We start from the raw sequence: 56790 nt of genomic DNA, 5'->3' as shown, positions 1-56790 counted from the left end.
CATCCACAGGGCGTGCCAGGCCACCGGCGACGTTGATGCCATTGAACATCTGGGTGATCTGGCTGCTGGTAAATCCTCGATAGGAGATAAACCCGCCAAACCCCGGCGGCGCACTGGCGTTGACCCCGGGCAAGGTGTTGGCCGCATCCTGGAAGGTCTTGGCGCCACGGCGCTCGATATCGTTGCGGTCAGCGATGCTGATCGAGGCCGGGGTTTTCCGCACGCTCAGGCCCAGGCGCGAGGCCATGCCGCTGGATTGGTCCAGAGCCAGGCCCGGCTCGTTGGCGGCGGCGCCGTCAATGGTGGTAGGCGCCAACTCAAGGGCCCAGGCGCAAAAAGGCAGGCAGCCGAACAGGCCCGCCAATAGTGGTAAATGTTTCATCGATAAATCCTGAAAAGCATGGCTTGCAAGCAGCGCACAGCCGCACGCGCTTCCCTGAGGGAAGCAGCACGGTGTGCGGATCAAAAAGCGCAGGGATCAGGCGTAGGCGGGCGGGGCGCGCGGATTAGCCGCAGGCCAGGTGAAACGGGCGGGAATGTCTGCGGTGAGCACCACCGCCGGTGGCGGGGCGTGGGGTTGAGGCAGCACCGCAACGTTAAGGCTGGAGTTGAGCGCCGGGCCCATGCCGCCGGTGGAACACAGCGGGCAACCGAAGGCCTTGGACAGTGTGGGCAGGGACTCATCGCCCGTGTTTACGGGGGCTGGCGCCTGGGTGCGAGGGTCCACGGTACAGAACTGGCCGCCAATGCCGTTGAGCTGCATGCCGACCATTTGCCCATGACCAATACTGCAGGCGAACACGTTGAACAGGACGCAGCCATAGAGCATCCAGGCAATCAACGAGCGGTCGGCACGGGCGAGTTTCATGGGGCGGCACTTTATCACCAGACGACTAAATGCCTGCAAAAAATCTGAAAAGGACTATCCTCTTTCGGACTTTTTAAGGGGTATCCAGCCATGAGCTTTGTTATTGCGAGGTGGGTCGTCGGGGTATTTGCATTTATCAGCATGGTCCATGTGTACTGGGCCGCGGGTGGCAAGCTAGGCAGTACGGCGGCGATCCCGCAACTGCCCGGTGAGTTCGCCAGCGGGCCACGCCCGGCGTTCAAACCGTCGGCGTTGGGCACCTTCCTGGTGGCCGTGGGGCTGGTGCTGATTGCATTGCTGGTGTGCCTGCGGGCGGGGATGTTTTTCCAGCCGGTGGGGCATCAGGCTTTGCAGTGGGGGATCAGCGCGATTGCCCTGATCATGTTTGCACGGGCAATTGGTGATTCGGAGCTGGTGGGCTTTTTCAAGAAGGTCGGTGGGTCGCGGTTTGCCCGGCTGGATACGTTTTTCTACTCGCCGCTGTGCCTGGTGTTGGGGACGGGGCTGTTGGTCGTCGCCTGGACCTGACTGACACAGCACCGTCCAAAATGTGGGAGCTGGCTTGCCTGCGATAGCAGACTGTCAGCTGACACATCAGTGACTGATCTACCGCTATCGCAGGCAAGCCAGCTCCCACATTGTTTACCGCCTATATTCCCCAGGGATCAGCTACCGCTGTCAGTCCTGCGGCTGCTGACCTCGGCCGGTACATTTTCCCCCGCCATGCGCTTGCGAAACAGCGACGTGCGCGCCAGCAACAGGGTGGTCACCGGTACGGTGATCGCCAGCAGGATCGGAATCAGCCAGCCGTGCAGCACCGGGCCGGACTTGAGGGTCGAAAAATAGATAATCGACGCCAGGGCCACGCACCAAGCGCCAAGGGTCGAAGCCAGCGCCGGTGGGTGCATGCGCTGGAAAAAATCCTTCATCCGCAACAGCCCGATCGCGCCAATCAGCGCAAACAGGCTGCTGAGCAGCAGCAGGATCGCCACGAGGATCTCCACCCACAGTGGCAGTTCACTGACATTGATCATTCGATCACCTCACCACGCAGCAGGAATTTGGCCAAGGCAAACGAGCCGACAAAGCCGAACAGCGCAATCAGCAGCGCCGCTTCGAAGTAGGTATCACTGGCATAGCGAATGCCCAGCACCAGCATCATCAGCATGGCCAGGATATACAGGTAGTCCAGGGCCAAAACCCGGTCCTGGGCCGAGGGGCCCTTGAACAGCCGCACCAGGGTCAGCACCATGGCCAGGGAAAACAGGAACAGGCTGAACAGGATCGCATTGGAGAGCAGGGCACTCATTCGAAGATCTCCATCAGGGGCCGTTCGTAGGCCTGCTTGAAGTGCTCGATAAACTGCGCGTCGTCATCCAGGTCGAACACGTGCAGCAGCAGGATGCTGCGGTCCAGGGCCAGTTCCGACCAGATGGTGCCGGGGACCACTGTGGTAATCATCGACAGCGCCGCCAGGCCGTTGGCGTCGCGCAGGTCCAGGGGGATCTTGACGAAGCGCGAGCGCGGCGGGCGTGAGCCGCAGGTCAGCACGCCCCACGCCACCAGCAGGTTGGAAACGATCACGTCGCGACCCACCAGGAAAAACAGGCGAATGATTACCCAAGGCCGGCGAATCCGGATCGGCAACGGGCGCAGCGGCGCCATCATCAGCGGTGCGAGAACGCCCAGGATCGCCCCCAGCAGCAGGTGGCCGGGGCTGATCGACAGGTTCAATACCAGCCACAGTATCCACAATGCCAATGACAGCCACGGGGCAGGGAACAGGCGTTTCATGGCTGCACCTCCACGGCGGCGGCCTGGGCTTGCGGGCCGGGCACCGGGCGGGTGGCCATGACGGCCATCACGTAGTGCTCGGGGTTATTGAGGCTGGTGGCGGTGTCCTGGGTAAAGCGCATGAGCATTTCTGCCTTGAAGGTCAGGCCAATCGCCAGGCCCAGCAAGATGAAAATCGGCACGCACTCAAAGCGGCGCAGCAGCGGCGACGGCCGCTCTTCCGGGGTCCAGAAGCGCTGGATGCCCAGGCGCGCAAAGGCGATCAACGAGGCCAGGCCCGAGAAGATCAACAGCGCCACCAGGCCCCAGGCTGCCGGGCGGATCGGCTCACTCACCGCATGGCCCAGGCCCAGCGGGTTGATCAGGGCACTGAGCAGGCTGAGCTTGCCGATGAACCCCGACAGCGGCGGCATGCCGATGATCAGCAGGGCGCAGGCTATAAAGCTCAGGCCGAGGAAAGCCATGGTCCAGGGGATGACTTGGCCGACCACGGCCTTTTGCTCATCATCGAGGTTGGTGCCCTTGGGCGGGTGCAGGGACTCCACCGGCCGTGGCAACACTTCGATTTCATCGTCCAGGGGCAGTTCATTGGCCGAGCGCGAGCGTTCGATCAGTTCGGCGAGCAAGAACAGCGCGCTCAAGGCCAGGGTCGAGCTGACCAGGTAAAACAGCGCACCGGCGGTCAGGCTGGGCTGGGCAAAGCCCACTGCCGACAGCAGGATCCCGGCTGACACGAGGATGCTCAGGCTGGCCATGCGCTCCAGGCGCTGGGCGGCGAGCATGGCCAGGGCTGCGCAGAGGATGGTGGCCATGCCGCCGTACACCAGCCAGTCACCGCCAAACAGTGCCGAGGCGCCGGCCTGCCCGGAAAACAGCAGGGTCCACAGGCGCAACACGGTGTACACGCCGACCTTGGTCATGATCGCAAACATCGCCGCCACCGGGGCGCTGGCCGAGGAGTAGGCCGGTGCCAGCCAGAAGTTCAGCGGCCACATGCCGGCCTTGGCCAGGAAGGCGGTGGCGAGGATCGCCGCACCGGCATGCAGCAGGCCGCGATCGGCTTCCGGCACCAGCGGGATCTTCAGTGCCAGGTCAGCAAAGTTCAGGGTGCCGGTGACCCCGTAGATCAGTGCCGCGCCAATCAGAAACAGCGACGAAGCCAGCAGGTTGATCGAGATGTAATGCAGCCCCGACGACACCCGCGCCCGGCCCGAGCCGTGGAGCATCAGGCCGTAGGACGCGGCCAGCAGCACCTCGAAGAACACGAACAGGTTGAACAGATCTGCGGTGAGGAAGGCGCCGTAGAGGCCCATCAACTGGATCTGGAACAGCGCATGGAAACTGGTGCCGGCGCGGTCCCAGCGCGCCATGGCGAACAGCAGGGCGCTGACGCCAATGATCCCGGTGAGCACCAGCATCAGGGCCGACAGCTGATCCACCACCAGCACGATACCGAATGGCACCTGCCAATTGCCTGGCAGGTACACGCCGATGGAGGCCGGGCCGCCTTTTTGCGTCCAGTACAGCATCAGCATCGCGATGCCCAGGCCGGTCATGCTCGACAGCAGGTTGATCTTGGCCTTGAGCGGGCGGTGTTTCTCGCCCAGCATCATCATCAACGCGGCAGTCAGCAACGGCAGCAGGATCGGCGCGATGATCAGTTGGTTCATCCAGCTCATTCCTTGGGCTCCCGGCCGTCCACATGGTCAGTGCCGGTCAGGCCCCGGGAGGCCAGCAGCACCACCAGGAACAGCGCTGTCATAGCGAAGCTGATCACGATCGCCGTCAGCACCAGGGCCTGGGGCAGGGGATCGGTGTAATGGAGCAGGTCCTGAGGCACGCCGTCCTTGATGATCGGCTCCTTGCCGATAAACAGGCTGCCCATGCTGAAGATGAACAGGTTCACCCCATACGACAACAGGCACAGGCCCATCACCACCTGGAACGTCCGTGGCCGCAGCACCAGCCAGACGCCGGAGGCCGCCAGGACCCCAATGGCAATTGCGATGACTTCTTCCATCAGGCGGCAGCTCCTTGTGCGGGTGTGGCGGCGGCTTTCGCCTGGTTGCCGGGTTTATGGGCCCGCACCGATTGGTGACCAAGGGCGGTGAGCATCAGCAGGGTCGAGCCGACTACCATGGCGTACACGCCGACGTCGAAGAACAGCGCGCTGGCGATATGAATATCGCCCAGTACCGGCAGGCTCAGGTGCAGGGTGCTGGTGGTGAGGAACGGGTAGCCAAAGAACAATGCGCCAAGCCCGGTCAAGGTTGCCGACAGCAGGCCGAACCCCATCCAGCGCATCGGCCGCAGGTTCATCTGGGCCTCGACCCACTGGGTGCCGGCGACCATGTATTGCAGGATAAACGCCACCGACATCACCAGGCCGGCGACAAACCCGCCACCCGGCTGGTTGTGGCCGCGCATAAACAGGTAGAACGACACCACCAGGGCAATCGGCAGCAGCAGGCGCACCAGTACCGCGGGCACCATCATGAAGCCCAGGGCGGTGTCGCTGGCCTGGCGCGGGTTGACCAGGTCGGTGTCCACATCCGGTGCCAGCAGGCGCTGTTGCGCGGGCAGTTGCTCGCTTTCCTTGGGCGGACGGAAGCGCCGTAGCAGCGCATACACCGTCAAGGCCACGGCGCCCAGCACGGTGATTTCGCCCAGGGTATCGAAGCCCCGGAAGTCGACGAGCATCACATTCACCACATTGCTGCCGCCGCCTTCCGGCAGGGCGCGGCTGAGGTAGAACGAGGAAATGTCGTTGGGGGTCTGGCGGGTCAGCATCGCATAGGACAACAGCGCCATGCCGCCACCGACCACCGTGGACAGCAGCAAGTCGCGCAGCCGGCGAATGCGTGCCTTGCGCAACGAACTGGGGAGTGGCGAGACCTCTTCGATCCGTCGTGGCAACCAACGCAGGCCCAGCAGGATCAGGACCGTGGTTACCACCTCGACCACCAGTTGCGTCAACGCCAGGTCTGGCGCGGAGAACCAGACAAAGGTCACGCAGGTCATCAGGCCGCAGACGCTGACCATGGTCAGGGCCGCCAGCCGGTGATACTTGGCTTGCCAGGCGGCGCCCAGGGCGCAGGCAATCGCCAGCAGCCACAGGGTGACGAACACGATTGAACCCGGGATTTTCGGCCGATCGCCCCAGCTCAGGCTGTTGCCCAGCATGGGGATCATCCCGGCGATCACCGCCACCAGCACCAGCAGGAACAACTGGGTCTGCAGGCGCTTGGTGCTGATGCGTTTCTCGATCTTGCGTACGCCGCGCATCATCACCACCAGGCAGCGTTCGAACATGCGCTTGCCATTGAAGTAGCTGATGATCGGCGGGTACTTGAAGCGCCCGCGCTTGAGTTGCTTGCGCAGCAGCAAGTACAGGACCACGCCACCGGTCATGGCCACCAGGCTCATGATCATCGGTGCGTTCCAGCCGTGCCAGATCGCCAGGCTGTACTCGGGCAATACGCCGCCGACCACCGGCAGGGCGGCAGCGGCGAGGATCGAGCCCACCACCTGGGCCGGGAAGATCCCCACCAGCAGGCAGGTAAACACCAGCAATTCCACCGGTGCACGCATCCAGCGCGGCGGTTCGTGGGGCGTATGTGGCAGGTCGGTGGCGGCCGGGCCGAAGAACACATCCACGGTGAAGCGCAGGGCATAGGCCACGCTGAAGGTACCGGCGATGGTTGCGATCACCGGCAGGGCGATTTCCACCCATTGGGTGGAGGAGATAAACACGGTTTCGGCGAAGAACATTTCCTTGGACAGGAAGCCATTGAGCAATGGCACCCCTGCCATGGAGGCGCTGGCGACCATGGCCAGGGTCGCGGTAAACGGGATCAGGCGTACCAGGCCGCTGAGTTTGCGGATATCCCGGGTGCCGCTTTCGTGGTCGATGATGCCCGCAGCCATGAACAGCGAGGCCTTGAATGTGGCGTGGTTGAGGATATGGAACACTGCCGCGACGGCGGCCAGCGGGCTGTTGAGGCCCAGCAGCAGGGTGATCAGGCCCAGGTGGCTGATGGTGGAGTAGGCCAGCAGGCCCTTGAGGTCGTTCTGGAACATCGCGCAATACGCGCCGAGCAACAGGGTCAGGGCGCCGGCGCCACCGACTATCCAGAACCACTCTTCGCTGCCCGACAACGAAGGCCACAGGCGGGCCAGCAGGAACACGCCGGCCTTCACCATCGTGGCCGAGTGCAGGTAGGCCGACACGGGAGTCGGTGCGGCCATGGCGTGGGGGAGCCAGAAGTGGAAGGGGAATTGCGCGCTTTTGCTCAGGGCGCCGATCAGGATCAGCGCCAGCAGAATGGGGTAGAGGGAGTGGGCACGGATCTGGTCACCGGCGGCGAGCACCTGGTCCAGGTCGTAACTGCCGACGACATGGCCGAGCAGCATCACCCCCGCGAGCAGGCACAACCCCCCCGCACCGGTCACCATCAGCGCCATATAGGCGCCACGGCGCGCATCGGAACGGTGGTGCCAATAGCCGATCAACAGGAACGAGAACAGGCTGGTCAGTTCCCAGAAAAACACGATCTGGATCAGGTTGCCGGAGATCACCAACCCGAGCATCGCGCCCATGAACGCCAGGAAAAACGCGAAGAAACGCGGCACCGGGTCATCCGGCGACATGTAATAACGGGCGTACAAAGACACCAGGCTGCCGATACCCAATACCAGCATCGAGAACAGCCAGGCAAAGCCATCCATGCGCAACACGAAGTTCATGCCCAGGCTGGGCAGCCAGGAGAACTCTTCGCGGATCACGCCACCGTCGGCGATCTGGGGGTAGAGCAGGGCGACTTGTACAGTACCGACCAGGGCCACAAGGCCGGCCAGCAGGGATTCAGTGTTACGTGCGTTGTGCGGCAGCAAGGCCGCCAGACAACTGCCGATGAAAGGCAGAAGCAGTAGAACTATCAGGGACATAGGCTTCTAATCTGCGGTGGTTTGGGATGCATCATACGTGCCGGAAACCGGATTACCAAACGGCAACCTGTGGCAGGATCCTACAAGATGGACCGAAAACGCCCATCTGTCCCTGTAGGAACGAGCTTGCTCGCGAAAAACCTCAGAGCGCTGCGGCGTATCAGCTTACCTGCGTCATCGTTAACGCTCTTCGCGAGCAAGCTCGCTCCTACCATTGGATTTCTGTTGCCGGGTTTTCATCTCGCTGACAATCACCGCCGCCACAATCAACACCGCCCCAAGCATTGCAATCGGCGGGAAGCGCTCACCGGCGATCCGCCCGATCACCCCGGCCCATACCGGTTCACCGGCATAGATCAGAGTGGCGCGGGTCGGCGAGACGCTTTTCTGCGCCCAGTTCATCGCCAGTTGAATCACCGCACTGGTCAGGCCCAGGCCCACCGCGCTGAACAGCAGTACCCATGAAAAGTCCGGTAATGCCTCGCCCGTCGGTACTACCAGCAGGAATGAAAGAAGCGACGCAGTAGCCAGTTGCACCACCGTCACCCGGCGCACATCCACCTGGCCGGCATAGGCGCTGATCAGGATGATTTCGGCGGCAATCGCAATGGCGCCGATCAGGGTGGCAATTTCGCCGGGGCTGAAATTCAGCGATGCGCCGGCCGGCCCCGTCAGCAGCATCAAGCCGGCGAAGGCCAGCATAATGCCAATACTCGGCATCAACCCCGGACGGCGTCCCAGCACCAGCCATTGCAGCAGTGGCACAAACGGCACGTAGAGCGCGGTGATAAACGCTGACTGGCTGCTGAGGATGGTCTGCAGGCCAATGGTTTGCAGGCCATAGCCAAACATGATCGCCGTGCCGATGAACGCGCCGGCCTTGAGCTCGAATCGCGTCAGGCCACGCAGGTTGCGCAGGGAAAACAGGCCGACCACCAGCGCCGCCGCGGCAAAACGCAGGCCGACGAAGAACATCGGCCCACTGACGGTCATGGCGTGTTGCACGAGGATAAAGGTGCCGCCCCAGATCATGGTGATCAGCACCAGCACGCATTCGGCTTTGCTGAAGCGGGAAAACAGCGGGGAGGCGGTCGAGGTGGTCATGGCGGCTCTGGTCTTGCACAGGAAGGGCGCGGAACGCACAATGCGCCGCAGCTGGGCAGTATACTGCGCAAACCCACCGAGTGAGCAATATAGTGCACAAAGAAAATTCGCAACGGGCTTCGGTTCTGCAGCACGTCAGCCAGAACGTTCGTCGCCTGCGTCACGCCGCCGAACTGAGCCAGACCGCCCTGGCGGAAAAATCCGGGGTCAGCCGGCGCATGTTGGTGGCCATCGAGGCGGGTGAAAAGAACGTCAGCCTGTCCACCCTCGACCGCGTGGCCGAAGCCCTGGACGTGGCCTTCAGCGACCTGATCCAGGCGCCCGACGCCCGTGACCACAGCCGCATCAACGAACTGGCCTGGGCCGGCGAAATCGAGGGCAGCAAGGCCGTATTACTGGCCAAGGCCACCGCCCGGCGCGAGGTCGAGCTGTGGGAGTGGCGCCTGGAACCGGGCGACCGCTATTGCCCGGATCCCGACCTGGAGGGTTGGAGCGAACAGTTGTTCGTGTTCGAAGGCAGCCTGACCCTGGTGGTGGACGACGTCGAAACCATCATCGCCGCCGGTGAGTTCTTCATGTTTCCCAGCCACCAGCCCCATGCCTATCGCAATGAGGGGCCTGTGGCGGTGCGGTTTATCCGCAATGTGGTGATCTAGACCCACACATCATTGAGCATGGTCCGCTCGCCGCCCTGATCGCCGGTATTCAACACCCCACAGGGCTCGACCAGCAGCAATTTCACCTCGCCCTCGGCATACGGCTTGTGTTCCACGCCCTTGGGCACCACGAACATCTCGCCAGCGCCGATCTGTACCGCGCCATCGCGAAAATCAATACGCAGCACGCCATCGAGGACGATAAACGTCTCATCGGTATCCGCGTGGCTGTGCCAGACAAAATCCCCCTCGATCTTTACCACCTTGAATTGGTAGTCGTTCATCTGTGCGACGACCTTGGGCGTCCATTGCTCGCTGAACAGGCTGTATTTGTGCGCAAAGTTGATGGCGGTGTAGGCGGGCATGGCAGTCATCTCAGTTGATTCGGGAAAGGCCTGACCTTAAGTGCAACGCGAAAACCGGTATTGAATGATCGTGCGATTGTCAGCTCAATAGAAACGTTATATTGTATCTATCAATAACGATTCTCATGTGCCGCCAAGCCTGAGGTCGGCTTGTTTATTTTCGGCTCAAGGGATTGCAGATGAACCAGTTGCACGGGATAGCTCCGCGGTTTTCAACATTGTTAGTGGCGGGCGTGCTGTCCTCGCTTCCCGGCGTGCCCGTAGCGGCGCAGGAACGCGAAGAGTCAGTCACCGAACTTGAAGCCACCCAAGTCAGCGCGCCGCTGAACAAGGCGCTGGAGGTCAATGCCGGTGGTTTCGGCGCCAAGGACGCCATGGAAATCCCCCTGGCCATCCAGAGCTATTCCAGCAAGACCATCGCCGACAGCTCCGCGCGCACCGCCGTGGATGTGCTGAGCCTCGACCCTTCGGTGCTCAGCTCGTCTGGCGGCAGCGGCTTTGACAACTTCCGCCTGCGCGGCTTTGCCATGGATAACTTCAACACCATCCGCCGCGACGGCCTGACCCTGGCCCCGCACCACGATGTGCCCCTGGAAAACGTCGAGCGCATCGATGTGCTCAAGGGCCCGTCGGGTTTCCTCTACGGCTTCAACTCGCCGGGCGGCACCATCAACTACATCCTCAAGCGCCCGACCCTGGAGCCGCTGCTCAATGTCAGCGTACAGGGCTCGTCATTGCTCGGCCGCTACGTGGCGATTGATACCAGTGACTCATTCAACGACGGCGCCTTTGGCTATCGCCTGAATGCCGGCTACGAAAAAAACGGTGACTTCGATCACGCCCGCGACATGGAGCGCAAGTTTATCGGCCTGGCCACCGACTTTCGCTTGAGCGACCGTGCGCTGTTGCAACTGAACGCCGACTGGTCACGCAAATCCACGGTCTCCGACCCGTTGCTGCGTGCCGACCAGAGTGGCCGGGCCAACCCGCTGGACCCCTCCAGCTATGTACTGCCGCCCAAGGTCAATCGCCGGGATCTGCTGACCGGCTCCTGGTTCCGTCACCAGACCGAAGGCGCCAACCTCGACGCCAAGTTCGAGTACGAACTGGATGACAACTGGACCTCCGTGACCCAGGGCAACTACTCGCGGGTCGAGCGCCATGGCGGCTACAACGATCTGTTCGGGATCAAGCCCAACGGGGACATTGGCTCGGCCGACTTTTACGTGTCCCGTGGTGAAGTGTTCAGCACCTGGTCGCTGCAGTCTTACCTGGCCGGCAAGTTCGCCACCGGCAACATCTACCACGACGTGTTCTTTGGCACCGGCTACAAGCAGTTCAAGGATGTCAGCCCGTTCTGGGATTCGGTGGACAGCGGCACTGCGGGCATTGGCATCGGCGACGTCTCGGTAGGCAACATCCTGCACCCGGTCAACCCGCCCAAGTGGCATTTCGGCCCGGAGCGGCCCACCGACTTTGTGTCCTCCATCAAGGAAACCTCGGTTTTTGCCAGCGACCTGATTTCCCTCACCGAACAATTCCAGGTGATGCTCGGCGGGCGTTATATCTGGTACCGCGCCGATGAACTGTCGGCCATCGCGCCCTCGCAAAGCCATAACGTGTTCGTGCCCAGTGCCGCGCTGATCTACCGGCCGTGGGACAGCCTGATGACGTACGTCAGCTACTCCAAAGGCTTTGAAAAGGGTGACTACGCCCCCTACAACGCGAGCAACGCCAACCAGCCCACCGATGCCATCGAGTCCAAGCAGTACGAGGTGGGCCTGAAGCTGGACCTCAATGAGCGCCTGAACCTGGGCCTGGCGGTGTTCGATATCCGGCGCCGGGCCAGTTACCTGAACACCAGCAACACCTATGTCAGCAACGGCGAATACCATCACCGTGGCGCCGAGTTGACCCTGTCCAACCGCGTCACCGATGCCCTGACCCTCACCGCCAATGCGGCTTACCTGTCCACGCGCATGGAAGATGTCGATGACGTCACGGTAGAAGGCAAACGCACCGAAAGCGTGCCCAAGTGGAAAGGCGCGGTCGGTGCCCTGTATAGGGTGGCCGCCGTGCCCGGTCTATCGTTGGACAGCACCGTCAGCTATGTCGGCAGCCGCCCGGTGGATGCGCAGAACAGCGGCTACATCCCCAGCTATACCTTGCTCGACGCCGGTGTCAGCTACCGCTCGAAACTGGCGGATACCCCCGTGACCTACCGCCTGCACGGCAAGAACCTGACCAACAAGTACTACTACGCCAGTGCCTACTATCAAGGCGGGCTGGATGTAGGGCGTGAGCGCGAAGTATTCCTCTCGGCCAAGTTCGAGTTCTAGAACCATGACTTATTCCAGCTCATTGCCCGGCCTGCGCCACCTGTGGGTCGAGCGCTTGCTTGAGCAGCATCCGGGCACGTTGACCGAGCTGGTTGACGGTCTCGGCTCGCCGCTGCACCTGCTGTGCCCGCAGGTATTCCACGCCAATGTCGAAGCCTTCCAGCACAGCTTTACCCAGGCCCAGACGCGCGGCAGCCTGTTGTTTGCGAAGAAGGCCAATAAGGCCAACTGCTTTATCCAGGCCTGCGCCCAGTGTGCGATTGGCGTGGATGTAGCCAGCGTCGGTGAGCTGCAAAAGGCCCTGGCGGGCGGGGTCGCCGGCAGTGATATCGGCGTGTCCGGCCCGCGCAAGAGCGATCAATTGCTGGGGCTGAGCCTGAGCCATCAATGCCTGTTGGCGGTGGACTCCCTGGAGGAACTGCTGCGTATCCAACAACTGGCCCAATCCCTGCGACAACGGGCGCATCTGTTGCTGCGTTATTGCCCCAGCAACCAGCCCCACAGCCGTTTCGGCCTCAATGCGCGGGAGTGCGACCAGGCCTTGATGTTCTGCCGCCAACATGCCGCGAACCTGGACCTGCAAGGATTTTCTTTTCACCTGGGCGGCTACGACACCGAACAGCGTGCGCAAGTCGCCAGCCACCTGGTCGACCTGTGCCTGGCCAGTGAGTTGGACAATTGCCGCACCGTCAACCTGGGCGGTGGTTTTGCCGTGCGCTATGTCGACCCGGCGCAATGGCAGGCCTTTATGGCCGAGGACTGCGCCGAGCGCTATCACAGCGACAAGGGCTTCGCCGGTTTCTACCCCTATGGTGCGCCGCGTGCCGGCGCCGAGGCCCTTGATGACATCCTTGCCACACCCGTCAGCCCCGGCCTGAGCCTGGCGCAAAAAGTCATCGAATACGGCGTGCGGCTGCTCATCGAACCCGGCCGCGCCTTGCTCGACCAGGCCGGCATCAGCGTGTTCCGCGTGCAGGGTGTCAAGGACCGCAGCGCCAGCGACGGCTATGCGCTGGTCACTGTGCAGGGCAGCAGCTTCAACCTCTCCGAGCAGTGGTTCAACAGCGAATTTTTGCCCGACCCACTGTTGCTGCCGGCCACACCGCGGGCGCGGTCGCCCTTTGTCGCCTGCATCGGCGGGGCCACCTGCCTGGAGTCAGACATGCTGACCTGGCGCAAGGTCGCCTTCGATTACCCGATCCAGGCGGGTGACTTGCTTATCTACCTCAATACCGCCGGCTATCAGATGGACTCCAACGAGTCGCCCTTTCACGAAGCCCCCTTGCCACACAAAGTGGTGCTGGAGCTGCGTAACCGACACCTGCGCTGGAAGCTGGACAGCCTGGCTTGAGCGTGCAAACCCTTCCACAAGGAGTCTTGAGTGAACAGTTTGAAAAAAGCCGCGGCCCCCGCCGATCTATGGGTGCTCCCCCAGGCCGCGCTCGAAGACCTGGGCGTGAGTTACCGCGAAGTCCTGCAGGTGGTCGAGCAGGCGTACAAGGCCTTGCGCAGCGGCGATTCGCAGAACCCGCTCAAGACCATTGTCGAGCCGGCTGACCGCCACTCCATCAGCTACTCGATGGTCGGCCGCGATGGCGCCAGCCACACGGTGGGCTTCAAGGTGGTGTACGAACACGATCCGCAGCGCACCCGCGATGCCTATCAGTTCCACTCGTTTATCTTCCTGTGTGATGACCGCACCGGCCACCCGATTGCCCTGATGGACGTGGTCAAGCTCGGCCCGCTGCGCACCTCGGCGACCTCGGCGCTGATGGCCAGGGCTGCGTGCCCGGATGCTCGCACGGCGCTGGTGGTGGGTACCGGTGTGCAAGGCCAGATCGCCTTGCCGATGTTGCTGGCGGCCATGCCTGACCTGGAGCGCTTGTATGTCTACGGGCACTACGCCGAGGGCTTGCGTGCGGTGCGCGAAAACCTGCACAAACACTACCCGCTGCGCGATGTGATCGTGGTCGATGACCTGCAGGCTGCGGCGGGCGAGGCCGATATCATCCTCGGCGTGGCCGGGCTTTCGGCGCGCCAGCAAGTACAGCGTGCCTGGCTCAAGCCTGGCGCCGTGGCGGTGCTGGTGGGCTATGGCATCGATGCCGACGTGCTGCACGGCGCCGACTACCGCATCGCCACCGATACCGCACAAATGCAGGTCACCAGCGCCGATCTGGCGGCCGCCGATGGCAGCCTGCCTGAGGTGGACGCCGAACTGCCGGATATCCTTCTGGGCCGGGCGCCCGCACGGCGCCATCCCGATGATGTGGTGTTTGCCTACAACAGCGGCATGGTGGTGACCGATGTCGCCCTCGGCCGCTTGATGGCCGATCGCGCGCTGGCGCAGAACCGTGGGCAGAGGGTCCAGCTATGGTCGGCCTGAATGCCGCACAACCCGGCGCCTGGCGCGCCGACAGCCGGGCGCTGCTGTTGCTGGCACTGCCGCTGATCCTGACCAACCTGGCGTATGTGGCCCTGACCACCATCGATATCGTGGTGCTCGGCACCCTGGGCGCCAAGGAGTTGGCCGCCGGTGGCCTGGCGCTCGCATTGTTCAACCAGTTGCGCACCACCGGCACCGGGCTGGTCACGGGCGTCAGCAACCTGGTGGCGCAAGCCAACGCAAGGGGCGATGAGGCTCAAGTGCGTGCGCTGCTGGTGGCGGGCCTGTTCTGGGCCACCGTCAGTGGCCTGGTGTTTATGGGCGTATTGTTGGCGTTGCGCCAACCACTGACATGGCTCGGCCAGGACGCCAGCGTAGTGGCCGGTGCCATGGACTTCCTATTGATTATTGCCCCTGGCCTGTTGCCGTGCCTGTGGTTCCAGGCGCTGCGCCACTTCACGGTCGGCCTCAAATTCCCCGGCCCGTTGCTGGCGATCACCTTGGTGTCGATCGTTCTCACGGCGGCCCTGAACTACGTACTGGTGTTCGGCAAACTGGGCCTGCCGGCCTATGGGCTGGCGGGGGTGGCGATCACCAGCGCGGTGGTGTTCTTGCTGTCGTTCCTGATGTTCCTCGCGGTAGTACTGACCCATCGGCGCCTGGCCGGTTACTTCACGCTTGCGCACTTGCGCTTTTCGCCGGACGCGCTCAAGGCCGTGTGGAAGCTCGGCCTGCCGATTGCCGGGACCTACGCCAGCGAGGCTGGGTTCTTCAGCGTGCTGACCTTGCTGATCGGCACCCTGGGCATGGAAGCGCTGGCGGCGCAGACGGTGCTCAACCAGATCATCTACATCGTGTTCATGTTCTCGGCGGGGATCTCCCATGCCGCTTCCATCCATATCAGCGAGGCCTGCGGCACCGGGCAGTATCAGCGCGCCCGGCAACTGGGGCGCCTGGGGCTGGGCCTCGGGGTGCTGGTGATGCTGCTGTTTGCGATTCCCTACGCGCTGCTGCCCGAACAGGTGATCGGCCTGTTTATCAGCACCGAACACGCCAACAACCTGGATGCCGTGCGCCTGGCGACCACCGGTTTGTTGATCGCCATCGTCCTGCAGGTGTTCGACGCCAGCCAGAACATCGGCAACGGCATCCTGCGCGGCATTGGCGATACGGTGGGGCCGCTGCGGATTTCACTGTTCGGCTACTGGCTGGTGGGCCTGCCCGCTGCCTGGTTGCTGGGCATTGTCAGCCCTTACGGAATCTTTGGCGTATGGGCCGGTTTGGCGATTGGCCTGGCGGCCACGGCGTTGCTGCTGATCGTCTCGTTTGAACGGCAACTCAAGGCGCTGGACCGCGCGGGCGCCATCGCACTGTCATAACAAGGAGGTGTTCCATGCATCAAGACAACCCCGCACAGCGCATTGAGGCGCTGGTGCGGCCCAGTGTGCGGCGCTTGCCCCTGTATGATCCGGGCGCCGATCCACGTCAGTTGGGTACGCCCACGGTGACCAAACTGTCCAACTGCGAAAACCCGCTGGGCATGTCGCCGGCAGCCGCGGCAATGCTTGCGCAACAGGGCGGGGCAGGGCTTGCGCGCTACCCCGACCCCACAGGCCGTGCGCTGCGGCAACTGATCGGCGGGCATTTGGATGTGGATCCCGCCAGGCTGATCCTCGGCAATGGCTCAGAAAACATCCTCGAGCTGTTGTGCCTGGCGCTGCTTGATCCCCAGGACCGGGTAGTCACCCAGCAACCCTGTTTCAGCCTGCATGAAAGCCTGCCGCTGATGATGGGCGCGACGGTGGACAAGGTGCCGCTCAACCCGGACTTCAGCGTCAACCTGCACGCCTGGAGCACGGCGCTCAAGCAACCGGCCAAGCTGTTGATGCTCAGCACCCCCTGCAATCCGGTGGGCACGGCGCTGTCCAGTGCCGAGCTGACGGCCCTGATTGCCGCCGCCCATCCCGACACCTTGCTGGTGATCGATGAGGCGTACTTCGAGTTCGTCGAGGACGGCGCCGATGCCCTGGTGATCCTCGGCGCACAGTCGCGGCCGTGGATCATCCTGCGCACGTTCTCCAAGGCGTATGGGTTGGCGGGGCTGCGGATCGGTTATGGCATCGCTTCGCACCCCAGCCTCATCGATGCGCTGCACCGGGTGCGCACGCCGTACAACGTCAATCAAGCGGCCCAAGAGGCGGCCAAGGCCGCCTGGCTCGACCCGCACCATGTGAAGCGCAGCCGCGAGTTTGTCGCCAGCGAGCGCCGACGCCTGACTGAAGGGTTGCAGGCTGCGGGGTTTCGTGTGGCGCCGTCCCAGGCCAATTTCCTGTTTATCGATACCGCCTGCAACGCCCTGGAAGTGGTCGACGAACTGCTCAAGGACGGGATCATCGTCAAGGCCTGGCGCGAGCCTGGGTACAGCGGTTTCATCCGCGTGTCCCTGGGCCTGGCCCACGAAAACCAGGCGTTTCTCGCCAGCCTGCAACGCGCCGTCACGGCCCTGGCCGGATAAGCGCCGCGCCGGTTTTTCATACTGCCCAGAGGTTGCCATGATCAACACTTGCCTGTCCGAGCTGATCGGCGATACGCCGCTGCTCAAATTGTGCGTCACCGAAAACGGCAGCTGCGTGCTGCTTAAACTGGAGCAATTCAACCCCACCGGCACCGCCAAGATCCGCATGGCCCGGCAGATGCTCGACGAGGCGCAGGCCTCGGGGCAGCTCAAGCCGGGTGGGCGGATTGTCGAGTCGACCTCGGGCAACACCGGGTTGGGCCTGGCGTTGCTGGCTGCCGAGCGAGGTTACCGCTTCACTGCGGTGGTCGACGAACACGCCAGCCCCGACAAACTGCTTGCGATGCAAGCCTTTGGTGCGCAACTGGTGCGGGTCGGCGACCCCGGTGGCGGGCTGGCCACCGCCGACCGCGATGCCACGGCCGAGCGCATCGCCAGCGAGCAGGGCGCCTACTGGACCCGCCAGCATCACAACCCGGCCAATGCCAACGGCTACACGCAACTGGCCGAGGAACTGCGCGCGGTGCTTGGCGATGAAATCCACTACCTGGTGGGCGCCGTGGGCACCGGTGGCTCGCTGTGCGGCACCGCGCGCGCCTTGAAACGCCATGCCCACAGCCTGCAAGTGATCGGTGTCGAACCCTGCGGCTCGGTGATCTTCGGCGGCCCCGGTGCGCCGTATCACCAGTCCGGCACCGGCACCCCACAAGGCGCAGAAATCGGTGCCGTGGTCGACTACGCACTGATCGACAAAGGTCTTACCGTCAGTGATGCCCAGGCCTTTGAAACCGCGCGCTACCTGGCCCGGCATTACGGCCTGCTGCTGGGCGGTTCGGCAGGCGGAGTTATCTACCAGGCCCTGCGCGAGGCACGGCACGCGCCGGCCCATAGCGTGATCGTGGCGCTGGTGTGTGATGGCGGCGAAAAATACCTCGATACGGTGTTCAACGACGAATGGATGGCAGATCGGCAGTTGCTGGCGCCCCAGGTGCATCGCGAACTGGAGCAGTGGTTGGGCGCGCTGCCCCAGCTCAAGCAGCAAGCCTAGCGGCTTGCCTGGGGCGCCGGCCTTCGCTACTGTGGCGCCCCGCCCGCGTGAGCCCCGCCATGAGTGACACCACTGTCGAACTGATCCAAACCGGCCCGGAACAGGCCGAACTGATCTGCAACCTCTACCAGTTTTATGCCTATGAATCCTCGGATTGGGAACAGGAAGATGTCGAGCAGGACGGCCGCTTCTACATCCATGAAGAACATCTGGCGCGCTACTGGCAAGAGCCGCAGTGGAGCGCCAATCTGCTGTTGGTGGACGGCTACATCGCCGGATTCCTGCTGATCGAGCGCAGCGAGCTGCCGGGGATCAACGCGCTGGAGCTGGCGGACCTGTTTATCCTCAAGCGTTATCGACGCAAAGGCCTGGGCCGTGCCGTGGCCTCCCAGGTATTGACCAGCGGCGAGGCTGACTGGTTGGTGCGTTTCTACGACCAGGACGAAGCCTCCCAGGCGTTCTGGCGCAGTGTGCTGGACAACCTGCCGCGCCCGGTGCAGGCCATTGAACTGGATGACGAACCGCAGTTGTTGAGCTTTTTGGTAACCCGGGCGGTGGTTCACTGACCTGTAGGAGCGGGCTTGCCCGCGATAGCGGTGTAGCAGTGGCAGCATTCGGTACTGACCCACCGCTATCGCGGGCAAGCCCGCTCCCACAGCGGGTAGGTGTTTGTCTGGATTACCGCCGATTGACTTCGGTTGAACGGTGGGGCGGCTATGCTGGTCAACTGACCTTCAATGTCGATGCAAACAGGTGACCGCAATGGCCAAGACTTACAGCTACGCCGCCCGTGACGCCAAGGATGCCCTCAAACCGTTTACCTTCGAGCGCCGTGCCCCCGGTGCTGACGATGTACAGATCGATATCCTCTATTGCGGGGTGTGCCACTCCGACTTGCACACGGTACGCAACGAGTGGAACAACACCCTCTATCCGTCGGTGCCGGGCCATGAAATTGTTGGCCGGGTGACAGCGGTGGGGGCCAATGTCAGCCGCTTCAAGGTCGGCGACCTGGCTGGCGTCGGTTGTATGGTCGACAGCTGCCAGCACTGCGAATCCTGCGCCGAGGGCGAGGAGCAGTACTGCGAGAGCGGCTTTACCGGCACCTACAACGGTCCGGTGTTTGGTGGCGAGAACACCTTTGGCGGCTACTCGGACAACATCGTGGTCAAGGAGAAGTTCGTCCTGCGCATCTCCCACGACGAGGCGCAACTGGCGGCCGTGGCGCCGCTGTTGTGTGCCGGCATCACCACCTATTCGCCGCTGCACCACTGGAAGGTCGGGCCTGGGCAGAAGGTCGGCGTGGTCGGCCTCGGTGGCCTGGGGCATATGGCGGTGAAAATCGCCCATGCCATGGGCGCCCACGTGGTGTTGTTCACCACCTCGCCGAACAAGCGCGAAGACGGCCTGCGCCTCGGGGCCGACGAAGTGGTGGTGTCGAAGAACCCGGACGAAATGGCCAAGGTCGCCAACAGCCTGGACTTCATCCTCAATACCGTGGCCGCGCCCCATGACCTGGACGCGTTCCTCAACCTGCTCAAGCGCGACGGCACCATGACCCTGGTGGGCGCACCGGACAGCCCGCACCCATCGCCCACGGTATTCAACCTGATCTTCAAGCGCCGCAGCCTGGCCGGCTCATTGATAGGTGGCATCCAGGAGACCCAGGACATGCTGGACTTCTGCGCGCGGCACGGCATCGTCTCAGAGATCGAGATGATTGATATCCAGGGCATCAACGAATCCTATGAGCGCATGCTCAAGGGCGATGTGAAATACCGCTTCGTGATCGATATGGACAGCCTCAAGCGCGAGATCCAGGCGGCCTGAGAGCCCTCGCCAGGAACCTTATTGTGATGATGGGGCCTCTGTCGTGGCGAGGGGGCTTGTCCCCCGTTGGGCTGCGCAGCAGCCCTAGAACCTGCTATCTCGGTCTATCTGATAGACCTAGGTGAGACTTACTGGGGCTGCTGCGCAGCCCCGCGGGGGCGATACGGCGGTCCGGCAAGCCCCCTCGCCACATATGACTACAACAACCGGCCAGCCGCCACTCAGCGGGCGCTGTAGGGCAACAGAAACGCCACGCTAAGCCCCGCCAGCGAAATCAAGCCAAACCACGCCACTGGCCCCATGGCCCAGCCCCACACCTGCACACTCACGGCAAAGCTGGCCGCCAGCAGCACCCAGCCCATCCCCCGCAAGCCACGCCGCAGCATGGGCGAGGGCAGGCGGTGCCAGAGCTGTTTGTAGTGCCGTTCCAAACCTAGGCATAAGCCCAGCATTCCACCGCAGGCCAGCAACAAGGCGACTATCAATGCCATCTCAGTTGACCTGCGCTACAGGTTGCTTGCCCACGCGCCGTGGGGCGCGCTCCTTGGGCGCCTGGTACAGCTTCCAGCACGGCCAGGCCAGCAGCAGGCCGAGGGCGACGCTGGTCAATTCCAGATAGAGGTAATCACCCAGGCTTTCCCCCAGCAGGCTCAGGGCCGGCAGGCTGATACACAGGGCGGCGGCCAGGCCCAGTTGCTCGCGCCAGGCACTGCGCCAGGGGCGGATGATCGCGTGGCCCAGGCTCAGCAACCACACCAGGAAAAACACCCGCACCTCCCAGCCACCGCGCTGGGCCAGTTCCACCGGCAGCAAGCGGTTGGCCCACAGGAAGGCCACGCACGCCACCATCAACCCGGCCACCACGGCCACATTCAGGCGTTCGGCGATGTGGTAGAGCAGGGCGCCCACAGCCCCTTCGCCATCGTGGCGCCGACGGCGCTTGACGGTAAACAGCACCACCCCGGTCGCGAGCATCGCGCAACTGGCCAGGCCGCAGACAAAGTACAGCCAGCGCATGGAGTAGCCACCAAACTGGGCAAAGTGCAGGCCGGCCATGACCTTTTGGGTCAGCAGGCTTGGCCGGCTGACGGCGGGTTGGCGCAGGACTTCACCGCTGACCCCGTCAAACAGCATGCTCTGGCCCTTGGTCAGTTCGATGCGATTGCCCAGCACCGGGCGCGCCTCGATCCGCGCGTTGCTGCGTCCTGGGTTGTGGATCGACAGACTGGACACCGGCCCCATGGCTCGCTCGGCCTCGGCCAGCAGGGGCTCAAGCGCGGTCAACTCGGCCGCCTCGCTGCGCGTGGGGCGTTCGCCGCGCACCTGCTGTTCGGCGGGCGCACCCCGCAGGGCGCGGCCCAGGTTGTCGCGATCGCCATCGAACAGTGCATCCACCGCCGCCGGCATGTAGATCAGGTAGAAAATCACCAGCCCGGTATAGGTGATCATCAGGTGAAAGGGCAGTACCAGCACTGCCGTCGCATTATGCGCATCCAGCCACGAACGCTGGCCCTTGGCGGGACGGAAGGTGAAGAAGTCCTTGAAGAACTTCTTGTGAATCACAATCCCGCTGATCAGCGCCACCAGCATCGCCATGGCGGCCAGCCCGACGGTCCAGATCCCCAGGTCACGGGGCAGGTTGAGGGTGAAGTGGAAGCGGAAGAAGAACCCGCCACCGGCCGTTTCGCGCACGGCCAGGGGCTCGCCGGTGCGCGGGTCGAGCGCGGTGCCGCCGCCACGGCGTTGTTCGCCGGCCGATACCGTCAGGGTGTCGGAACGCTCGCCAGGCAAGCCGATGTTCCAGGTCTTCGCCTCGGGATGCTGGCGCGCCAGATAACCGAGGGCCTGTTGCGCGGCGGCGCTTTGCGACAGGCTGGTGGCGGGGATTTCCGGGCGCATCCAGCCGTCGATTTCCTTGTCGAACACCGCCAGGGTGCCGGTCAGGAAGATCGCAAACAGCAACCAGCCAAAAATCAGCCCGCTCCAGGTGTGCAGCCAGGCCATGGATTGGGTCAGGGTCTTGTGTTTCATCCCAGCACCTCGCGCCATTGTGGCCAGAAGCCGATGGCGGCCAATGGCAGCGCCAGGGCCATCCCGGCCCAGGCGCGCCAGGCGTTGCGACAGGCGAAGGCCCAGAGAATCGCCAGGGTATAGATCAGGAAGGAGGGCAGGCTGGCGACCACCAGCGCGTCGACCTTGTCCATGGGCAACAGGCGCGCCAGGGCGGCGGTAAACGCATAGGTAAACAGGTAGCCGCCGATCAGCGCGGCGACAATCCGCGAGAGAGTCGGCCAGGCAGGAGATTTGCTTTTCATAGAGGGCTCATCAGCGTTAGACCTGTGGGAGCTGGCTTGCCTGCGATGCAGACGCCTCGGTCTATCAGGTAATTTTGAGGTGATGCCATCGCAGGCAAGCCAGCTCCCACACAAGCCAATCCCACCTAGATTGAGTGGGTCACAAGTAATTCAGGGCTCGAATGCTAGTGATTCTCATATGGGAGTAAACGCAATTTACAACTTATACACTTTGAGGCGCAGATGCAGGCTCAGCCCGGGCGTGGTGTTCTGCGCCCATAACTGACCGCCTTGCAACTGCACGATGCTGCGTGCAATCGACAAGCCCAGGCCATAACCGTCACCGCCCGGGCGGGCGGCATTGAGGCGGGTGAACGGCAGGAAGATCTGCTCCAGCTTGTCGGGCTCGATGCCCGGGCCTTGGTCCTGGATGCACAGGTGCCAGAAATCGCCCTCAAGCTTACCGGTCAAGCGCACCACGCCCTGTTCGGGGGAGTGGCGGATGGCATTGCGCAGGATATTTTCCAGGGCCTGGGCCAGGCCATTGAGGTTGCCCAGCACCCAGACGCCTGCGGGCAGCTCGCAGGGCAGGCGCTCGCTTGACCAGCCGCTTTCAAAGCAGGCGTCTTCGCGCAACAGGTCCCACAACGGCTCCATCTCCACCGCTTCCACCGGCATGGATGGGCGTTCGGTATCCAGCCAGACCAGCTCCAGGGTGTTGCCGATCAGGCGTTCCATGCCTTGCACTTCGCGCTCCAGGCGTTGGCGCAGGGCGCCCGGATCGGGCTCGCGCTCGCCGGCCACCCGCAGCCGGCTCAAGGGCGTGCGCAGTTCGTGGGACAAGTCCCGCAGCAAGCGCCGTTGCAGCACCACCGTGCTCTCCAGGCGCTCGGCCATATGATCGAAGGCCCGGGCCAATTCACCCAACTCATCGCGACGGCGCGTCACCTGGGCTCCTACCCGTGACGCCAGGTCCCCGGCGCTCAGGGCATTGGCCTGGCGCCGCAGGATCACCAGCGGCGAAATCAGCACCCGGTACAACAGCACGCCGAACAACAGCGCCAGTGAGGCCGGCAGGACGTGTTGCAGGAGGATGTTCCAGCGGCCATTGTCCTTGCGCGGGTCCAGGTGCAAGGGCAACTCCATCACCAGCCGCGATTGGCCATCGCTGAACGGGATATAAAACGTCGGCCGGCCACCGGGGCGCCCCACCGGCCAGTCGATCCGGCGCACGAAATCCAACTTGCGCCGCTCAAGCGTGGTCAGCGCCTGGGAAGACAGCGAATGGTGGTCATCCACCACCACCGCCCACACCTGCTCCCGGGCGCGCAAGGTGTTCAGGAACTCGTCGACGCCTGCCGCGCCGCGCTCACGCCAGGCGGCTTCGGCCTGCTGCGCATAATCGGTAAGAATCTGCCGGGTGGGCGCGGGCAAGCGCGCAGTGGCTTCCTGGATACGCTGGCTCACATCCACCTGCAGGCTGACCACCAACAGGCACAGCACCGCCAGCAGGCCGATCAGTTTCCACAACAGCGAATGACGGTTGGGCAGCCTCATGGCGCCAGCCGGGTCAGGATGTAGCCGGTACTCCTGACCGTCTCCACGCGCCCGGCGGTGTAGCCGATGGCCTGCAACTTGCGGCGGATGCGGCTGACATGCATGTCCAGGCTGCGATCATGCCGGGAATAGGCACGGTGCATCACCTGCTGGTACAGGAACGCCTTGGTCAGCACCTCATCGACATGGGCCACCAGGGTTTCCAGCACCCGATACTCGGTGGTGGTCAGGTCGGCCCACTGCCCATTGAGGCTGACATCGGTGCGCTGTTCGTCGAATGTCAGTTGCGGGTCTTCATTGCGCGCCGTGCCCGGCACCTCGTGTTCATAGGCCACGCGGCGCAGGATCGCGTCGATGCGCACATCCATTTCCAGCATGCTGAACGGCTTGGGCAGGTAATCGTCGGCGCCCTGGCTGAAACCGGTGATGCGGTCCTGCTCGGCGCCAAGGGCCGACATCAGGATCACCGGCACCCGCTGATGCCGGCGCAGTTGCGCCAGCACCTCCAGGCCGCTGCTGCCCGGCAGCATGATATCCATCAGGATCAGGTCGAAAGGTTGGGCGCGCACCAGTTCGACGATTTCACCCCCGTTCTGGCGCAACGTGACATCGAAGCCGCGTTGGCCCAGGTGGCTGTCCAGATGGGCGGCAAGCACCGGGTCATCCTCGACGGCGAGGATGCGACGCGCTGTGGGGAGCGAAGAGTGGGCGTGCATGGGAATTTCCTGCGAATGCGAATGTTTCTAAGTCGCGCATTCTGGCAAATCTTCCGGCACATTCCTATTGATTGCGGTTTATTGCTGCATTTGCCGGATGATCCGACAGAACACCGGATCATCCAGATACGCCACATTGAGTCGGGTCCTACATGGAGCCGCGCCCGCTTTAGACCTATCCTAGCGCTGGCAAGGATCGTTCTTGTTCAACAGATTCCCCGTCGAATACCACACGCGTTGCGCCGCTGGCCCCAGGTCCAGCGCCACCGGCGCATCTGCGCGCCCCTCCAGCAACGTCGGATAAACCCCAGGCTTGAGCGGCGACTGGCAGACAATCGGCAGTGACTGCACGGTGGTGAAGTTTAAATCCACCGTAGACACCAGTTGCGCCGCCGAAAACGGCGCTGGCGGGCCGGGCAGGGTGATGATTTCCTGGAAGTCCGGATCCTGGGCGATGTAGTGCGTCAAGTGCGCCTCTGTGCCCCGGCCAAACAGGGTGTAGACCAGCTGTTTCGGCCGGTCGATGCCCAGGTTGAACGGCCGGTAGATCACCACCGCCTCGACCGTCACGGGTACGTTGTCAAACAGCACCGGCCCCGGTGTGCCGCCGCCATCGTTGGAGTAGCCGTCAAAGATCGTCGCCTTGAACGAGGTCACTTCACCGGCCTTGAGCTGGGGCAGGGTGAACGTGTCGTCGTCGACGTTGATCAGGTTGTACGGCTTGCTCGGATTGGCCGCGCGCAGGGCCTGGTACTTGGCCATTACGTCTGCGGGCAGGCTGGCCTGTAGCACGATCTGGTACATGTGCTTTTCCGTGGTGAACATTGGCATGTGCACCAGGAACAGGGTCTGCGAGCCGACCATGAACATGCCGTGGTTGCCCGGCGCATCGGCATCGGCGCCGTTGCTGACCGCGTGCAGTTCATGGGGGGAATGGGCAACGGCCAGCTGCGCGAGGGCCATCGATAGCGCAAGCAGCAGGGTTGCAAGGGAGCGTTTCATGGTGGGCCATCCTTGAGGGTTTCGAAGGCATTTACGCGTTTGATCAGGCTTTTTTGCTTGGCCGAATCGGCGTTGTTGAACAGGAACGAGAAGTCCGAGGCCAGGCTGCTGCTGCCGGCAATCGTCGCCTGCTGATGGCAGGCATTGCAGTCCATGCTCTGGACGTAGGTCTCCATGGTGGTATTGGCCACCGGTACGTTGCTATCGCTGATAAAGGCGCCATAGGACAGGGGCACCTTCGCACCCGCGCCCGGCTCCGGGTCCGGTGCGGTCGGGGCGGTGATCCACAGCACATTGACTAGCTTGTAGTACTGGAACACCGACTGGCCGTTGGTCTGCTGGGCGAAGCTGGCCTGCACGGCGCCGTTGAGCGCCTGCATGTCCGAAGGCAAGGGGTGTTCGCGGGTGGTCTGCACCGGCTGGTTGCGTGGATAGGGTTCGGTGCATTCGCGATCAGGGTGGTGCTGCTGGCACTGGATACGGGCCACGTTGGGCGTGCACACGTCAGGGCCACCGGTGCAATTGGGGTTGTAGAAGGTAAAACCGTCAGGCGGTGTCTGTTGCGCGGGCACCTGGCCTGGCTCTTGTACGTTGTCTACTTGCTCGAAGGTGGTCCAGATAAAGTTCGGTGAACTCTGGGTCTTGTTGATGATATGCAGGCCCACCAGGCCCACCACCTGTTGGGTGCACTGCAGGGTGGCGGGGTTCTTGAGCCAGGCCACGGTGGTCAGGTAGCGCCCGTAGAGCTGGGGCTTGCCGGTGAGGATACGCCAGGCGGCCTTGAGTTCCAGGGCACCCAGTTGTTCCTGGGGCAGGGGCTGTGCCGGCATCGAGCGCATCAGCTCGCCGGCGGGCAGGGACAGCCCGGCCGGATGATTGCCATCGCTGTTTTGTGCAACGACCATTTGATTGGCGGCATCGTACAGCCCGTACTTGACGATATAGTCAAACTCGGCCTTGCCCACCTTGCGCTCGAAATACACCAGGTTGCCGGTCTGGTCCGTCAGCCAGCCGCCGGCGGCTTCCATGATTGGGTCGGGAATCGAAGCCAGGGTGCCGCTGGACAAGTGGAAGCGATGCTTGGCGTTGGTCGCGCTTTCCGAGGTGGCGTTCATGAACTTGCGCGCCCCCACCGACAGCGCTTTGAGGCTGCCCTCGCTGCTGCAATTGGACGGCACCAATGTCTGCACGCCCCAGCCTGTGGGCGGTCGGGCGCCGGGCAGGAATATATCGTTAGCGTCTTTAAAGCTTGCCCACACCGGCGCGGTGGTCATGGGTTGCCCGGCGACCTGGGGCACGCCAAATTGCGCCATGCTGATCTTGCGGTTCGGCTCGCCCGCGAGGGCTGCATTGGCTGGCCATCCGGGATCCACGGGCCAGTTCAGGGCAATAAACAGCTGCCAGCCAAAACAGTTCATGAAGCTCTGGCCAGTGGTGTTGAAATTGTTGACGGGTAGAAAACCGCCGCTGTTGGGGTCGAACACCAACTGCTGCTGGACGCAGGTATCGGCATCCGATGCCTGGGCCGTGGGCAGGAGAAACAGCGACAGCAGCGTGCTGACCAGCAGCAGACCACGTAAGCGAAATCTGTACATCATCGCGCTCCTTGCATGAAGGTGAAGCCAGTAACCGTTCTGTAGGAGCCGGCTTGCCGGCGAAAAACCTGAGAGCACCGCTGGGCATCAGATACCCCGCGTTATCGTTGAGGATTTTCGCTGGCAAGCCAGCTCCTACAGAGGTCGGTGTAGGCCCTTAAGTGGATGGCACCAGCGCCAGCCCGGACTCCCAAGGGTGGTCCGCCGCGCTGACGTTATCCGCCTCGCCCGGATTGAGCGCGCGCACTGTCACCAGTCCCGGCGCCGCGTTCGCCGCGACGGTGATGGTCATGATGTAACCCTGGGTACCGCCCGCATTGGTCTGGCCGGGAATGGCCGAGGCGTCGGGCAGGAACTGCGTGACCTGCGCCGTGACCCCGGGGTTGTTGAACTGGATCCGTGCGGTGGCGGCGGTGGTCTTGAGGTCCGCGCCTTGTACCACCAGCGCGAATTGCCCGCTGGTACCTGGGGCTAGCCAGGCCGGCAGGTCGGTGGGCGACTGGCCGTAGAACAGGTCCAGCGGCAACAACTGCACCGGCCAGGGCTGCAGGCCATTGACCCGATCCTGCACGCAAGGCGATTGCTGCTGCGCGGTGCTCGGCATGGTGGTGACACTCAGGCCCACCAGCAATTGCTGGGCAATCACCCACACATAGTTCACCGCCTGGCCATTGATGGTGATGTCGTTGATCGAGAACCCGGCACTTTCCGGTACCTCGAACACCGCCTGCAGGATCTGGTCGGAGCCGTTGATCGCCGATTTGGCGGTACCGCGGGTGATGCGCCAGTACTGGCTCACATCCTGGCCTTGGGGGCCTTTCCAGGCATTGAAGTTGGTCGGCTGTTGCAGGTACAGGGCGATGGGGTTGGTCAGGGAAATCCGGCTGGGGGTGGCCCCATCATTCGTCGCCCCGTTGGCTGCAAAGCCGATATGCGGGTCGGAGTTGCGATAGTTCTGCCCATATTGCGCGCAGCAGATCAGCGCCTGGGCGCTCTGGCTGCTTTTCAGGGGCCGCATGATCGTGGCCGCCGCCGCCAGGTACACCTCGGCGCTGAGGGTGTTGGGCCCAGAGGTCAGGTGCATCGCGCCGCCGAACTGGCCGGGGGTGCAGGCGGTGCCGGCGTTCCACTTGTTGACGGTGTCGTAGGCCGGCAGGCCAGTGGTCGGGTCAATCACCGGGTCACCGGCCTTGCCGGTCTTGCAGTCGGCGGTGTAGCGCAGGTAGAGATCTTGCAGTTGCACATTCGGGTCGATGTAGTCGCGATACAAGCCCAGCACGGCATTCGGATCGATGCGCCACATGGCCAGGAAGTACGCCGGGTTTTCACTGGTAAAGGTGATCTTGCGCATGTTGCCGTTGGTATCGCGCACGATCGACCACTCGCAGTATTCGTCCAGCCAGCCCCGTGGCCCCGAGGGCGAGAAGTCTTTGTATTTGCCGTTCCAGTCGATAGTCGGGCAGCGGGTTACGGGCAGTTGCAGCAGGGTGCCTTTCTTGTCCGGGTCGTACAGGGTGTACAGGGTGCCGTTGATGGTGATCTGGCCGTTGTCGGTCAGCTCCATGACCTGTTGCAGGGTCATGGCCTTGTTGCCCAGTTGTGGAATCACCGCAGTGCCGTTGTTGTAGAAAAAGGTCCACAACCGGTTGGGAAAGGGTTGCCAGGTAATCGCCGGCAGGGTGGTGTCGCCATAGCCTTCGACCAGCGGGTTGTAATAGGCCGAGCGGGGCGCGTCATACAGGCCCGACCAGGGGTTGCCGATGATCGCCGCTTCGGTCCAGCCGGTTATGTCGTTGTTCCAGTCGGTTTCGAATTGTGGCAACTGGTCTTCCAGACCCAGCTTGTTGTAGTCCTTTGGCGCTTGCCCAGCGGGGGAGGTGAATTGCTTGAAGGGCGTGCTCATGACAAATCTCCATGGGGGGTAGAAATGCTGCAGCAACCGGCACTCGGGGGAGGGTCGGCGACGGTCTGGCGCGGGTCATCCCACACCAGTTGGGCGATAAAGCCGGGCAGCGGCGCGTACTCTTGCGGCGCCAATACCCGGCCACTATCGAGATGGGTAACCAGCAGGCTCAACTGCACGGCGTCCGTGGGGCCGAGGTGCAGTGCCGAGGCACTGCGCGCGGCATTGAGCGCGCGGCAGACGCCGTGGGTAATGCAGCGCCCCTTGTCATCCACCAGCCCCATGCCGATGCGGCTGAAGCGCCCGACGTAGTGCGGGTTATCAGCGTTGACCTGTTGGGGCGTGGCGTCGGGCTGGTTGAGGAAAACGTCGATCAGGTAGGTATCGTGGGTGCAGCGCACATGGTCGAACACCACCCACGGGCCGCCGGCCTGCGCCGGATCCTGGGCAGGCGCGGCACTGTGCGGGCAGCAGGCTTTTGCGCTGGCGCGTCGTGCGCCAAACGGCGGCGCGACAGGCACGCTGTAGTCATAGCCGATATGCCGGCTGTCCTGGGCCATATCGCCCAGGGTGGTATAGCGCCAGGCATCGGCACTGGTGAACGTGACGGTCTCGGCCTGGCTGCCGGCAAACGGCTGGAGCAGGCATTGGGTGGTGTACTGCGCCGCCGGGTTGGCGCGGATCCAGATCTCCAGCACGCGATCGATATTGGCGTGGTAGGAGCAGAACACCGGGTCAAACGCGGTGTAGGCGTTATCGGCCATATCACCGCCGATCCAGCCGTGATAGTTGTCGTGGGGCTGTTCAAACAGGCCATCGAAATTCAGCGTGCGGTTGGGGTACAGCTCGTCCTTTTGCGGTGGATCAAACACGGTGATATTGGCCCAGGGATACCCCGGCACGCCCTGGGGCTGGCTGAAGGTCTTGAACGCCAAGGCATCCACCACCTGCTGCTGGAAAATCCGGCTCATGCCATACAACTGGGTGCGCTTGACGCGCTGCTGGTCGCCCTGGGTATAGAACAACGGGTTGCGCTGCACGAAGCGGCAGTCCAGGCCCTCGACATTGCCCGAGGCACAGACTTTCGAGCGGCCATCCTTGGCTGCCGCATAGCGCAATGGGTTTCGCCGCACTTCGCCGCTGTGCGGGTGCACATAGGTTTCATCGAGAAAGGCCTGGGGCAGGCCGGCCTGCGGGCTGCCATCGATACTGGCGTCCTCGGCCATCCAGTCCCAGTAGGGGATCGGGCAGTCGATCAAGGCTTCCAGGTACAGCAGGTAGGCGCGATGCCACAAGGCAAAGGCTTCCTGGTAATGCAGGCACCAGTTGGTATGGATATAGGCATAGCGCTGCCAGGGCGAGCCACTGTCCGGGTTGCCGATCTGCATCACGTCGTCGAGCCGCGCACGGTACAGGTCCAGTTGCGCCTGGCTCAGCGCGCGGATGTCCTGGCGCACGCGCTTGACCGGGTGCGGCAGGTCTGGAGGCGGGATGCGCTCGGCAATGTCGAATGGCGAAAAGCTGTTCAGGCGCCAGCCCTGGTTGACCCACTGCCGGAAGGTTTCCAGGGCGTCGATGGGCCAGAATTGCCGGTCGTCCAGGGTCAACGGCATGTTGCGCGACGCCAGGTGCTGGTAGATAGTTTCGGACCAGGCCTTGACCGAGTCGGGGTCTTCCAGGAACACATCGTAGGCGTTCATGCAGCGCACCCACGAGCCTGCGACGTTGGCGCGATCTGCCGTTGGTATCCAGTAAGGCGCGGTGAAAAGCCCTTGGATATCAGCGGCCCATGTCGGTTTCGCGACTATCATAAGATCCCTCTCATGCGGCCCCAATGCTGGATTTTCCGGGGCTGCTAAGCTGGATTTGATAGTAACGGGCCACTGTGCAGTGATTTGTGCAAATTGGCCGGCCTTTACGGCGGATTCATTGCAGTTTTCTCAAGGAAGAAGTGGAAATAATGACAGACGCCATGGATTTGAAAATTCTCGGCAAGTTGCAGAAGGACTGCACCCAGAGCCTGGACCTGCTCAGCGACAGCGTGGGGCTGTCCTCGACCAGTTGTTACCGGCGCATCCGGCGCCTGGAGAGCGTGGGCATCATCAAGGCCAAAGTCGCAGTGCTGGATGAAAAAAAGCTGGGGATCCAGGTCACGGCGTTCTTTTTGATCAAGCTTGATAAAGACAGCAACGACATTGATCGCAAGATGCAGCACATCCTGGCCAACCACCCGGAGATTCAGGACTGCTACCTGATGACCGGGGAGTTTGATTTTGTGATGGTGGCCAAGTTTCGCGATGCCACGGAGTACACCGAATACATCTATCGGTTTCTTGATACTTACCGGGATATCCCGATCCGCACCTATTCGTCGACGTTGGTGGTGCGCACCGTGAAGAAGTCCTATGAACTGCCGCTGCAAGGCGTGCAGCACCTTCCTCCAGACCTGTAGACGCCGGCTTGTGTGGGAGCGGGCTTGCCCGCGATTACGGTAGATCAGTCAGCACCTGTCTTGGCTGACCCACCGCCATCGCGGGCAAGCCCGCTCCCACAGGGTTATGCGTTCGCCGTAATGATCCGGTTGTCTATCAGGCCGCCACAGCCTGAAGCTGCAAGCCACCTTCGACATCCTTGACCAACCCGCTGGCCAGCAGCAACGGCAGCAAACGCTTGTGCAACTGCGGCTCGACAAACTCCTTGACCGTCTCCAGCGCCAAGTCGCCACTGCCCGGCAGGTCGGTCTTGGTATAGGACAGCCAGGCCTTTTTCAGCATCTGCAACACATCGCTGCCAGCGGTCAACGCAAAGCGGCGGTGGGTAATCTGGCCCAGGAAGTTGAAGCTGTGCTGATATTCGTAACCTTTCTCGTCACCTGCGCTGGCAACGCAGCGCACGCAGGTGCAAGGGCCATCGCCAAAGGCAGCCTGCAGGTAGCTATTGAAGTCCACCACGGGCTTGAGCGACAGGCGCTTGTCCACTTCGAACAGGTCGCCGGTCATTTTTGCGTCGTTACTCAAGGTGTATTTCCTCGCAGGTCTGCAGCTGGTTTTTCAAAGCGCGGCATCATACCTCATCTGTAGGAGCTGGCTTGCCGGCTCCTACAGGGAGCTCTGGCCCAGCCGCTCCTTGATCCAGTCATACAGGTTATTGCCCTCGCTCGACAGTTCGCTGCTGGCCCGGCGGCACAGGTAGTACTGGCGTCCGTCATCCACCGGCAAGTCGAACAGTTGCACCAATTCACCCCGGGCCACCAGCGGCGCCACCAACGGCGCACGCAGCAGCGAGCAGCCGAGGCCGGTGAGGGTGGCGACCAGGGTCAACTGGCCGTCCTCCAGCAACAGACCATTGTGCGTGTTGCTGTGACTGGCCTCGGCGACATCGAACCATTGCCCCCAGGTGCCGCGTTCTTCGTCGTGCAGCAGCGGCAGTTCGCTGAGCGCCTGCGGTGTGGCGATAGGCCCGTGGCGCTGCAGGAATTCGCGGCTGCAAAACGGCGTGACCGCGCCGCTGATCAGCGGCTCGCTGTGATACCCCGGCCAGTGCCCGGTACCGAAACGGATCGACAGGTCGGCAGCATCGCTGGGGTAGCTGCGGTGGTTGGCGTAGGTGATGTTGATGTCCAGCGCCGGGTTGGCGCTTAAAAACTGCGGCAGGCTCGGGATGAACAGGTTGGTGGCGAACATCGGGATCAGGCTGATGGTGACCTGGCGCGTCGCGCTCTTTTCCCGCACGTGCTCGGTGGCGCTGCGCAGTACCGCGAATGCCGAGCGAATCGCCCGGTAGTACTCGCGACCTTCTTCGGTCAGGCCCAGGTTGCGGCCTTGGCGCATCGTCAGCGGCTGTTGTAGGAAGCTCTCCAGCAAGTGCAGTTGATGACTGACCGCCGAGGGCGACACCCCTAGTTCGCGCGCGGCGGCATTCACGCCCCCATGGCGGGCAAAAGCCTCGAAGGTGCGCACGGCACGTAAAGGTGGGTCGTTGGCCAACTGTTCTAAATTATTCATGTGTTGAATTAAATACTAAGTAAAAAGATAAATAAAGCGGCTTTGGCCTGGAAAAAACGCCGTAAATAGGGCGTTTTTTATTTGGCATAAACATATTCCTTTCAGATATTTGATAAAAACAGAATAAATAACTAGTGTTCCGCGCTCGGGCTTTCAGTCGGTGCGCCCTGGCACCGACGTTTTTGTGTATGGAGTTGATGGTTCTCATGGATGCGTTTATCCAGCAACTGCTCAACGGCTTGCTGTCGGGCAGTCTCTACGCGCTAGTGGCCTTGGGTTACACCATGGTCTACGGCATTTTGCGGATCATTAACTTTGCCCACGGCGATGTGTTGATGATTGGCGCGCTGGTGGGCCTGTCGGTGATCCGTGTGCTGCAGGCGGCCTTCCCGCAGATGCCGCCGGTGCTGTTGCTGCTGGCAGCGGCGATGATTGCCATGGCCTTTTGTGCGGTGCTGGCGGTGGTGATCGAGCGTGTCGCCTATCGGCGCTTGCGCAACGCCCCGCGCCTGGCGCCGTTGATCAGTGGTATCGGCGTGTCGCTGTTGTTGCAGACCGTCGCCATGCTGGTCTGGACCCGCAACCCACAGATGTTCCCGCAATTGCTGCCCCTGGAACCCATCGAAGTGCTGGCCGGCGATGCCACCCATGCCGCCGTGACCAATGCCACCGCGCTGACCACCATTGGCGTGGCGCTGAGCCTGATGGTCGGGCTGTTGCTGCTGGTCGAGCGCACGCGCTTTGGCCGGGCCATGCGCGCCGTGGCCGAGAACCCGCAAGTGGCGAGCCTGATGGGCATCAACCCCAACCGCATCATCGTCATGACCTTCGCCATCGGCGGCGCCCTGGCCGCGCTGGCAGGCATCATGATGGCCAGCAACTATGGCAGCGCGCATTTCTATATGGGCTTCCTGCCCGGCATCAAGGCCTTTACCGCGGCAGTGCTGGGCGGCATCGGCAACCTCAAGGGCGCCATGCTCGGCGGCCTGCTGCTGGGGCTGATCGAAGCCTTGGGAACCGGCTACCTGGGGGCTGCCACCAACGGCGTGTTCGGCAGCAACTACCAGGATGTGTTCGCCTTTATCGTGTTGATCGCGGTGCTGGTGTTCCGTCCCCAAGGGCTGTTGGGCGAACGATTGGCGACCCGCGCATGAGCCTGGCAACCGCTGTGAGCCCTTCGAGCAAACGTGCCAGCCTGGGCCTGGTGCTGTTCGCCCTGGCCCTGGTGTTGGCCCCATGGATTGTCGGGCATGCCGGCGGCAATACCTGGGTGCGCACCCTGGACTTTGCCCTGTTGTACATCATGTTGGCCCTGGGCCTGAACATCGTGGTGGGTTATGCCGGCCTGCTGGACATGGGCTTTATCGCCTTCTACGCGGTGGGCGCCTACCTGGCGGCATTGCTCTCGTCGCCCCATCTGATGCAACAGTTCCCGGCCTTGCTGGCGCTGATGCCAGAGGGCATGCACACCTCGATCTGGCTGATTCTGCCGCTGGCGGCGCTATTGGCGGCCGGGTTCGGGGTGATCCTTGGGGCGCCGACCCTGCGTTTGCGCGGCGACTACCTGGCCATCGTCACCCTGGGCTTTGGCGAGATCATCCGCATATTGCTGCGTAACCTGGACCGCCCGGTGAACCTCACCAACGGCCCCAAAGGCATCGCCCAGGTTGATCCGGTGACGCTGCTGGGGGTCAACCTGGGGCGCACCCAGGAACTGTTCGGCCTGCGCTTGCCCTCGGTCTACCTCTATTACTACCTGTTCGCCGCGTTGGTGGTGCTGATCCTGTTTGCCTGCATCCGCCTCGAGCGCTCGCGCATCGGCCGCGCGTGGATGGCGATCCGCGAAGACGAAGAGGCGGCCCAGGCCATGGGCCTCAATACCTTGCGCCTGAAGCTGCTGGCATTTGCCATTGGTGCGGCGTTCGGCGGTATCAGTGGGGCGCTGTTTGCCTCGTTCCAAGGCTTTGTTTCACCCGAATCCTTCACCCTCAATGAGTCCATCGCCGTGCTGGCCATGGTGGTGCTCGGCGGCATCGGGCATATCCCCGGGGTGATTCTGGGCTGCGTGTTGCTCGCGGCCCTGCCCGAAGCGTTGCGCGCCAGCATGGGCCCCTTGCAGCAGGCGCTGTTTGGCCAAGTGCTGGTGGACCCGGAAATTATCCGCCAGCTGTTCTACGGCCTGGCGCTGATTCTGGCGATGCTGTATCGACCCGCCGGCCTCTGGCCGAGCCGCACAGGAGGTGCACCTTGAACCATCCGTTATTACAGATCGAGAAGGTCAATAAACAGTTTGGCGGCGTGGCCGCGCTCGATGACGTGAGCTTGAGTATCGAGGCCGGGGAAATCTACGGCCTGATCGGGCCCAATGGCGCCGGCAAGACCACCTTCTTTAATGTGATGACGGGGTTATACACCCCGGACTCCGGGCGCTTTCAACTCGACGGCCAGGAGTACCAGCCCACGGCGGTACACCAGGTGGCCCGCGCTGGCATCGCGCGCACATTCCAGAATATCCGCCTGTTCAACGCCATGAGCGCCCTGGAAAACGTCATGGTCGGGCGCCATGTGCGCACCCATAACGGCGTGTGGGCGGCCTTGAGCGGGCATTCGCGCGGGCGCGAGGAAGAAGCGCAGACCCGCGCCCACGCCCATCGCCTGCTGGCCTATGTCGGCCTGGCCGGGTTTGCCCACTACCGTGCCGACAGCCTGTCCTACGGCCACCAGCGGCGCCTGGAAATTGCCCGTGCCCTGGCCACCGAACCGCGCCTGCTGGCCCTCGACGAGCCGGCCGCCGGCATGAATGCCAGCGAGAAAGTGCAACTGCGCAGCCTGCTGGAAAAAATCCGCGACGACGGCCACACCCTGTTGCTGATCGAACACGACGTGAAGCTGGTGATGGGCGTGTGTGACCGCATCAGCGTGCTGGACTACGGACGCGTGATCGCCGTGGGCGCGCCTGCCGAAGTGCGCCGCCACCCGCAAGTGATCCAGGCCTATCTGGGAGCCGGCGCGCATGTCTGAAGCGTTGTTGCAGATTGCCGGCCTGAAGGTGCGCTACGGCGCCATCGAGGCGGTCAAGTCCCTGGACCTGCATATAGATGAAGGCGAACGGGTCACGTTGATCGGCGCCAATGGCGCCGGCAAAAGCTCCAGCCTCAAGGCCCTGACCGGGTTGCTGCCGGCCGCTGCGGGGCAGATCCGCTTTGCTGGCCGCTCGATCCTCCACCTGGCGCCCCATGAGCGCCTGACCCTGGGCATCGCCATGGTGCCGGAAGGGCGTGGCATTTTTGCGCGCATGAGCGTGCTGGAAAACCTCCAGGCCGGCGCGTTCCTGCGCCGCGACCCACAGCAAGTCAACCTGGAAATCCGCCAGTTGTTCGAACACTTTCCGCGCCTGGAAGAACGCTTGCAGCAGTCGGCCGGCTTGCTCTCCGGTGGCGAGCAGCAGATGCTCGCCCTGGCCCGTGCGCTGCTGTCCAAGCCCCGCCTGCTGGTGCTCGATGAGCCGTCCATGGGCCTGGCGCCGATCATGGTCGAAAAGCTGTTCCAGGTGATCGATGATGTGTGCCGCCAGGGCATGACCCTGCTGCTGGTGGAGCAGAACGCGCGCCTTGCGCTGCAAGTGACTGACCGCGCCTATGTGATGGACACCGGGCGTATCAGCCTCAGCGGTGCCAGTGACCAATTGCTCGACCACCCCGAGGTGCGCAGTGCCTACCTCGGTGAATAACCCCCTAACAAACGCCACCGGACGCCCGGCGTGTTTCGTCAACCCCACAGGCCATGAGGGCCTGCTGAGAAACAGGAAAAAACCATGAACAAGACTGCCCCCTTCAAACGCGTACTGTTGTTGAGCCTGGCCATGAGCGGCGTGGCCCAGGCCGACCAGACGGTACTGATCGGCCTGGCCGGACCCTTGACCGGTCCGTCGGCGCGGATCGGCAAAGACCTGGAAAACGGCGCGCAACTGGCCATTGACCAGGCCAACGCCAAGCACCTGAAAATCAATGGCGAGGCCGTGACGTTCAAGCTGGTTTCCGAGGATGACCAGTCCGATCCACGCACCGCCGTCACCGTGGCCCAGCGCCTGGTGGACGAAGGCGTAGTTGGCGTGGTCGGCCATTGGAACACCGGCACCAGCATTCCGGCAGCGCGGGTCTACCATGACGCCGGGATTGCCCAGGTCGCACCAGTGGCCACTGGCCACGCCTACACCCAGCAAGGTTTCGACACCAGCTTGCGGATCATGGGCCACGACGATGACGGCGGCCAGGTCGCCGGCGACTACGCACTCAAGACCCTCAAGGCGCAGCGCATCGCCGTGATCGACGACCGCACCGCGTTCGGCCAGGGCCTGGCGGACCAGTTCGTCAAATCCATCGAGGCCGGTGGCGCCAAGGTGGTTGCGCGCGAATACGTGGACGACAAGACCATCGACTTCAGTGCGGTGCTGACCAACATCCGTGGGCAAAACCCGGACCTGATCTTCTTTGGCGGCGTCGACTCCCAGGCTGCACCGCTGGCCCGGCGCATCAAGCAGTTGGGGATCAAGGCGCCATTGATGGGCGCCGGAGGCTTTGTCAGCCAGACCTTCCTGCAACTGGCACAGAACGAAGGCGAGGGCGTGATCGCCCTGGAACCGGGCCTGGCCGTGGCGCAGATGCCAGGCGGCAAAGCATTTGAAGAGGCCTACAAGGCGCGCTTCAAGAGCAACATCGAGCTGCACGCACCCTTCGCCTATGACGGTGTGGGCGTGCTGATCGCCGCCATCGAGCAGGCCAATTCCACCGATCCGCAGAAGTACCTGCCGGTACTGCGCGCCATCAGCTATCCGGGCGTGACCGGGACCATCGCATTCGATGCCCAGGGCAATCTGCAGAACCCGTCGTTCACCGTTTACCAGGTCAAGGCCAATCAATGGCAACCGGTGAGCGTGGCTGGCGGCAAAAAATAACGCGCTGGATTTAAGTGTAGGCGCTGCTCATGTAGGAGCTGTCTCGCCCGGCGAGGCTGCGATGGGATCACCGCGGTGTATCTGCGACACCGTGGTGTCTGCATCGCAGCCTCGCCGGGCGAGACAGCTCCCACATTGGGCAGCACCCACATTGGATCTTCGCAGCCATTTTGAATGAGGCACACCATGAGCAAACTTGAAGGTGAACTGGGCATCCTGGCCCGCCGGCGCATCGAGGCTGAGATCATCAAGCCGATCTACGAAATCCTCGTGCGCGAGCAGGGCAAGGCCTTTGCCGCCGCGGTGATTGGCGAAGCGGTGGGCAACGCCGCGATCCAGGCCGGCAAGCACTTTGCCGCCCAGGAAGAGCAGGGCGCCGACCTCAAGAGCTTCGTTGAGCTGCAAGTGCTGTGGGAAAAGGACGACGCGCTGAAAGTCGAAATCATCGCCAGCGATGCCGAGCACTACGACTACGACGTCAAGCGTTGCCGCTATGCCGAGATGTACCACGAAATGGGCCTGGGCGAGATCGGCCACCTGTTGTCGTGCAACCGCGACGAGCTGTTTATCGTCGGCTACAACCCGAATATCGAATTGACGCGCACCCAGACCATCATGGGCGGCGCGCCAAGCTGTGACTTCCGCTACCACGCCAAGCCCCAGGAGCCGCGCTCGTGAGCGCCCTGGCGCGGGTCAACGGTGAGCGCCTGTGGGACTCGCTGATGGAAATGGCGCAGATCGGCGGCACGCCCAAGGGCGGTGTCTCGCGCCTGGCGCTGACCGACGAAGACCGGCGCGGGCGTGACCTGTTCGTGGTCTGGTGCACAGCGGCCGGGTGCAGCATTCGTGTGGACGCCATGGGCAACATCTTCGCCCGTCGCGCCGGCCGCCTCGACCATCTGGCCCCGGTGCTGACCGGCTCCCACGGCGACTCGCAGCCAGCGGGCGGCAAGTTCGATGGCATCTACGGCGTGCTGGCCGGCCTGGAAGTGCTGCGCACCTTGAACGACCTGGGCATCGAAACCGATCGACCGATCGAGGTGGTCAACTGGACCAACGAAGAAGGCTCGCGTTTTGCCCCGGCGATGATTTCTTCGGGGGTATATGCCGGGGTGTTCGACCTGGAATACGGTTTGTCCCGCGAAGACAAGGCCGGCGTGAGCATCGGCCAGGCGTTGCAACAGATCGGCTACGCCGGCCCGCATCCGGTGGGAGGGCAGGCGGTGCATGCGGCGTATGAGTTGCATATCGAGCAAGGCCCGATCCTTGAAGCCCAGGACCTGACCATCGGCGTGGTGACGGGGGCCCAGGGCCAGCGTTGGTATGAAGTCGAACTGAGCGGCCGCAGCGCCCATGCCGGCACCACGCCAATGGATCACCGCCTGGATGCACTGCTGGGCTTTGCCCGGGTGGTGGAGGCGGTCAACCAGATCGGCCTGGCCCAAGGCGCCGAAGGGCGGGCGACGGTGGGCATGGCCAACATCTTCCCCAACTCGCGCAATGTGGTGCCGGGGCGGGTGTTTTTCAGTGTTGAGTTCCGCCATCCCGATGAGACGGTGCTGGGCGTGCAAGACCAGCAACTGCACGAAGCCGTGGCGCGGATTGCCGAGGGGATTGGCCTGCAGGCCAGCGTCAAGCAGATCTTCCAGTACGCGCCGATTGCCTTCGACAAGGATTGCGTAGACGTGGTGCAGACCGCGGCCCAAGTGCTGGGCTATAGCCATCGGCGGATGATTTCCGGCGCGGGGCATGACGCCTGCTACCTGAACCAGGTCGCGCCGACGGCGATGATCTTTGTACCCTGTGTGGATGGCTTGAGTCATAACGAGGCGGAAGAGATCCACCCGCACTGGTCCACGGCCGGGGCGGATGTGTTGTTGCAGGCGATTCTGGCTTCGTCGCGTGAGTGATGGATGGGAGCGGGCTTGCCCGCGAAAGCCATAGGTATCTACACAACTTTCAGAAACTGACGAACTCTCCTGTGGCGAGCGGGCTTGCCCGCGTTGGGCTGCGGAGCAGCCCTAAAACCAGCCGCTGCGGTGTATCTGGTACAACGCATTCGGCTTATTGGGGCTGCTTCGCAGCCCAGCGCGGGCGATGCGGCGTTCCGACAAGCCCGCTCGCCACAAGCCAGCTCCCACCTTCGTTCTGCAGCGCCCCCCTGTGGGAGCGGGCTTGCCCGCGAAAGCGGTAGTTCAGTCACCACCTGAAATCGGCACAAACAGCTGGCTCATCACCTGCAACAAGTGATCATCCGCGCCCGCCGCGCCTATCACTTGCAACCCCACCGGCATGCCCCTCACGTGCCCCACCGGCAGGCTGATCGAGGGCAGGCCGGTGAGGTTCCAGGCGCTGGTATGGCTGAGTACGGCGGCGCGTACGTCAATGTCCTGTTCGCCCACGCGCACTTGGCGTGCGTTCACCTGTGTGGCGGTAATCGGCACAGTGGGTGAAACCAGCAAGTCATAGTCTTCGAACAACCGCGCCATGGCCGCTTTGTACTGCGCCTGGCTGGCCTGTGCGCGAATGTACTGCCAGCCTCTGACCTCGCTCGACACCTCAAGGCGCTCGCGTACCTCCTGGTCAAATTTGTGCGGCGCATCGCGCATGCGTTCGGCATGTACCGCAAAGGCTTCGGCACGTTGCAAGGTCTGCAAGGTGTCCTTCATGCCTGCCGCGATTTTTTGCAGCGCGTCAGTCTCTTGCAGCGCTTCGCCAAACAGCTGTTGCGCCGCCTGGTAGACCTGCTGATGCAGCTCGGCATCCACCGGGCCGAAGCTGGCGCACGTGATCCAGCCCACGCGCAACGCTCGAGGCGTGGCCGCCGGCCGGCAAGCGCGTCCTGCCAGCACTTCGAACAACAGGCGTGCATCTTCAACGTGGTTGGCGATGGGGCCGACGTGGTCGAGGCTGGACGCGAGCGGGAACACCCCGTCCAGCGGCACGCTGGCAAACGAGGGCTTGAAGCCGACCGTGCCGCACAAGGCCGCCGGAATCCGGATCGAGCCGCCCGTGTCGGTACCCAGCGCCAGCGGCACCATGCCGCTGGCCACCGCCGCGGCACTGCCGGCGCTGGAACCGCCGGTGATGCAGCGCGCATCCCACGGGTTGCGCGCCGCGCCTTGCAGTGAGCGGTCGCCAGTCGGGCCATAGGCGAACTCATGGGTCAAGGTCTTGCCGATAATCACCGCCCCGGCCTCGCGTACGCGTTGCACGCACAGCGCATCGTGGCTGGGTTTGAAACGGTCGAAATGCGCTGAACCGTAGGTGGTGATGTAGTCAAACGTGTCGATGTTGTCTTTGACCGCTATCGGCATGCCCTGCAGCGGGCCCAGGTCCTGGCCTTGGGCAAACAGCGCGTCGGCCTTGCGGGCCTGGGCCAGAGCCACGGGGGCATCAACATGAACGAACGCATTCAACGCCGGGTTCAAGCGTTCGATGCTGTCCAGCGCGGCCTGCGTCAACTCGACACTGGTCACGCTGCCGGCACGCAGGCGCGCGGCCAGCGTGATGATCGACTGACCAAAAAAGTATCCAGCGTGGGTAGGCTTCACCAGGCTCATAAATGCAACTCCATCAAACAGCAGCGGGTTGAGAGGACGGGGCAACCTGACGCCCGCCCGCGCGCACCATCAGCATTGCGCTCATGCCCAACGCGGTGGCCACGGCGGCGGCCACGAACATCGATGAATAGCCGTAACGCACGGTCAGGTAGCCGGTCAGCATGGGGGCGATAAACGACGCGGTGTTGGCGATAAAGTGCGTCATGCCGCTGTAGGCACCCACCCGATTGGACGGCGCGGTGTCGATGACCACCGCCCAGTACACGGAGTTGGGCAGGGCATTAAGCGCATTGGCCAACGTCATCAGGGCAATCACGCCCCAGACGGTCTGGGCTTGGGAAACCATGATGAAACACAAGGTTGTCAGCAGCAGGCAGGTCGCGGCCAGCCAGCTGCGGGCGACTTTCAGGTTGCCGGTGCGGCGCAGCAGCAAGTCCGAAATCTTGCCGCCCAGCAGTACGGTGAAGCAGGCGCCGGTCCACGGGATCATGCCCATGTACCACAGCGACGACAGGTTGTAGTGGAACTCGTCCTGCAGGTATTTGGGGGTCCAGGTCAGCAGCAGGAATGTCACGTACACAAACGAGAAGTAACCGACGGCGTTGAACAGCAGGTCCTTGTTCTTGAAGAAGTGCCAGAGCGGCGCAACGCTGGTAGTGGGCGTCGACGCATTGGCGGCTTCGGCGCGCTCTTTGCGCAGGAAGTCGAGTTCGGCCTTGGACACGCGCGGGTTTTCATCCGGGGTGTTGGTGAAGCGCGTCATGAAAAACACCAGCAGCGCCAGGCTGACCACACCCAACACCACGAACATGCTGCGCCAGCTGCCGGTCAGGTTTTGCAGGCCCACAGCCACAGGCGCGGTGAGCAATGCGCCCAATGGGGTACTCAAGAGGCCGACCGCAACCACAAAACCGCGCTCCTTGGGCGTGGCCCAGTTGGCCACGCTCTTGTTGATCACCGAGTAGGCCGGACCTTCGGCAAAGCCGAACATCACGCGGATCGTGGCGAAACCGGCCATGGCCGAGCCGCCGAGAAACGCCAGGCCGAAGTCGCCGGCAAATGCCGTGGCGATTTCGAAGACCGACCAAGTGCCACCGGCGATCAGCCAGATGCGCTTGGCACCAAAGCGGTCGGCCAGAATGCCGCCGACCAATGCCCCAAGGATGTAGCCGTAACCGAAGTAGCCCAGGACGTTGCCCCAGTCGGCTTTGTCGAAACCGTACTCGGGAAGAATGCTCGCCGACGCATAGGCAATCGCGCCACGGTCGATGTAGTTGAGCAGGGCCATGAGCATGATCAGGAAGAAAATCTGGTAGCGGAAGGACGGGATAGCGGGGCTGTTCATAGGGATCTGACTCTTCAAAATGATGGCAGAAGTCAAAAAGTCGGCCGCGTCCGGCGTATTTTTATTGGTTGCCCAAACGTTTGGGTAGGCGAAATGTAAGGTGGGAAAAAATTTTAGTCAAACGTTTGGGTAAAGATTTATCTGCGGCTGCGGTACGCCCGTTCGGGTAGAATCTGCGCGCTAAATATCAGACAGTCGGAAGCCCCTCAGACATGCCGAGCCCATCTCGTCCAGCCACCTTGAAGTCCATGGCGACCGCACTTGGCGTGCATGTCTCCACGGTGTCCCGGGTACTCAACGGCGACCCGGCCGGGGTCGAGCGAGCGGCGTCTGCCGAAGTGGTGGCGCGTATCCGGGAGTTGGCAAAAGAGCTGGATTATCGGCCGAACACGCAGGCATCTAGCCTGAAACTGCGCAAAAGCCAGGAAATCTGTGTGCTGATGCCGCGCCTCACCGACCTGGTGATGGCGACCATTTACGACAGCATCGACAGTGCGGCCGAACAGGCCGGCTACCTGACCTTCGTCTCCAATACCGACGACCAGCAACCCCGCCAGATGGCCCGTGCCGAACATGCCTTGCGCCGCTCGGTGGCCGGGCTGATCGTCGGCGACTCACATGTCGGCGAAAGCCAACCGCTCCTGGAACTGCTGACGCGCAAGCACATTCCCTACGTGCTGGTCAGTCGCCAGATTGCCGGGCATCTGGCGGCGTGCAGCGACGATGAACGTGGCGGCTGGCTGGCGGCCGAGCACTTGTACCAGTTGGGCTGTCGCGATGTGGCCATTCTGGCGGGCGAACGGCATGCCTCCACCGGGGCTGATCGCACGCGCGGGTTTACCCGTTATTACCGGGAGCAAGGCATTACGCTGCGCCCGGAATGGACGCTCAATGGTCCTTTTGACAGCCTTACCGGGCACCACCAGGGCGAGTACCTGTTGGGGCTCAGCCCAAGGCCACAGGCGTTTTTCGCGGTCAATGACTTCCTGGCCATCGGCTTGATGGGGGCCGCACGTGACAAGGGCCTGATGCCGGGCAAGGACATTGCCGTGGTGGGCTTCAACGACATACCACTGGCCAATGAACTGATGGTGCCCCTGACCAGCGTGCGCCTGCCCCTGGCAGACATGGGCCGGCATGCGGTTGAGCTGCTGCTCAAGCGCATCGAGGGCGAGGCGTGCGAGTCGATCATGGTGGCGCCGCAGTTGCAGGTGCGGGCGAGTTCGTCTTTGTTGCGCTGACTGAGGGCTGGCCATCGGCGGTGGAAAATGTGGGAGCGGGCTTGCCCGCGATAGCGGTGCTTCAGTCACTGAATTTATCAAATGACACACCATCATCGCGGGCAAGCCCGCTCCCACAGGGGATTGTGCGAGGCCAACTCTCGGGTCAATCCAGTCAGCGAAAAAACTCCCCGGGCGTCGTATCAAACTGTTGTCGAAACGCGGCGATAAACGCCGAAACCGACTCATACCCACACCCCAGCGCCACGTCCGTCACCCGCTCGCCGCGTTCCAGGTCGGGGAGGGCGCCGAGCAGCCTCAGCCGCTGGCGCCAGGCGCGATAGGTCAGGCCGGTATCGCTCACAAACAACCGGCTCAGGGTTTTTTCGCTGACCCCCAGGCGCTGGCTCCACTGCCCCAGCGTGGTCGCCTGTTCCGGGTGCAGGCTCAGGCTGCGATAGATCTGGCGCAACCGGCTGTCCAGCGGCAGCGGCAGCATCAGGTCCACCTGTGGCGCGGCGGCGAGTTGGTCGAGCAGGACTTGGGCCAGGCGCCCATCGGGGCCGTCTTCGGCATATTCCACCGGCAGTTCGCTGAAGCGGCGGATCAACTCGCGCAACAGGTCACTCACCGCCAGCACCTGGCAGCGCTCCGCCGCCCAGGCGGTCACGCTGCAGTCGAGGTACAGGCTGCGCATTTCGGTGTGCGGCGAGCTGAACACCCGATGTGGCATACCCGCCGGGATCCAGACCGCCCGTTGCGGCGGCGCCACGAAGCGCCCGGCACTGGTCTGGATCTCCAGCACTCCGGAGATTGCATACGACAACTGCACCCACGGGTGGCTATGGCGGCGGGTCAGGGCGCGATTGGGCAGCGATTCGGTACGGCCATACACCGGGCGTGGCAGGCTGGAGAGCCCGGGAATGCTACGGCGAACGGCCTTGTCGTGTCCTTTTGGCGGCATTTACTGGCTCATTGGCGTTAGTCGGTAACAAGCCGTTACGTTAGAGTCGGCACGACGCCCTGGCAACCCCTGGAAAGAACAGCCCATGACTCGCCCCCGGTTTTTACCCGATAACTTCACCCTGACCTTGATTGCCACGGTGGCCCTGGCCTCTTTGCTGCCCGTCAGCGGCCAGGCTGCCGTGGCCTTTGGTTGGGTGACCAACCTGGCCATCGCGCTGTTGTTTTTCCTGCATGGTGCCAAGCTGTCACGCCAGGCCATCATCGCCGGTGCCGGGCACTGGCGTTTGCACCTGTTGGTGTTCAGCCTGACCTTCGTGCTGTTCCCGCTGCTGGGCCTGGCCCTCAAGCCGTTGCTGTCGCCGATGATTGGCAAAGATTTGTACATGGGCATGCTTTATCTGTGTGCGCTGCCGGCCACGGTGCAGTCGGCGATTGCCTTTACGTCGCTGGCGCGGGGCAATATCCCGGCGGCGATTTGCAGCGCGGCGGCGTCCAGCCTGTTCGGGATTTTCCTTACGCCGTTGCTGGTGACGCTGCTGCTCAATGTGCATGGCGACGGCGGCTCCACCGTGGATGCGATTCTCAAGATCAGCGTGCAACTGCTGCTGCCGTTTATCGCCGGGCAGATCGCCCGACGCTGGATCGGCGAGTGGGTGGGGCGTAACAAGAACTGGCTGAAGTTCGTCGATCAGGGGTCGATCCTGCTGGTGGTCTACGGCGCGTTCAGCGAAGCGGTCAATGAAGGCATCTGGCATCAGATTCCGTTGTGGGAATTGGCCGGTTTGCTCGTGGCCTGCTGCGTCTTGCTGGCACTGGTGCTGTTGGCGTCCGCGCTGTTGGGCAAGGTCTTTGGGTTCAATCAGGAAGACCGCATCACCATCCTGTTCTGCGGCTCGAAAAAGAGCCTGGCCACGGGCGTGCCGATGGCGCAGGTACTGTTTGCCGGCAGCACCATGGGCGTGTTGATCCTGCCGCTGATGCTGTTCCACCAGATCCAGTTGATGGTCTGTGCGGTGCTGGCCCAGCGTTACGCCAATCGCCCGGAGTCCATTCCTGGGGTGAAAGCACAAATCAACTAGTAAGCAACTGTTGCTAAGTATCGTGGTACTCAAGGGCTATGTTTGCGCATAGCCCTTTTTCTGATCTGTAATTTGGCTCGTATAAAACTGGAAGTGAAAGCCTTCAAGCCAAAATACCTATTTAACGCCATCTGCTAGGCGAGAAAATTGTTGAATAGTGCTAACGTTAAATTTTTCTTTCTTGTATGGGCTAACCCCTTCGCTGGCCTCTAATTGATTGATTATTGTGTAAGTGTCATGGTTGCGGAAATAATATATATCTGTGTCATTGATATATGCGAACTCGGTTGCTAGTTCTTTGGGGGTTTTTGCTTGGCGGCTTGGGTTTGTATGGTAGGTGATATATGTGTCAAGCCTTGCCAGTCTCTCCAGTCTCGCTTTTCTAGTGGGGGGGACTATATCTGCCTCTTTGAATTCGGAAAGTTCAGTTACGAGGTCCATATGTAACTCTTCGTCTTTGCCTTGGTGAGTTATTACAAATTTTTTGCTGGTCACGTCGTAACTTTTGAGGACCCCAGTAGTAGCTATACGCGTACCGGTTTTATCTACATGTATGACCTTGCACCCAAATCCAATACCTATGCTTTTGAACAGCTTTTCCACATTCGATTCTAGAGTATTTTTACCTTCTGCCATGATGCTTCTCCGATCATTGTATTCGTCACGCAGATTCGTAACGTACGTCGATCGTGACGTGCAGAAAGCTTCGTGGCTACTGTAAGAACTGACAGTCTCACAGGCCGAGAAGCGATAAGTACGTTGAGCTTTATTACTTTTTGGTTTTCTGATGGTACTTGGGATTTGTGGTGGTGAGACTAGCCGGCCTGATCTCCGCATAGGAGGGGAAAGTAGATTCTTCACCTTTTTAATGCGTGTAAGATCCACCACTGTTTCACCCGGTCCCTTATCTATCAGGCGATTAAGCCAACGGCCTGTCACGCCATTGATCGAGTACAACGTTTTTATATGACTACCTCAGCGGCTCCCTCTCAAGCCAACTGGCAACCGGTCATCGCCCTGGCGCTGGCCGCCTTTGTGTTCAACACCACTGAATTCGTCCCGGTCGGTTTGCTCAGCGCCATTGGCGCCAGCTTCGACATGCCGATCCCCAAGGTCGGTCTGATGCTGACCATCTATGCCTGGGTGGTGTCATTGACGTCGCTGCCGGTGATGTTGCTGACGCGCAACGTCGAGCGGCGCAAGTTGCTGATTGTGCTGTTCGGCCTGTTTATCGCCAGCCATCTTCTTTCCAGTATGGCCAACAGTTTTGGCTTGTTGATGGTCAGCCGTATCGGCATTGCCTTGTCCCATGCGCTGTTCTGGTCGATCACCGCGTCGCTGGCGGTGCGTCTGGCGCCGCCGGGCAAGCAGGTCCAGGCCTTGGGGCTGTTGGCCACGGGAACTTCGTTGGCAATGGTTCTGGGGATCCCCCTAGGGCGCCTGCTGGGCGAAGCCATGGGCTGGCGCACCACATTCATAGTGATTGCCGGGTTTGCCGCCGCGCTGGTGTTCTGGCTGGCGCGCACCTTGCCGTTGTTGCCGAGCCAGAACTCCGGTTCCCTGCGTAGCCTGCCGCTGCTGTTCAAGCGCCCGGCGCTGGTGGCGTTGTATGTGTTGACGGCGATGGTGGTCACCGCGCAGTTCACGGCCTACAGCTATATCGAGCCCTTTGTGGAGCGCGTCGCCGGCCTGGGCGGCAATGCCGTGACCCTGGTGCTGTTGGTGTTTGGCGGGGCGGGGATCATTGGCTCGTTGCTGTTCAGTGTGCTGCACCGCTTCAATCCTTACCGCTTTCTGCTGGTGGCGGTGGCGGTATTGGCCCTGTGCCTGGGGCTGCTTCTGCCGTTGAGTGGCGATGTGTCGTACCTGGTGGTGTTGAGCGTGTTCTGGGGCATGGCGATCATGGCCTTTGGCTTGGCGTTGCAGTCCAAAGTGCTGGTGCTGGCGCCGGATGCAACTGACGTGGCGATGGCCATGTTCTCCGGGATCTACAACATCGGGATTGGTGGCGGGGCCTTGCTCGGCAGTTGGGTCGGCGGGCACTTCGGCTTTGCCTGGATCGGCGCGGCCGGGGGCTTGCTGGCGGTGGCGGCGCTGGGGCTGTACTGCCTGTCGATTTATCGGTTCGGCCAGGGTGGCGTGAGTTGATCCGGTGGGCTGCGGCAAAACCGCTCTTTATGGACCATTTTTTGGTTTTTTAAAACCTGTCAGATTTGACAGTTGTCGTGATGGCTTTCCCGGTTCTTACTTCCTCCTGAAACCAGCGCGTTCCTGATCGGTATGCGTTGGATTGAAGGACGAATAACTTTCCAGGGACGGACCGATCATGCAGAACTTATTTAAATTCGCGATCCTGCCAATGATGGTGAGCGGCGGGGCCTTGTTGTGGGGCTCGAGCGCGGCGGTCAATGCGGCGACTTTTGTCAATTTGGGCAACGCGGCGGGCGCGCAATGTGCGACTAACGGGGTCAACGACAGTGGTCAGAGTGTGGGTAATTGCTCTCAAGACGACCCTAGCGCCAATGGCGAGCCCTGGTATGCAGCCTCTACTGCCGGGCCCCAGCAGATCTTGCCTTCGTTGGTGGCCAATCAGCCTTGTGCGGTGGGGGCCATTGCCAACAACGGATCGCTGCTGGGCAGTTGCGCCGATGCGAGCGGTATTAATTTTGCCGTGACCTGGAGTGCCGCCACGCCCAGTGGCGCGCCGACCAAGCTGACCCCATTGCCGGCGACATTCCTGATCCCCCTGTTACGTCCTGCCGATGTGCGGACCGCCGCAACCGCACAGAACCAGCAAGGGGCGGTGCTTGGCCTGAGTATCAGCGGTGCGAGCGCGGTCACTGTCGTTTTATATATGCCAGGCATTGCGACACCCTTGCGTATTTCCGGTTGGGGCGACATGTGCCAGGGTGCCGTTGTGAACAACACTGCTATCAACGGTTATCCCAGCCTCCTGCTGAACTGTCCGGTCAATGGCAAGCCAGTGGCTCGAGTCGCTACGCGGGGGGCGAGCGCGTACTCGATCACTGACTTGCCTTTGGCAAGCGGGGCAACTGCATGCTGGGGCGTGGGTATGAACGATCTGAACCAAGTCGTGGGCACCTGTACTTTTCCCACCACGCCTCACCATAGCAGTAAAGCCGCGTTTTGGCCTTCACCCACCAGCGCGCCTCGGCTGCTGACATTACCGTTGGGCGCCAACAACACCGGGGTTGCGGTGAACAACGCCGGGCGTGTATTGGCGCGAGGCATGGCACCGACGGGCTTTACCACGGATTTCTTTTGGGCGGACACCACCACCAGTTTTGGTGTGCGGCCTATCGCGTTTTTGCCGGGTAGCGTCAGTACCCGTGCTTTCAGCCTTGCGGAAAACGACACCGTGGCGATGGACTGCACCAATAGCAATGAATACGCCACCGCCTGCACCTGGGATCCTATCAACGCTACCGTGCCCATCCCCCCTTTGAGCGGTGGACTGCAGAGCGCCCTGAGCAGTATCTCCTTCAGCGGAACCTATGTTGCGGGTGTGGCCAATGATGGTGCACAAGACGATATTGCCGTGGTGGCGCCGTTGCCCTGAACGTTCACAAGGTGTTGGTTATGCGGTTGAGGAGGTTGAGATGAAAAGGACAGCGGTTTTTTTTGCACTGTTGATGGGCGTTCAGGTACTGGCGATTTCAGTGACATACGCAGTGGGGATGAAAGGTGGAATCTACTATCCGGGAGGCAATATAGGTGAAGAGGGCATCGCTATTTTCGCTCCGATCGACCAAGTATTCAGTTGGTTATTTCCACCCGAGAAGGTAGTCGAGGCGCCCAGAGTGGGCCCGATTGGCGGGAAGGAGGCCAATGCGCCCAACCCGTTTGTGTGCCGTGGCAAAGGCGTCAAGTTCGTACAAGAGGGCTCGACAGTCAGAACGGTTTACTGCGATTGACCTGATGGCTAACAAAGCCTTATTGCCAGGGTAGACCCGCTTGCAACAGCAACCGGGCCTACCCCAACGGGCCGGCGTCAACCCCTCAGAACTGCGGCGTGTATTTGACGCTGAACATCACATTGCGCGGATCACCGTAGAAGTTGTTGCCATTGAGCTGGTTGTACCCGGACGCGTAGTAGGTCTTGTCGAACAGGTTGTTGGCATTCATCGCCAGCCCTACCTCCGGCGTCAGCTGATAGGCCAGGCGCGCATTCCACACCGTGTAGCCCGCCACGTCATAGGTGTACTCGTAGCCCAGGGTATGGCTCTGGGTGGTGAAGCCCAACCCGGCGCTGACCTTGCTCCAGTCGCCGCTGAACTGGTAGTCGCTCCATACCCGCAACATGTGCTTGGGTGTCCATTGGCTGAACACTCGGCCTTTGTTGTCGCGATCTTCGAGGTACTTGGTGGTGTTGTAGGTATAGCCGGCAAACAGTTGCAGGCCGCTCAGCACTTCGCCGCTGATTTCTGCTTCCAGGCCTTGGCTGCGCACCTTGCCGGAACTCGTTGCGCAGTAAGTGCCGCCGCAGATTTCGCCCAGGGAGTAGTCGGTGATCGCGCGGTTTTCCTGGTCATAGCGGAACAGCGCCAGGGAGGTGTTGACCCGGCCATCCATCAACTCGCCCTTGAGGCCGATTTCGTAGTTGCTGCCAATCACTGGCTTGACCACCGCACCGCTGAGGTCGCGCGGGGTCTGTGGCTCGAACACGTCGGTGTAGCTGGCGTACACCGCCCACTCGCGGCTCAGGTCGTAGACGATCCCGGCGTAGGGCGTGACTTCGCCGGTTTCGTTGGTGGTGCTGGGTTTGTTGACGCTGGTGGCGTGGGTCACCGCCGTGATGCCCGAGGAGGTGTAGCTGTAGTCATACCAACTGACACGGGCGCCAAGTACCAGGGTCAACGGGTCGATCGGCTTGACGCGCCAGCTGCCATACAGGCCTTTTTGGCGGATGTCGTACTTGCTCGGTGTTGCGCGGCCGCCAGGGGTGTTCATCAGGCTTTCGTAGGTGACTTCGGGGCGGTGGTTATTGATGTCGAAGATGTTATCGGTGCTGTCATTGAACGTCCGGGCGATGACGTCGTTGGTGGTGTACTTGGAGTAGTTGCCGCCCAGGGTGATTTCCTGCGCCATGGACAGCGCCTCGAAACGCCCGGTGAGGTGGGTGTCGAGGCCGATCTTGGTGCCATCGAAATCGGTGTACCAGTCGGCATATGACACGCCGGCGCCGTCGGCTTCGATGCCTTCGTTGTTGGTCTGTACGCGCTGGTGGGTGGAGGTGTTTTCTTCATGCATGCGTACCGCGCCGACTTTGAGCTTCCAGTCGTCGTTGAAGCGGTGCTCCACGTCGGCATACAGGGTGGTGACGTCGATCTGCGAGTGGTTCCAGCGTGAACCGGTGAAGGTCGAACGTGACAGGTCGATCGACTTGCCGGTGGCATAGCGTGGCAGGCCGCGCAGCATCGGACGCGACTCGGCATTGGTGCGGCTGACGGCCAGCCCCAGGGTGGTGTCTTCCTGCAGGTCGAAGTCCAGGGCGCCGTACAACGAGTGGGTCTTGCTCCATTCGTAGTCGATGAAGGAGTCGCTCTGGTCTTCGTCCGCCACCATCCGCCCACGGACCGTGCCGCTCTGGTTCAGCGGGCCGCCGGCGTCCAGCTGCAGGCCGTAGTGGTCCCAACTGCCGGCCTTGGCGGTGAGGGCGACGGTGGGTGCCGCTTGCCCGCGCTTGCGCACCAGGTTGATTGCGCCACCCGGGCTGCCGGTGCCCTGTAGCAGGCCGGAGGCGCCGCGCAGCACTTCCAGGCGGTCGAAGAAGATCAGGTCCTGGGTGGCCCAGTTGCCCAGGGCATAGGTATTGCGCGGGATCGGCACGCCGTCGTACTGCCAGTCGTCGATCTGGAAGCCGCGGGAGGTGATGATCATGCCTTTGCCCACGCCTTGCACACCCACCAGGCCAGTGGTCTGGTTGACGGCGTCCTTGAGGTCGACCAGGCCCTGGTCATCCATTTGTTTGCGGGTCATCACCGTGATCGACTGGGGGATTTCCTTGAGGGTGTGGGTGCCCTTGCCGATAGTCACGGCCCGTGCGGCGTAGGAGCCGGAATCTTCAGTGATGGTGGGGTCGATGCTGTGGGCGGCAATGGATGTCACGCCCAGTTGCAGCGCGGCGCCGCTGTCGGCGGCAGGCTCGACGCTGAAATTGCCTTGCCCGGTCACCCGCAACTGCAAGCCGCTGCCCGCCAACGCACGGTCCATGGCCTGTTCGGCCGGCATCTGGCCGATCACCGCCTGGGCCTGCTTGCCCTGCACCAACACCGGGTCCAGGGACACAATACGCCCGCTCTGGCTGGCAATGGCGTTCAGCGTTTGGGCCAGCGGGCCGGCCGGCAAATTGAAAGACAGGCTTTGGGCCTGTACCAGGGCAGGGCTCGCCAGGGTTGCCAGGGCAACGGCGACGGAAAGGGCATGGGGCCAAGGGTTGAGCACAGCATTCTCCTGAAGGTGTGGACGTGTCAGGAGATAGGTGGGCCGAGAAATGAAAACCGGACACAAATAAGAGTGATTTGCATAAAAAAGTTTTGCCCGGGTTACCTGGCACGAATCAGGGTCAGCCACGGGCTGTAGTGATCCACCCGGATCGGCAGGGTTTCGGCCAGCGCATCGAAGGCCCGGTGCGGGTCGTTGAGGGGGAATACGCCCTGCACGCGCAGGTCGCGTACCTGCGGGTCGACGCGCACAAAACCACGGCTGTAGGGGCGCAGGGCGCTAACCACCTGTTCCAGGGAGTCGTCCAGCACGTTCAGGTGCCCGGCGAGCCAGTCGGCGCGGTAGCTCTGGTTGCCGGCCAGCGGTTCGATGCGGTTGGCGTGGAGCAGCACCGATTGGCCTTGCTGCACGGTGTGCTGGATGCCGTTGTGCAGCGTCGCCTGGACCGAATGCTCCAGCACCACCACCCGCGTGGCGTCTGGCTCCTGGGACACGAGGAAGCGCGTGCCCAACGCTTGGACACTGCCCTGGGCGCTGCGCACGCGCAGCGGCCGCTGGGGGTCGGCCGCCACCTGAATCACCAGTTCGCCGTGCCGCAGGATGATCAAGCGCTGGTGCTGGTCGAATTGCAGGTCGACGGCGCTGCCTGCGTTCAGGGTCAGGCGACTGCCGTCCAGCAGGGTGAAGGTCTGGCGCTGACCGCGCGCGGTGTGCAGGTCGGCCAGCAGGTCGTCACCCAGCGGGCTGCGCGCCGCCAGCCACAGGCCGCCACCCAGCAGGCCCAGGCCCGTGATGGCGCGCAGCACTTCGCGGCGTGAACCCTGGGGTTGCAACAGCACTTGCCGAGCTTCGCCGGGCAGGCGTTTATCGAGGCTGCGCAAGGTGTTCCACGATCCGCCCAAGCGCTCCTGCAAGCGGGCCCAGGCTTGGGCGTGGGCCGGGTCCATGCCCAACCAGGCGTTGAACCGTTCCTGCAGCAACGCATCCGGTTTGCCCGCGCGCAGACGCACCATCCAGTCAATGGCCTGCTCGCTGACCGGGTCCAGGCGGGCCTTGCTCATGGGGCCATCTCGGCCAGGTAGCATTGGCGCAGGGCTTGTTTCATATAGCGGCTCACGGTGCGCTCAGACAATTGCAGCTTGCGCGCAATCGCCACGTAGCTCATGCCGTCGAGTTGGCTATAAAGGAAGGTGGCCTTGACGATCAGCGGCAGGCCATCGAGGGCGCGGTCAATTGCCACCAGGGCCTGGATCAGTTGCAGTTGGTCTTCGGGGGAGGGCGCCAGCGCCTCGGGGGTCGCGGCGAGCCGCTCCAGATAGGCGGTTTCCAGGCGACTGCGGCGGTAACGATCAAAGATCAGCCGACGCGCAATGGTCGAAAGATAGGCCCGGGGTTGCTCGATGCTGTCGGGATCGACCCGCGCGGCGAGCATCTGGCAGAACGTATCGGCGGCGGTGTCTTCGGCGTCGGCGTGATTACGCACGCGATGCTGGATATGTTGCAGCAACCACCGGTGATGGTCATTGAAAAAGAAGCCCAGCTTGCGGATTGGAGGTGACTGCACGGGTCGACTTTCTCAAGGGTGGTATTGTGAATCGTTCTCAATACTACCGTTTGTGTGAGTACGGCTGCAACAATCCGTAATTGTACGAACGGGTTTGCTTGGGAAAGACGTCACCGATAAAGGGTGTTGGCGGGGTAAACGCGGTGCTCTCAGGTTTTTCGCGAGCAAGCTCGCTCCTACAGGGCATAACGGTGCTGGAAGGTGCTGCGATAGCTTAGGCACTGGCAGCCTTGATATCTGCCCTTGCAACGATCTGGGGGATACTTTTTGATCACTCCCACAGGATGTGGGAGTGATCTTGGGAACAAGACGCTATCAGGCGATAGCATCCCAGGCGCGGTCGCCTTTCTCGTCCTTGATACGGGTCGGCAGGCCCATCACGTCCAGCGCCTTGAGGAACGGCTCGGCTGGCAGTTCTTCGACGTTGGCCATGCGTTGCACATCCCATTCGCCACGGGCTACCAGCAGCGCTGCGGCTACAGGCGGCACGCCGGCGGTGTAGGAAATGCCCTGGCTGTCGGTTTCGGCATAGGCTTCTTCGTGGCAGGCCACGTTATAGATGAACAGCTCGCGCGGCTGGCCATCCTTGGTGCCCTTGACCAGGTCGCCAATGCAGGTCTTGCCGGTGTAGCCCGGTGCCAGGGAAGACGGATCAGGCAGCACGGCCTTGACCAGTTTCAATGGCACCACTTCCAGGCCTTCGGCGGTGGTGACCGGCTTCTCGGAGAGCAGGCCGAGGTTTTTCAGTACGGTGAACACATTGATGTAGTGTTCGCCGAAGCTCATCCAGAACCGCACGTTGGGCACGTCGAGGTTTTTCGACAACGAGTGCACTTCATCGTGGCCGGTCAGGTACAGGTTCTGCGAACCGACTACCGGCAGGTCGTCGGTACGTTTGACTTCGAACATGGTGTTGCTGGTCCACTGGCTGTTCTGCCAGCTCCACACCTGTCCGGTGAATTCGCGGAAGTTGATTTCCGGGTCGAAATTGGTGGCGAAATATTTGCCGTGGCTGCCGGCATTGACGTCGAGAATATCGATCGAATCAATGCGGTCAAAATGCTGTTGTTGCGCCAGCGCCGCATAGGCGTTGACCACACCTGGGTCAAAACCCACACCGAGGATCGCAGTGATGTTCTTCTGCTTGCATTCCTCCAGGTGGTTCCACTCGTAGTTGCCGTACCACGGCGGGGTCTCGCAGACCTTGCCCGGCTCTTCGTGGATGGCGGTGTCCAGGTAAGCCACGCCGGTATCGATGCAGGCACGCAGTACCGACATGTTGAGGAAGGCGGAGCCGACGTTGATGACGATCTGCGATTGGGTTTCGCGGATCAGTGCCTTGGTCGCTTCCACGTCCAAAGCGTTCAGCGCAAAGGCCTGGATCTGGGCGGGTACCTTGAGGCTACCCTTGGCCTTGACGCTGTCGATGATGGCCTGGCATTTGGAGATGTTGCGCGACGCGATAGCAATCCGACCGAGTTCGTCGTTGTGCTGCGCGCACTTGTGGGCCACCACCTTGGCGACACCTCCTGCACCAATGATAAGAACGTTCTTTTTCAATTGCTTTATCTCTCCTTTATCTGTCCGCTTTACGAAAGGCTGGACAGGTAGTCGTCGTAACCAAATTCACGAACCACTTCGACTGTACCGTCGAGTTGTTTCACTACGATGGACGGCATTTTCAGGCCGTTGAACCAGTTTTTCTTGACCATGGTGTAGCCTGCCGTGTCGATGAACGACAGTCGATCGCCGATGGCCAGCGGCTGATCAAATTGGTATTCGCCGAAGATGTCCCCGGCCAGGCACGACTTGCCGCACACCATGTACGTGTGCTCGCCGGTGCTTGGCGCCAGCTTGGCGTTGAGGCGATAGATCAGCAGGTCCAGCAAGTGGGCTTCGATGGAGCTGTCGACCACGGCGAGGTTTTTGCCGTTGTAGAGGGTGTCGAGCACGGTGACTTCCAGGGAAGCGCTGTTGGTGATCGCCGCTTCGCCGGGTTCCAGGTACACCTGCACGTCGTACTTCTGCGAGAACGCCTTGAGGCGTTGGCAGAATGCATCGATTGCGTAGCCTTCACCGGTAAAGTGGATGCCACCGCCGAGGCTGACCCAGTTGACCTTGTGCAGCAGCGCGCCGAAGCGTTCTTCGATGGTGCCCAGCATCTTGTCGAACAGTTCGAAGTCACCGTTCTCACAGTTGTTGTGGAACATGAAGCCCGAGATCTGCTCGATCACGCCTTCGATCTTCACCGGGTCCCACTCGCCCAGGCGGCTGAAGGGGCGCGCCGGGTCGGCCAGCAGGTAGTCGGAGCTGCTCACTTGCGGGTTGACGCGCAGGCCACGGGTCTTGCCCTCGCTGCGCTCGGCAAAGCGCTGCAGCTGGCTGATGGAGTTGAAGATGATCTTGTCGCAGTTGTCGAGCATCTCCTCGATCTCATCGTCGGCCCAGGCCACGCTATAGGCGTGGGCTTCACCTTCGAACTTCTGGCGACCGAGCTTGAGCTCATACAGCGACGAGGACGTGGTGCCGTCCATGTATTCCTGCATCAGATCGAACACCGACCAGGTGGCAAAGCACTTGAGTGCCAGCAGCGCCTTGGCGCCGGACTGCTCGCGCACGTAGGCGATCTTCTGCATGTTGGTCAGAAGTTTCTGTTTGTCGATGAGGTAATACGGGGTTTTGATCATTTTTCAGAGCCTGTGGCGGAGCCT

General features: G+C 62.3%; 53 protein-coding genes (1 of these 53 running past the window's edge). 23 read left to right on the top strand and 30 right to left on the bottom strand.

The window, feature by feature from the left end; genetic code table 11:
• Both HKK57_RS26275 and HKK57_RS26270 read right to left on the bottom strand, forming a co-directional pair.
• Positions 1–382, bottom strand: the 5' end (the start) of a protein-coding gene (locus HKK57_RS26275) for a TonB-dependent receptor (protein WP_169391124.1). Its footprint begins 1733 nt before the window's first position; the window shows 382 of its 2115 coding nt (coding positions 1–382); the start codon lies at positions 380–382; its stop codon lies beyond the left edge, outside the window.
• A gap of 96 nt (positions 383–478) precedes the next feature.
• The gene (locus HKK57_RS26270; RefSeq protein ID WP_070995238.1) at positions 479–868 is read right to left on the bottom strand and encodes a DUF2946 family protein; all 390 of its coding nucleotides are present in this window, start codon (positions 866–868) and stop codon (positions 479–481) included.
• Between the two features lie 90 nt (positions 869–958).
• On the opposite strand from HKK57_RS26270, the gene HKK57_RS26265 reads away from it, so the two are divergent.
• A complete protein-coding gene (locus tag HKK57_RS26265) occupies positions 959–1396 on the top strand; it encodes a DUF3995 domain-containing protein (RefSeq protein ID WP_169391123.1) in 438 nt (145 codons plus the stop codon).
• Between the two features lie 137 nt (positions 1397–1533).
• On the opposite strand, the gene HKK57_RS26260 is transcribed toward HKK57_RS26265, so the two are convergent.
• From HKK57_RS26260 to HKK57_RS26230, 7 genes are all read right to left on the bottom strand, one after another.
• Positions 1534–1902: a Na+/H+ antiporter subunit G gene (locus tag HKK57_RS26260; protein ID WP_029293034.1), complete on the bottom strand. Its 369-nt coding sequence runs from the start codon at positions 1900–1902 to the stop codon at positions 1534–1536.
• On the bottom strand, positions 1899–2177 hold the full coding sequence (locus tag HKK57_RS26255; RefSeq protein ID WP_003211751.1) for a K+/H+ antiporter subunit F: 279 nt from the start codon (positions 2175–2177) through the stop codon (positions 1899–1901). The genes HKK57_RS26260 and HKK57_RS26255 overlap by 4 nt, the downstream gene beginning before the upstream one ends.
• Positions 2174–2662: a Na+/H+ antiporter subunit E gene (locus HKK57_RS26250; RefSeq protein WP_070995240.1), complete on the bottom strand. Its 489-nt coding sequence runs from the start codon at positions 2660–2662 to the stop codon at positions 2174–2176. The genes HKK57_RS26255 and HKK57_RS26250 overlap by 4 nt, the downstream gene beginning before the upstream one ends.
• Positions 2659–4341, bottom strand: coding sequence for a monovalent cation/H+ antiporter subunit D (locus tag HKK57_RS26245; protein ID WP_029293029.1), 1683 nt, complete (start codon positions 4339–4341; stop codon positions 2659–2661). The genes HKK57_RS26250 and HKK57_RS26245 overlap by 4 nt, the downstream gene beginning before the upstream one ends.
• Positions 4338–4682, bottom strand: a complete 345-nt coding sequence (locus tag HKK57_RS26240; protein ID WP_003202835.1) for a Na+/H+ antiporter subunit C — start codon at positions 4680–4682, stop codon at positions 4338–4340. Before HKK57_RS26240 ends, HKK57_RS26245 begins: the two co-directional genes overlap by 4 nt.
• Entirely contained in the window at positions 4682–7609 is a 2928-nt protein-coding gene (locus tag HKK57_RS26235) for a monovalent cation/H+ antiporter subunit A (protein WP_029293019.1), read from the bottom strand. Before HKK57_RS26235 ends, HKK57_RS26240 begins: the two co-directional genes overlap by 1 nt.
• 180 nt (positions 7610–7789) lie before the next feature.
• Positions 7790–8713, bottom strand: coding sequence for a DMT family transporter (locus HKK57_RS26230; RefSeq protein ID WP_104912094.1), 924 nt, complete (start codon positions 8711–8713; stop codon positions 7790–7792).
• A 92-nt stretch (positions 8714–8805) separates the two neighbouring features.
• On the opposite strand from HKK57_RS26230, the gene HKK57_RS26225 reads away from it, so the two are divergent.
• Entirely contained in the window at positions 8806–9369 is a 564-nt protein-coding gene (locus HKK57_RS26225) for a helix-turn-helix domain-containing protein (protein ID WP_029293015.1), read from the top strand.
• On the opposite strand, the gene HKK57_RS26220 is transcribed toward HKK57_RS26225, so the two are convergent.
• Entirely contained in the window at positions 9366–9734 is a 369-nt protein-coding gene (locus HKK57_RS26220; protein ID WP_029293013.1) for a cupin domain-containing protein, read from the bottom strand. The two genes, HKK57_RS26225 and HKK57_RS26220, sit on opposite strands and share 4 nt — an antisense overlap.
• Before the next feature lie 179 nt (positions 9735–9913).
• Here HKK57_RS26220 and HKK57_RS26215 point away from each other — a divergent pair, with 179 nt between their 5' ends.
• The 8 genes from HKK57_RS26215 (at position 9914) to HKK57_RS26180 (ending at position 19852) form a co-directional block, all read left to right on the top strand.
• On the top strand, positions 9914–12073 hold the full coding sequence (locus HKK57_RS26215) for a TonB-dependent siderophore receptor (protein ID WP_081041736.1): 2160 nt from the start codon (positions 9914–9916) through the stop codon (positions 12071–12073).
• A gap of 4 nt (positions 12074–12077) precedes the next feature.
• Positions 12078–13424 (top strand): alanine racemase, encoded by a 1347-nt coding sequence (locus HKK57_RS26210; protein ID WP_029293010.1) that lies wholly within the window; start codon positions 12078–12080, stop codon positions 13422–13424.
• Between the two features lie 30 nt (positions 13425–13454).
• On the top strand, positions 13455–14459 hold the full coding sequence (locus tag HKK57_RS26205) for a hypothetical protein (protein WP_201975822.1): 1005 nt from the start codon (positions 13455–13457) through the stop codon (positions 14457–14459).
• On the top strand, positions 14447–15838 hold the full coding sequence (locus HKK57_RS26200) for an MATE family efflux transporter (RefSeq protein WP_169391122.1): 1392 nt from the start codon (positions 14447–14449) through the stop codon (positions 15836–15838). The genes HKK57_RS26205 and HKK57_RS26200 overlap by 13 nt, the downstream gene beginning before the upstream one ends.
• A 14-nt stretch (positions 15839–15852) precedes the next feature.
• Positions 15853–16974 (top strand): histidinol-phosphate transaminase, encoded by a 1122-nt coding sequence (gene hisC / locus HKK57_RS26195; protein ID WP_169391121.1) that lies wholly within the window; start codon positions 15853–15855, stop codon positions 16972–16974.
• 37 nt (positions 16975–17011) lie between these two features.
• Positions 17012–18022 (top strand): PLP-dependent cysteine synthase family protein, encoded by a 1011-nt coding sequence (locus HKK57_RS26190; protein WP_169391120.1) that lies wholly within the window; start codon positions 17012–17014, stop codon positions 18020–18022.
• A gap of 59 nt (positions 18023–18081) precedes the next feature.
• Positions 18082–18588 (top strand): GNAT family N-acetyltransferase, encoded by a 507-nt coding sequence (locus HKK57_RS26185; protein ID WP_169391119.1) that lies wholly within the window; start codon positions 18082–18084, stop codon positions 18586–18588.
• 196 nt (positions 18589–18784) lie between these two features.
• Positions 18785–19852, top strand: coding sequence for an NAD(P)-dependent alcohol dehydrogenase (locus HKK57_RS26180; protein WP_169391118.1), 1068 nt, complete (start codon positions 18785–18787; stop codon positions 19850–19852).
• Between the two features lie 221 nt (positions 19853–20073).
• Here HKK57_RS26180 and HKK57_RS26175 read toward each other — a convergent pair whose 3' ends face one another.
• The 9 genes from HKK57_RS26175 to HKK57_RS26135 form a co-directional block, all read right to left on the bottom strand.
• Complete coding sequence (locus HKK57_RS26175) at positions 20074–20343, bottom strand: DUF3325 domain-containing protein (protein WP_029292996.1); 270 nt, start codon at positions 20341–20343, stop codon at positions 20074–20076.
• Position 20344: 1 nt separating this feature from the next.
• Positions 20345–21883: a PepSY-associated TM helix domain-containing protein gene (locus HKK57_RS26170; RefSeq protein WP_159907152.1), complete on the bottom strand. Its 1539-nt coding sequence runs from the start codon at positions 21881–21883 to the stop codon at positions 20345–20347.
• Positions 21880–22167 carry a DUF3649 domain-containing protein gene (locus tag HKK57_RS26165; protein ID WP_070995928.1) on the bottom strand — a complete coding sequence of 96 codons (288 nt, stop codon included), beginning with the start codon at positions 22165–22167 and terminating at the stop codon, positions 21880–21882. The genes HKK57_RS26170 and HKK57_RS26165 overlap by 4 nt, the downstream gene beginning before the upstream one ends.
• A 195-nt stretch (positions 22168–22362) precedes the next feature.
• Positions 22363–23703: a sensor histidine kinase gene (locus tag HKK57_RS26160; RefSeq protein WP_029292990.1), complete on the bottom strand. Its 1341-nt coding sequence runs from the start codon at positions 23701–23703 to the stop codon at positions 22363–22365.
• A complete protein-coding gene (locus HKK57_RS26155; protein WP_029292988.1) occupies positions 23700–24419 on the bottom strand; it encodes a response regulator transcription factor in 720 nt (239 codons plus the stop codon). Before HKK57_RS26155 ends, HKK57_RS26160 begins: the two co-directional genes overlap by 4 nt.
• Positions 24420–24599: 180 nt before the next feature.
• Entirely contained in the window at positions 24600–25421 is an 822-nt protein-coding gene (locus tag HKK57_RS26150) for a hypothetical protein (protein ID WP_169391117.1), read from the bottom strand.
• Entirely contained in the window at positions 25418–27016 is a 1599-nt protein-coding gene (locus tag HKK57_RS26145) for a hypothetical protein (RefSeq protein WP_169391116.1), read from the bottom strand. Before HKK57_RS26145 ends, HKK57_RS26150 begins: the two co-directional genes overlap by 4 nt.
• Before the next feature lie 157 nt (positions 27017–27173).
• Positions 27174–28919 carry a hypothetical protein gene (locus HKK57_RS26140; protein WP_154907370.1) on the bottom strand — a complete coding sequence of 582 codons (1746 nt, stop codon included), beginning with the start codon at positions 28917–28919 and terminating at the stop codon, positions 27174–27176.
• A complete protein-coding gene (locus HKK57_RS26135) occupies positions 28916–30730 on the bottom strand; it encodes a tyrosinase family protein (protein WP_154907371.1) in 1815 nt (604 codons plus the stop codon). Before HKK57_RS26135 ends, HKK57_RS26140 begins: the two co-directional genes overlap by 4 nt.
• A gap of 161 nt (positions 30731–30891) precedes the next feature.
• Here HKK57_RS26135 and HKK57_RS26130 point away from each other — a divergent pair, with 161 nt between their 5' ends.
• Positions 30892–31371 (top strand): Lrp/AsnC family transcriptional regulator, encoded by a 480-nt coding sequence (locus HKK57_RS26130; RefSeq protein WP_029292979.1) that lies wholly within the window; start codon positions 30892–30894, stop codon positions 31369–31371.
• 136 nt (positions 31372–31507) lie between these two features.
• On the opposite strand, the gene HKK57_RS26125 is transcribed toward HKK57_RS26130, so the two are convergent.
• Both HKK57_RS26125 and HKK57_RS26120 read right to left on the bottom strand, forming a co-directional pair.
• Complete coding sequence (locus HKK57_RS26125) at positions 31508–31936, bottom strand: hypothetical protein (RefSeq protein ID WP_154907372.1); 429 nt, start codon at positions 31934–31936, stop codon at positions 31508–31510.
• A gap of 81 nt (positions 31937–32017) precedes the next feature.
• Entirely contained in the window at positions 32018–32923 is a 906-nt protein-coding gene (locus tag HKK57_RS26120) for a LysR substrate-binding domain-containing protein (RefSeq protein ID WP_070995923.1), read from the bottom strand.
• Between the two features lie 206 nt (positions 32924–33129).
• On the opposite strand from HKK57_RS26120, the gene HKK57_RS26115 reads away from it, so the two are divergent.
• The 7 genes from HKK57_RS26115 to HKK57_RS26085 all read left to right on the top strand — a co-directional run bounded on the left by HKK57_RS26115 (position 33130) and on the right by HKK57_RS26085 (position 39787).
• Positions 33130–34077 carry a branched-chain amino acid ABC transporter permease gene (locus HKK57_RS26115; protein ID WP_029292973.1) on the top strand — a complete coding sequence of 316 codons (948 nt, stop codon included), beginning with the start codon at positions 33130–33132 and terminating at the stop codon, positions 34075–34077.
• Complete coding sequence (locus HKK57_RS26110; protein ID WP_169391115.1) at positions 34074–35174, top strand: ABC transporter permease subunit; 1101 nt, start codon at positions 34074–34076, stop codon at positions 35172–35174. Before HKK57_RS26115 ends, HKK57_RS26110 begins: the two co-directional genes overlap by 4 nt.
• Positions 35171–35944: an ABC transporter ATP-binding protein gene (locus tag HKK57_RS26105; RefSeq protein ID WP_029292970.1), complete on the top strand. Its 774-nt coding sequence runs from the start codon at positions 35171–35173 to the stop codon at positions 35942–35944. Before HKK57_RS26110 ends, HKK57_RS26105 begins: the two co-directional genes overlap by 4 nt.
• Positions 35937–36653 carry an ABC transporter ATP-binding protein gene (locus tag HKK57_RS26100; RefSeq protein WP_169391114.1) on the top strand — a complete coding sequence of 239 codons (717 nt, stop codon included), beginning with the start codon at positions 35937–35939 and terminating at the stop codon, positions 36651–36653. Before HKK57_RS26105 ends, HKK57_RS26100 begins: the two co-directional genes overlap by 8 nt.
• A gap of 84 nt (positions 36654–36737) precedes the next feature.
• Positions 36738–37877 (top strand): branched-chain amino acid ABC transporter substrate-binding protein, encoded by a 1140-nt coding sequence (locus HKK57_RS26095; protein WP_029292965.1) that lies wholly within the window; start codon positions 36738–36740, stop codon positions 37875–37877.
• A 186-nt stretch (positions 37878–38063) separates the two neighbouring features.
• Positions 38064–38555: an L-2-amino-thiazoline-4-carboxylic acid hydrolase gene (locus HKK57_RS26090; protein ID WP_029292963.1), complete on the top strand. Its 492-nt coding sequence runs from the start codon at positions 38064–38066 to the stop codon at positions 38553–38555.
• Positions 38552–39787 carry a Zn-dependent hydrolase gene (locus HKK57_RS26085; RefSeq protein ID WP_169391113.1) on the top strand — a complete coding sequence of 412 codons (1236 nt, stop codon included), beginning with the start codon at positions 38552–38554 and terminating at the stop codon, positions 39785–39787. Before HKK57_RS26090 ends, HKK57_RS26085 begins: the two co-directional genes overlap by 4 nt.
• Positions 39788–40072: 285 nt before the next feature.
• Here HKK57_RS26085 and HKK57_RS26080 read toward each other — a convergent pair whose 3' ends face one another.
• Both HKK57_RS26080 and HKK57_RS26075 read right to left on the bottom strand, forming a co-directional pair.
• Positions 40073–41440, bottom strand: a complete 1368-nt coding sequence (locus tag HKK57_RS26080) for an amidase (protein ID WP_029292959.1) — start codon at positions 41438–41440, stop codon at positions 40073–40075.
• A 13-nt stretch (positions 41441–41453) separates the two neighbouring features.
• On the bottom strand, positions 41454–42785 hold the full coding sequence (locus tag HKK57_RS26075) for an MFS transporter (protein WP_169391112.1): 1332 nt from the start codon (positions 42783–42785) through the stop codon (positions 41454–41456).
• Positions 42786–42997: 212 nt separating this feature from the next.
• Here HKK57_RS26075 and HKK57_RS26070 point away from each other — a divergent pair, with 212 nt between their 5' ends.
• Positions 42998–44026, top strand: a complete 1029-nt coding sequence (locus HKK57_RS26070; RefSeq protein ID WP_169391111.1) for a LacI family DNA-binding transcriptional regulator — start codon at positions 42998–43000, stop codon at positions 44024–44026.
• Positions 44027–44180: 154 nt separating this feature from the next.
• On the opposite strand, the gene HKK57_RS26065 is transcribed toward HKK57_RS26070, so the two are convergent.
• Complete coding sequence (locus HKK57_RS26065; protein WP_029292952.1) at positions 44181–44969, bottom strand: AraC family transcriptional regulator; 789 nt, start codon at positions 44967–44969, stop codon at positions 44181–44183.
• Positions 44970–45054: 85 nt separating this feature from the next.
• Here HKK57_RS26065 and HKK57_RS26060 point away from each other — a divergent pair, with 85 nt between their 5' ends.
• A complete protein-coding gene (locus tag HKK57_RS26060) occupies positions 45055–46050 on the top strand; it encodes a bile acid:sodium symporter family protein (protein WP_169391110.1) in 996 nt (331 codons plus the stop codon).
• Positions 46051–46167: 117 nt separating this feature from the next.
• Here HKK57_RS26060 and HKK57_RS26055 read toward each other — a convergent pair whose 3' ends face one another.
• A complete protein-coding gene (locus HKK57_RS26055) occupies positions 46168–46686 on the bottom strand; it encodes a hypothetical protein (RefSeq protein ID WP_169391109.1) in 519 nt (172 codons plus the stop codon).
• A 330-nt stretch (positions 46687–47016) separates the two neighbouring features.
• On the opposite strand from HKK57_RS26055, the gene HKK57_RS26050 reads away from it, so the two are divergent.
• From HKK57_RS26050 to HKK57_RS26040, 3 genes are all read left to right on the top strand, one after another.
• A complete protein-coding gene (locus HKK57_RS26050; RefSeq protein WP_169391108.1) occupies positions 47017–48198 on the top strand; it encodes a sugar transporter in 1182 nt (393 codons plus the stop codon).
• Between the two features lie 178 nt (positions 48199–48376).
• Positions 48377–49630, top strand: a complete 1254-nt coding sequence (locus HKK57_RS26045) for a hypothetical protein (protein ID WP_154907376.1) — start codon at positions 48377–48379, stop codon at positions 49628–49630.
• Complete coding sequence (locus HKK57_RS26040) at positions 49584–49985, top strand: hypothetical protein (protein ID WP_169389585.1); 402 nt, start codon at positions 49584–49586, stop codon at positions 49983–49985. Before HKK57_RS26045 ends, HKK57_RS26040 begins: the two co-directional genes overlap by 47 nt.
• 85 nt (positions 49986–50070) lie before the next feature.
• Here HKK57_RS26040 and HKK57_RS26035 read toward each other — a convergent pair whose 3' ends face one another.
• The 5 genes from HKK57_RS26035 to HKK57_RS26015 all read right to left on the bottom strand — a co-directional run bounded on the left by HKK57_RS26035 (position 50071) and on the right by HKK57_RS26015 (position 56766).
• Positions 50071–52515 carry a TonB-dependent siderophore receptor gene (locus HKK57_RS26035; protein WP_154907378.1) on the bottom strand — a complete coding sequence of 815 codons (2445 nt, stop codon included), beginning with the start codon at positions 52513–52515 and terminating at the stop codon, positions 50071–50073.
• A gap of 101 nt (positions 52516–52616) precedes the next feature.
• Positions 52617–53576 (bottom strand): FecR domain-containing protein, encoded by a 960-nt coding sequence (locus HKK57_RS26030; protein WP_029292944.1) that lies wholly within the window; start codon positions 53574–53576, stop codon positions 52617–52619.
• Entirely contained in the window at positions 53573–54079 is a 507-nt protein-coding gene (locus HKK57_RS26025; RefSeq protein WP_029292941.1) for a sigma-70 family RNA polymerase sigma factor, read from the bottom strand. Before HKK57_RS26025 ends, HKK57_RS26030 begins: the two co-directional genes overlap by 4 nt.
• A gap of 315 nt (positions 54080–54394) precedes the next feature.
• Entirely contained in the window at positions 54395–55639 is a 1245-nt protein-coding gene (locus tag HKK57_RS26020; protein ID WP_029292938.1) for a saccharopine dehydrogenase family protein, read from the bottom strand.
• Between the two features lie 29 nt (positions 55640–55668).
• Complete coding sequence (locus HKK57_RS26015) at positions 55669–56766, bottom strand: carboxynorspermidine decarboxylase (RefSeq protein ID WP_070995917.1); 1098 nt, start codon at positions 56764–56766, stop codon at positions 55669–55671.
• Positions 56767–56790: the final 24 nt, after the last annotated feature.

Origin of the sequence: Pseudomonas sp. ADAK21 (assembly GCF_012935735.1) — a bacterium.
GTDB classification, from domain to species: domain Bacteria; phylum Pseudomonadota; class Gammaproteobacteria; order Pseudomonadales; family Pseudomonadaceae; genus Aquipseudomonas; species Aquipseudomonas proteolytica.
This window is presented reverse-complemented; position numbering and strand designations above follow the sequence as displayed.

What these genes read in the sequence shown, in the direction of transcription:
- HKK57_RS26180 (WP_169391118.1), top strand. Translation starts at nt 18,785, where the DNA reads ATGGCCAAGACTTACAGCTACGCCGCCCGTGACGCCAAGGATGCCCTC.
- HKK57_RS26165 (WP_070995928.1), bottom strand. Translation starts at nt 22,167, where the DNA reads ATGAAAAGCAAATCTCCTGCCTGGCCGACTCTCTCGCGGATTGTCGCC.
- HKK57_RS26050 (WP_169391108.1), top strand. Translation starts at nt 47,017, where the DNA reads ATGACTACCTCAGCGGCTCCCTCTCAAGCCAACTGGCAACCGGTCATC.
- HKK57_RS26240 (WP_003202835.1), bottom strand. Translation starts at nt 4,682, where the DNA reads ATGGAAGAAGTCATCGCAATTGCCATTGGGGTCCTGGCGGCCTCCGGC.
- HKK57_RS26055 (WP_169391109.1), bottom strand. Translation starts at nt 46,686, where the DNA reads ATGGCAGAAGGTAAAAATACTCTAGAATCGAATGTGGAAAAGCTGTTC.
- HKK57_RS26080 (WP_029292959.1), bottom strand. Translation starts at nt 41,440, where the DNA reads ATGAGCCTGGTGAAGCCTACCCACGCTGGATACTTTTTTGGTCAGTCG.
- HKK57_RS26075 (WP_169391112.1), bottom strand. Translation starts at nt 42,785, where the DNA reads ATGAACAGCCCCGCTATCCCGTCCTTCCGCTACCAGATTTTCTTCCTG.
- HKK57_RS26145 (WP_169391116.1), bottom strand. Translation starts at nt 27,016, where the DNA reads ATGTACAGATTTCGCTTACGTGGTCTGCTGCTGGTCAGCACGCTGCTG.
- hisC (WP_169391121.1), top strand. Translation starts at nt 15,853, where the DNA reads ATGCATCAAGACAACCCCGCACAGCGCATTGAGGCGCTGGTGCGGCCC.
- HKK57_RS26155 (WP_029292988.1), bottom strand. Translation starts at nt 24,419, where the DNA reads ATGCACGCCCACTCTTCGCTCCCCACAGCGCGTCGCATCCTCGCCGTC.
- HKK57_RS26190 (WP_169391120.1), top strand. Translation starts at nt 17,012, where the DNA reads ATGATCAACACTTGCCTGTCCGAGCTGATCGGCGATACGCCGCTGCTC.
- HKK57_RS26265 (WP_169391123.1), top strand. Translation starts at nt 959, where the DNA reads ATGAGCTTTGTTATTGCGAGGTGGGTCGTCGGGGTATTTGCATTTATC.
- HKK57_RS26110 (WP_169391115.1), top strand. Translation starts at nt 34,074, where the DNA reads ATGAGCCTGGCAACCGCTGTGAGCCCTTCGAGCAAACGTGCCAGCCTG.
- HKK57_RS26250 (WP_070995240.1), bottom strand. Translation starts at nt 2,662, where the DNA reads ATGAAACGCCTGTTCCCTGCCCCGTGGCTGTCATTGGCATTGTGGATA.
- HKK57_RS26015 (WP_070995917.1), bottom strand. Translation starts at nt 56,766, where the DNA reads ATGATCAAAACCCCGTATTACCTCATCGACAAACAGAAACTTCTGACC.
- HKK57_RS26060 (WP_169391110.1), top strand. Translation starts at nt 45,055, where the DNA reads ATGACTCGCCCCCGGTTTTTACCCGATAACTTCACCCTGACCTTGATT.
- HKK57_RS26175 (WP_029292996.1), bottom strand. Translation starts at nt 20,343, where the DNA reads ATGGCATTGATAGTCGCCTTGTTGCTGGCCTGCGGTGGAATGCTGGGC.
- HKK57_RS26260 (WP_029293034.1), bottom strand. Translation starts at nt 1,902, where the DNA reads ATGATCAATGTCAGTGAACTGCCACTGTGGGTGGAGATCCTCGTGGCG.
- HKK57_RS26130 (WP_029292979.1), top strand. Translation starts at nt 30,892, where the DNA reads ATGGATTTGAAAATTCTCGGCAAGTTGCAGAAGGACTGCACCCAGAGC.
- HKK57_RS26065 (WP_029292952.1), bottom strand. Translation starts at nt 44,969, where the DNA reads ATGCCGCCAAAAGGACACGACAAGGCCGTTCGCCGTAGCATTCCCGGG.
- HKK57_RS26095 (WP_029292965.1), top strand. Translation starts at nt 36,738, where the DNA reads ATGAACAAGACTGCCCCCTTCAAACGCGTACTGTTGTTGAGCCTGGCC.
- HKK57_RS26255 (WP_003211751.1), bottom strand. Translation starts at nt 2,177, where the DNA reads ATGAGTGCCCTGCTCTCCAATGCGATCCTGTTCAGCCTGTTCCTGTTT.
- HKK57_RS26045 (WP_154907376.1), top strand. Translation starts at nt 48,377, where the DNA reads ATGCAGAACTTATTTAAATTCGCGATCCTGCCAATGATGGTGAGCGGC.
- HKK57_RS26170 (WP_159907152.1), bottom strand. Translation starts at nt 21,883, where the DNA reads ATGAAACACAAGACCCTGACCCAATCCATGGCCTGGCTGCACACCTGG.
- HKK57_RS26150 (WP_169391117.1), bottom strand. Translation starts at nt 25,421, where the DNA reads ATGAAACGCTCCCTTGCAACCCTGCTGCTTGCGCTATCGATGGCCCTC.
- HKK57_RS26115 (WP_029292973.1), top strand. Translation starts at nt 33,130, where the DNA reads ATGGATGCGTTTATCCAGCAACTGCTCAACGGCTTGCTGTCGGGCAGT.
- HKK57_RS26100 (WP_169391114.1), top strand. Translation starts at nt 35,937, where the DNA reads ATGTCTGAAGCGTTGTTGCAGATTGCCGGCCTGAAGGTGCGCTACGGC.
- HKK57_RS26070 (WP_169391111.1), top strand. Translation starts at nt 42,998, where the DNA reads ATGCCGAGCCCATCTCGTCCAGCCACCTTGAAGTCCATGGCGACCGCA.
- HKK57_RS26270 (WP_070995238.1), bottom strand. Translation starts at nt 868, where the DNA reads ATGAAACTCGCCCGTGCCGACCGCTCGTTGATTGCCTGGATGCTCTAT.
- HKK57_RS26040 (WP_169389585.1), top strand. Translation starts at nt 49,584, where the DNA reads ATGATGGTGCACAAGACGATATTGCCGTGGTGGCGCCGTTGCCCTGAA.
- HKK57_RS26160 (WP_029292990.1), bottom strand. Translation starts at nt 23,703, where the DNA reads ATGAGGCTGCCCAACCGTCATTCGCTGTTGTGGAAACTGATCGGCCTG.
- HKK57_RS26220 (WP_029293013.1), bottom strand. Translation starts at nt 9,734, where the DNA reads ATGCCCGCCTACACCGCCATCAACTTTGCGCACAAATACAGCCTGTTC.
- HKK57_RS26210 (WP_029293010.1), top strand. Translation starts at nt 12,078, where the DNA reads ATGACTTATTCCAGCTCATTGCCCGGCCTGCGCCACCTGTGGGTCGAG.
- HKK57_RS26215 (WP_081041736.1), top strand. Translation starts at nt 9,914, where the DNA reads ATGAACCAGTTGCACGGGATAGCTCCGCGGTTTTCAACATTGTTAGTG.
- HKK57_RS26120 (WP_070995923.1), bottom strand. Translation starts at nt 32,923, where the DNA reads ATGAATAATTTAGAACAGTTGGCCAACGACCCACCTTTACGTGCCGTG.
- HKK57_RS26200 (WP_169391122.1), top strand. Translation starts at nt 14,447, where the DNA reads ATGGTCGGCCTGAATGCCGCACAACCCGGCGCCTGGCGCGCCGACAGC.
- HKK57_RS26235 (WP_029293019.1), bottom strand. Translation starts at nt 7,609, where the DNA reads ATGTCCCTGATAGTTCTACTGCTTCTGCCTTTCATCGGCAGTTGTCTG.
- HKK57_RS26090 (WP_029292963.1), top strand. Translation starts at nt 38,064, where the DNA reads ATGAGCAAACTTGAAGGTGAACTGGGCATCCTGGCCCGCCGGCGCATC.
- HKK57_RS26245 (WP_029293029.1), bottom strand. Translation starts at nt 4,341, where the DNA reads ATGAGCTGGATGAACCAACTGATCATCGCGCCGATCCTGCTGCCGTTG.
- HKK57_RS26185 (WP_169391119.1), top strand. Translation starts at nt 18,082, where the DNA reads ATGAGTGACACCACTGTCGAACTGATCCAAACCGGCCCGGAACAGGCC.
- HKK57_RS26140 (WP_154907370.1), bottom strand. Translation starts at nt 28,919, where the DNA reads ATGAGCACGCCCTTCAAGCAATTCACCTCCCCCGCTGGGCAAGCGCCA.
- HKK57_RS26030 (WP_029292944.1), bottom strand. Translation starts at nt 53,576, where the DNA reads ATGAGCAAGGCCCGCCTGGACCCGGTCAGCGAGCAGGCCATTGACTGG.
- HKK57_RS26230 (WP_104912094.1), bottom strand. Translation starts at nt 8,713, where the DNA reads ATGACCACCTCGACCGCCTCCCCGCTGTTTTCCCGCTTCAGCAAAGCC.
- HKK57_RS26135 (WP_154907371.1), bottom strand. Translation starts at nt 30,730, where the DNA reads ATGATAGTCGCGAAACCGACATGGGCCGCTGATATCCAAGGGCTTTTC.